The sequence below is a fragment of the Kluyvera ascorbata genome (genome assembly GCF_023195735.1).
Classification (GTDB): Bacteria; Pseudomonadota; Gammaproteobacteria; order Enterobacterales; family Enterobacteriaceae; genus Kluyvera; species Kluyvera ascorbata.
In genome coordinates, this window is sequence record NZ_CP096201.1 from 976,513 (window position 1) to 1,033,617 (window position 57,105).

Here is a 57,105-nt window from a genome sequence, read left to right on the forward strand (position 1 = left end):
ACCGCCACGCAGGCCATCTCACCAATTTTCTCTTCCGGGAAAGGATAAAGTGCGGCACAGGCGATCGTGGTGTTATCACGCTGAATAATCGTGAATTTATCGATCTCCATCTCCAGCTGTTCGCGGGAGCGGCGCACTAGAATACCCTGCTGCTCCAGCGGTGCGATCAGGTCCAGAATGCCGCCAATATCGTTGATGGTTGCCCGGCGAATTTGCTCGGAGCTTTCCATGACAATCTGCGTACCGATACCGTCGCGGGAGAACAGCTCCTGTAACAGCGTACCGTCTTCCTGATAGCTGATAAGGTGGCAGCGACGTACGCCGCTGCGGCAGGCTTTTACCGCGCCGCGCAGGAAACGCGCGGTGCCGGAAAGGTAGTCGCCTTCTTTTTCCAGCTCTTCAATGCGTGCCTGTGCTTCGTTCGGGAACAGTTCGGAGATAATGTCACCCGCTTCGTTAAACACGCCCTGCGAGGAGCAGAAGCCGATCATCTTCTCGGCCTTCAGCTTAATGGCGAGCTGGGTAGCAATCTCTTCCGAAGTCAGGTTAAAGCTCTCACCGGTAACAGAAACGGCGACCGGGCCCATCAGCACGATAGCGCCGCTGTCGAGCTGGCGGTGAATGGCTTCTTCATCAATACGGCGAATACGTCCGCTATGGCAGTAGTCGATACCGTCGTCGACGCCCAGCGGCTGAGCGATAATAAAGTTACCGCTGACCACGTTGATGTGCGCGCCCTGCAGCGGGGTGTTATTCAGGCTCATCGACAGGCGGGCGGTAATATCCAGCTGCAGCAGGCCCGCGGCTTGCTTCACCAGCTCCAGGGTTTTCGTATCCGTCACGCGAATATGTTTGTGGTAGGTTGGCTCATGGTGATGCTCGGCCAGATTCGCGTCGATTTGCGGGCGCGCGCCATAGACCAACACCAGGCGAATGCCTAGACTGTGCAGCAGGCCAATATCGTTGACGATGCTGGAAAAGTTTTCATGCTCAATGGCTTCGCCGCCAAGCATGATGACAAACGTCTTCCCCCGGTGGGCGTTAATATAGGGGACGGTATGGCGAAACCCCTCTACCAGTTCGGTTCTACGTTCCTTCACCACGGCACAACCCTCAATGCATGATTATTCGTAATTAGTGTATTTTTATTCTGTTTTTATCGGAAACGCAAGCCACAATTTGCTTAAACATTGGAAAAACTCCGGCCAAATTTCACTGATTCAACGAATGTTTACCCTTTTATAGATGACAGTTTATGCGGCTTTAGTTACAGTTTCCGGTCAATCGTATTATGCGTATACTCGTCGTCTTTCAAGTAGCAGGTGCGTTGGCTGCGTTTACTCACCCGAATCACTTACTAAAGTAAGCTCATCGGGATTCGCGCACTTGCCGCCTTCCTGCCACTCGAAATCCATAGAGTATAAGTTGGGTTACTTTTTTGCCTGGGATGGAGCATGTCGGGAAGTCAGTCTTTGAGCCGTCGTCGCCTGCTACAAGGTGCCGGCGCCATGTGGTTGTTAAGCGTGAGTCAGGTCGGGTTAGCTGCCGTCAGTCAGGTGGTGGCGGTGCGCATATGGCCTGCGTCCAGCTACACGCGCGTGACGGTGGAGTCCAGCCGTGAGCTCAAGTATCGACAGTTTGCGTTGAGCAATCCTGATCGCCTGGTGGTTGACCTCGAGGGGGTGAACCTGAACTCGGTGCTGAAAGGCATGGGCGCGCAGATCCGCAGCGACGACCCTTTCATTAAATCTGCGCGCGTAGGGCAGTTCGATCCGCAAACGGTGCGTATGGTGTTTGAGCTGAAGCAGGACGTGAAGCCGCAGCTGTTTGCCCTTGCACCGGTGGCAGAGTTTAAAGAACGTCTGGTGATGGATCTCTATCCTGCCAGCAGTAAAGAGCAGCAGGACCCGCTGCTGGCGCTGCTGGAAGACTACAACAAAGGCGACCTGGAAAAGCAGGTACCGCCGTCGCAAAGCGGCCCGCAGCCTGGCAAAGCCGGGCGCGACCGTCCAATTGTTATCATGCTTGACCCCGGCCACGGCGGCGAAGACTCCGGCGCGGTGGGTAAATACAAAACGCGGGAGAAAGACGTGGTACTGCAAATTGCCCGTCGCCTGCGCGCGCTGATTGAAAAAGAAGGCAACATGAAAGCCTACATGACGCGCAACGAAGATATCTTTATTCCGCTGAAGGTGCGCGTGGCGAAAGCCCAGAAGCAGCGCGCCGACCTGTTTGTCTCTATTCATGCGGATGCGTTTACCAGCCGCCAGCCGAGCGGCTCATCGGTGTTTGCCCTGTCGACCAAAGGGGCCACCAGTACCGCGGCAAAATACCTCGCTCAAACCCAGAACGCCTCGGACTTAATCGGTGGTGTGAGCAAGAGCGGCGACCGCTACGTCGACCACACCATGTTCGATATGGTGCAGTCGCTGACCATCGCTGACAGCCTGAAGTTTGGTAAAGCGGTGTTGAAAAAGCTGGGGCAGGTGAACGACCTGCATAAAAACCAGGTGGAGCAGGCCGGATTTGCGGTGCTGAAAGCACCGGATATTCCGTCGATCCTAGTCGAAACGGCGTTTATCAGTAACGTTGAAGAGGAGCGCAAGCTCAAGACTGCGACTTTCCAGCAGGAAGTGGCTGAATCTATTCTCGCCGGGATCAAAGCCTACTTTGCCGACGGCGCGACGCTGGCGCGGCGCGGGTAATCGGCGATGTCACGGCTGAAAAGCGCCCACGGCGGCAACACGCGCGAAGCGGCGGCGCTGATGGGCCTGACCGCCGACCAACTGCTGGACTTCAGTGCGAACATCAATCCGTTGGGCATGCCCGATACCCTGAAGCAGGCTATTGTTGCCCAGCTCTCCTGCGCGGAGCGCTACCCTGACGTTGACTACCAGCAGCTGCATCAGGCGCTGGCGGCGCATCACGGCGTGCCTGCGGCGTGGTGCCTGGCGGGTAACGGTGAAACTGAGTCGATTTTCACTCTCGTCCACGGCCTGAAGCCTAAGCGGGCGATGGTGGTGGCTCCGGGCTTTGCCGAATATCGCCGGGCGCTGGAAACCATCGATTGCGAGATTGCAACCTTTGCACTTCGCGAAGCGGACGGCTGGCAGCTCACCTCCCGCCTGCTTGATGCGCTAACCCCTGAGCTGGACTGCCTGTTTCTCTGCACGCCAAACAACCCGACCGGGCTGCTGCCGGAACGTGCGCTGCTGCTGGCGGTGGCCGAACGCTGCAACACGCTGAATATTCAGCTTATCCTCGACGAAGCCTTCCTCGATTTTATTCCTGGTGAACAGGGGTTTATTCCGCTGCTCGCGCAAAACCCACATATCTGGGTGCTGCGCTCGCTGACCAAGTTTTACGCTATTCCCGGTTTGCGTCTGGGGTATTTGCTCAACGGCGACGCGCAGGCGGTGGCGCGGCTGAGAAGGCATCAGATGCCGTGGTCTATCAACGCTTTTGCAGCGCTGGCCGGGGAAATCGTGCTGAACGACCATGAGTATCAGCAGCGCACATGGCGATGGCTTGATGAGGAAGTGACACGGTTTTATCGCGCGCTGGAGAATATGCCGGGGTTGAAGGTCTATCCGGGCAGGGCTAACTATCTGTTTCTGCGCTGTGAACGCGTGGAGATTGAGTTGCAATATGCGCTGCTGCAACGGCGGATTTTAATCCGCAGCTGTGCCAATTATCCGGGGCTGGACGAGCGCTATTTCCGCGTGGCGATTCGCGGCGCGGCGGAAAATCAGCAGTTGCTGGACGCGCTGCATCAGGTGCTGGGCTGAACCCCGCCGGTCACCGCTTTTAGCAGGTGCTGCTGCGGCCAGCGTTCGGAGAGCCCGCATTGCGCCAGCGACCATTTCACATACTCCACATCATGACGACGCCGGTCGAGCATCAGCCCGACCACGCTGCCGCTGTGCGCGACGTTCAGACCGTATAACCCACAGCTTTCAACCAGCGTCAGCAGCGTGTCAAAGCCCGGCTTTGGCAGCAGCGTCTGGCTGGCGACGGCGCTGAGCGTCGCGGCTTCTCCCAGCAGGCTAGCGCTGTTGCTTTCGCAGGCCGTCTGTAGGTTTTCCCATGCTTGCGCCAGCGTGCTGGCGTGAGTCCTGAGCGCGGCTTCGCGGGGCTGGCGATGGTAGTCGGCGGTTCGCAGAACGCGCGGGCTTTCCAGCACCAGCAGATCAAACTCAGGTGCGGGCGCACAGGCAATCTGCGTGCGGGCATGAAGGTGGTCGAACAGCGTTAGCGAGCGGAACAGGGTGCTGTCCGTTGGCTCAAGGGAGACACAAAGCGCGGCGAGTTCAGATTCACTCAGTGAATGCCCCAAATGCATTGCGGTGGCGAGCGCCGTGGCGGCAAGGTCGGCGGTGCTGCTTGCCATCCCTTTGGCGATCGGCAGCGTCGAGTCCACTTCAATGCGCAGCGTCTTGCTCATCGCGAGGGGATAATCCCAGTGAGCCAGCAGCGTATCCACCATGCGGCGCGTAAGCGGGCGCTCATCAAGGCGCGGCGTTCCCCGACGGACTTCCACCGTGCTGTACCAGTCTATTGGGCAGGAGACCAGCTTTTCACTGCCTAGAATCCAGCCCTGAATCAGCTCTCCGCAGGAGCCTGGACAGCGCGCAACGCTCATGATTTCCCTTGCCTTGTGTTTCAAAATATCACTACCGTAAATAAATATACCGGTATTGTCACAGCGCAACGAAATCATTTTACCGGGGCGCTAGAGTAACCTGCTTTTATTTTATGTGGGCCATCGTGTCGGCATAAATCTGCAATCAACAGGTTTGGCATCGATAATATGCCAGGGAAGGAGGTGTAAATCCTCCGCAGCCCCCGCTGCTGTAATGCTGACGACCCCGTATTGACCACTGATCGACCGATCGGGAAGGCCGGGTGAGGATGACGCTGAGCCAGAAGACCTGCCTGTTGATTTATTTCAACAGCTTCGGTGGGAAGCGGGTTGCTTTGAGTCGCACAGTCTCCGGACTGGGCGTACGCACGGCTATACCCAAGTTCCACCCTGAATAGGGTCAGGGTATGGCAGCCAGACAGCATGCATTCGTTCTCGCCGGCACCGGTAGCGGCTGTGGTAAAACCACGGTAACGCTCGGCCTGCTGACGCTGCTTCAGCAGCGCGGCCTGCGGGTGCAGCCCTATAAAGTGGGGCCGGACTACCTCGATACCGGCTGGCATACCGCGCTGTGCGGCGTTGCCTCCCGCAACCTCGATGCATTCATGCTACCCACCGCCATCCTCAATGCGCTGTTCAGCGAACATATGCAGCAGGCCGATATCGCCGTCATTGAAGGCGTGATGGGCCTCTATGACGGCTACGGCACCGACCCTAACTATTGCAGCAGCGCCGCGATGGCCAAACAGCTAGGCTGCCCGGTGATTTTGCTGGTAGACGGTAAAGCGGTATCCACCTCCATTGCCGCCACGGTAATGGGCTTTCAGCACTTCGACCCGAGCCTCAATATCGCGGGCGTTATCGTTAACCGCGTCAACAGCGAGAGCCATTTCCAGCTACTGAAAAGCGCCATTGAATGCTACTGCGCGCTGCCTGTGCTGGGCTACGTGCCGCGCGCGGAAGGCGTGGCGCTGCCCGAACGCCATCTGGGGCTGGTGACCGCCAGTGAATCCGCGATTGATAAGCAACCGTGGCAGGATTTTGCGGCAACGCTTTCGCGCACGCTGGATATCGGCAGGTTACTGGAACTCACTGAACTTCATGCGCTGCCCGCCGGTCAGTGGCCGCAGGAACCGCTTTGCGGAGACGGGTTGACCCTGGCGCTCGCCGATGATGAAGCCTTCAACTTCTACTACCCGGACAATCTGGCACTGCTGGTGCGCGCTGGCGTGAAGATTGTGCGCTTTAGCCCGCTGCATGACGAGGCGCTCCCCGACTGCCAGATGATCTGGCTCGGCGGCGGTTACCCGGAACTGCACGCCCGTGCTCTCGCAGATAACCAGTCAATGCTGACGCAGCTACGCGCGGCGCACGAACGCGGCGTGGCGATTTACGCCGAATGCGGCGGCCTGATGTACCTTGGCACCACGCTGGAAGATAAGAACGGTGATACCTACGCGATGGCCGATATTCTGCCCGGCCACAGCAAAATGGGCTCCCGACTGACCCGCTTTGGCTACTGCGAAGCGCAGGCGCAGCAGCCAACGTTGCTCGCTTCCCCCGGCGAAGTGCTGCGCGGCCACGAATTCCACTACTCCGATTTTACCGCCCAGCTCCCCGCAGTGATGGCGTGTCGTAAAACCCGCGACGGCGCGGTGCTCCAGCAGTGGACCGGTGGCTGGCAGCGCGGGAATACCTTTGCCAGCTACCTGCACCTCCACTTTGCTCAGAACCCGTCGATGCTGAACCACTGGTTTGCCGCCGCAAGGAGCGCCCAATGACGCTGCTGGCCTGGTGCCTGGCCTGGGTGCTTGATTTCATCATCGGCGACCCGCACAGCTGGCCGCATCCGGTGCGCTGGATAGGCAACCTGATTAACGCCGTGCAGCGCGCGGTGCGCAGAGTGTGCCATTCCGACCTTGCGCTGCGTATTGGCGGCGGGGTGATGTGGCTGGCGGTCGTGGGGCTGACTTACGCCGTTGCCTGGGGCGTGTTGCACCTCGCCGCGAGCGTACACCCGTGGCTAGGTTTTGGCGTTGAAGTGTGGATGATTTTCACGGTGCTGGCCGGGCGCTGCCTGGCGCAGTCGGCGCAGGCGGTCGAACGTCCGCTGCGGGCAGGCGACCTTGCCGAAAGCCGTATCAAGCTATCGTGGATTGTCGGGCGCGATACCTCACAGCTACAGCCGGAACAAATCAACCGCGCGGTGGTAGAGACGGTGGCGGAAAACACCGTCGACGGCATTATCGCGCCGCTCTTCTTCCTGTTGCTCGGCGGTGCGCCGCTGGCGATGGCCTACAAAGCGGTGAACACCCTCGACTCGATGGTGGGCTACAAGCACGAAAAATACCGGGCAATTGGCATGGTCAGCGCACGTCTCGACGACGTGGCGAACTTCATTCCCGCTCGTCTGAGCTGGCTGCTGATTGGCCTTGCCGCCTTTATCTGCCGCGATAACGGCGCGCGCGCGCTGCGTATCGGCTGGCGCGACCGTAAAAACCACAGCAGCCCCAACTGCGCCTGGTCTGAAGCGACCGTCGCCGGCGCGCTGGGCATCCGTCTTGGCGGCCCTAACGACTATTTTGGCGAGCGGGTGAACAAGCCGTGGATTGGCGACGAGCATCGCCCGATTGCCATTGATGATATTTCCCGAACGATTCGACTGATGTGGGTCGCGTCAACGCTGGCCCTGCTGCTGTTTATGGCGGTCAGGTTCTGGCTTATCGGCGCGTCCTGAGGAGCACTGCATGAACTATATCCAGCAACCGCAAGCGATTGAGAGCAAAAGCTTCGAGATTATCAGCGAGATTATCGCGCAAACGCGCCCGGAGTATCGCTTCGCAAGCCCACTGCACGAAGCGATTATCAAACGGGTAATCCATACCACCGCCGACTTCGAGTGGCTGGATATTTTGTGGTTCTCGCCGGATGCATTAACCCGCCTGTGTGAGGCGCTAAGCCGCCCGTGCACGCTCTACACCGACACCACCATGGCGCTTTCCGGCATCAACAAAAACCTGCTGGCCACCTTCGGCGGCGAGTGCCGCTGCTACATCAGCGACCCGCGCGTGGTGCGCGAGGCTAAAGCGCAGGGCATTACCCGCTCGATGGCGGCGGTGGACATTGCCGCCAAAGAAGAGGGCGACAAAGTGTTTGTCTTCGGCAATGCGCCAACCGCGCTGTTCCGCCTGATGGAGCATAAAGCGCTGGAGGTCGGCGGGGTGATTGGCGTGCCGGTCGGGTTCGTGGGCGCGGCAGAATCCAAAGAGGCGCTGAGCAAAAGCAGCCTGCCGGGCATTGCCGCGTTGGGGCGTAAAGGCGGCAGCAACGTCGCGGCGGCGATCGTCAACGCCATTCTCTACCATCTGCAGGGGGCGCGATGAGCGAACCCGCCTTCGACGCTCCGGTGTGGCATAACGGCAAAGCGCTGCGCAAAGGCTACACCACCGGCTCCAGCGCCACGGCGGCGGCGAAAGTCGCCGCGCTGATGGTGATGCGCCAGCACCTGATTCACCAGGTCTCGATTGTCACGCCGTCGGGCGTGACGCTAAACCTGAATGTCGAATCCCCGCACGTCGAAGGCCAGCAGGGTATTGCCGCCATCCGCAAAGACGGCGGCGATGATATCGACGCCACCCACGGGATGCTGATTTTTGCTCGCGTCACCGTCAATGACAGCGGCGAGATTACCCTGCGCGGCGGCGAAGGTGTTGGCACCGTTACCCGCAAAGGCATCGGGCTGCCCATCGGCAGCGCGGCGATTAATCGTACCCCGCGACACACCATTGAAACCGCCGTTCGTGAAGCCATCGGCCCGGCGCGCGGCGCAGAGGTGGAGATTTTTGCCCCAGAGGGCGAAGAGCGAGCGAAGAAAACCTATAACGCGCGGCTGGGCATTCTGGGCGGCATTTCGATTATTGGCACCACCGGCATCGTGACGCCGATGTCGGAAGAGAGCTGGAAACGATCGCTGGCGTTGGAACTGGAGATGAAACGTGCCGCCGGGTTGGAGCGCGTGGTGCTGGTACCGGGCAACCACGGAGAGCGCTTCGTACGCGAGCAGATGGGCATTGACTCGCAGGTGGTGGTCACCATGAGCAACTTCGTCGGCTACATGATTGAAGAGTCGGTGCGCCTTGGCTTTCGCCAGATTGTGCTGATTGGCCACCCCGGCAAGCTAGTCAAAATCGCCGCCGGGATTTTCCACACCCACAGCCATATCGCCGACGGGCGCATGGAGACGCTGGTAGCCCATCTGGCTCTGCTCGGCGCGCCCCTTGAACTGCTCACTCTGGTGAGCGAGTGCGACACCACCGAAGCGGCAATGGAACATATTGACGCTTACGGCTTCCAGAAAATCTACAACCACCTGGCCGAGCGCATCTGCCAGCGCGTGCTGGAGCGGCTGCGCTTCACGCAAAATCCGCCCATCTGCGATGCCATCATGTTCGCCTTTGATAACCAGATCCTCGGCAGCAACCGCCCGGTCAACGAGATCGTCAAGGACATGCAATGTTAACCGTTGTCGGAATGGGCCCGGCGGGCGTACAGCTGATGACGCCGCTGGCCGTGGAGGCAGTGAAACAAGCCGATGCGCTGGTCGGCGGCGTACGCCATCTGGCGCAGTTTCCTGAGTTTGGCGGTGAACGCTGCCCGCTGGGCGCCAATATTCCCCAGGTGCTGGCGTGGATTGAGGCGCGACAGGCACAAAACGTGGTGGTGCTGGCCTCCGGCGACCCGCTGTTCTACGGCATCGGCACGCGGCTTATCGCCCATTTTGGCCGTGAAAACGTGCGGGTGATCCCCGGCGTCAGCGCCGTGCAATACCTGTGCGCGCAGGCGGGCATTGATATGAACGACATGTGGCTGACCAGCAGCCACGGGCGCGAGGTGGATTTCGACATGCTGGCGAGCCACCGCAAGGCGGCGATGGTCACAGACAAACGCTGCGGCCCGAAAGCCATCGCCGCCGAACTGGTGGCGCGCGGTAAGGGACACCGCTGGATGGTGATTGGCGAAAATCTGGCGCAGGACAACGAACGCATCCACTGGCTGCCGGTTAGCGCCGTGGAGAGCGACTATGAGATGAACACGGTGGTGATCCTCGATGAAAGATGAGCTGTTTTTACGCGGCGAAAAAGTGCCGATGACCAAAGAGGCGGTGCGCGCGCTGGCGCTGTCGAAGCTGGAGCTGCATCGGGCCAGCCACCTGATTGATATCGGGGCCGGAACCGGCAGCGTCTCCATTGAGGCGGCGCTGCAAAACCCGACGCTTGCCGTTACCGCCGTTGAGCGCAACCCGGCGGCGCTACGCCTGCTGGCGGAAAACTGCCAGCGCTTTGCCTGCGGCAATATCAACGTGGTCGCAGCCGAAGCGCCTGACGTTAGCGTTGAGCCCGCCGACGCCATCTTTATGGGCGGCAGCGGCGGCCATCTGCGGGCGCTGATTGACTGGTCGTTGCACCATCTTCGCCCCGGCGGACGGCTGGTGATGACCTTTATTTTGCAGGAGAACCTGCATGAGGCGCTGGAGCATCTGCGCCAGACCAACGTCACGACGCTGGACTGCCAGCAATTGAGCGTTTCCGCAATGACCGCGCTCGGCAGCGGCCACTACTTCAAACCGAATAATCCCGTTTTTGTTATCGCCTGCCAGAAGGAAGAACATCATGGCTGAAGCCTTTGACCCCCGCAGCGTCTGGTTTGTGGGCGCCGGTCCCGGCGACCGCGAGCTTATCACCCTGAAAGGCTACCGCCTGCTGCAACAGGCGCAGGTGGTGATTTACGCCGGTTCGCTGATTAACCCCGAACTGCTGAGCTACTGCCCGGCGGAAGCCGAGTGCCACGACAGCGCCGAGCTGCATCTTGAGCAAATCCTCGACCTGATGGAAGCGGGCGTAAAGGCTGGAAAAACGGTGGTGCGCCTGCAAACCGGCGACGTGTCGCTGTACGGCTCGGTGCGCGAGCAGGGCGAAGAACTGACCCGTCGCGGCATTGACTGGCAGGTGGTGCCGGGCGTCAGCGCGTTTCTCGGCGCGGCGGCGGAGCTAGGCGTCGAGTACACGGTACCGGAAGTCTCGCAGAGCCTCATCATCACTCGCCTGGAAGGGCGTACGCCGGTGCCAGAGCGCGAACAGCTGGAATCCTTTGCCCAGCATCGCACCTCAATGGCGATTTACCTCTCCGTACAGCGGATCAACAAAGTCGCCGAGCGGCTGATTGACGGCGGCTACCCGGCGACCACGCCGGTGGCGGTGATTTACAAAGCCACCTGGCCCGAGAGCCAGACCGTACGCGGCACGCTTTTGGATATCGCCGATAAAGTGCGCGACGCCGATATCCGTAAAACGGCGCTGATCCTGGTCGGGGATTTTCTCGGCGAGGAATACCACTACTCGCGCCTTTACGCCGCAGATTTTAGCCATGAATACCGCAAGGCCTGAGCGCATTGCGCTGTTCTGTCTGACCCCCGGCGGCGTGGCGTTGGCAAAACGGCTTAGCGCCGCACTGCCGATGACCTGCTATACCCGCGAAGGGCTGGTGGAGCCGGGATTTCTGCCGTTTGACGGTGGCTTTTCTGCCAGCGTCGGCCAGGCGTTTCACCGCGAGACGGCGCTGATTTTTATCGGTGCAACCGGGATTGCGGTGCGCACGCTCGCACCGCTGCTGGTGGATAAATTCCACGACCCGGCGGTGGTGGTGATAGATGAACGCGGCCAGCACGTGATCAGCCTGCTCTCCGGGCATATCGGCGGGGCGAACAACCTCGCCCGGCATCTGGCGGGCATTCTCGGCGTTGACCCGGTTATCACTACCGCCACAGACGTTAACGACGTGGCGGCGCTCGATACGCTGGCCTGTCAGCTCAACGCGCGGATGCACGACTTCCGCTCGGCGGTGAAAACCGTCAATCAGATGCTGGTCAGCCAGCAGCGGGTGGGGCTGTGGTGGGACGAGTCGCTAACGGATGAAGTCAGCCGCTGTGACCGACGCGGATTTATCACCGTAACCGATCTGAACGCGCTCCCACCACTGGACGCGCTGGTGTGTATCACCCTGCGCGATACGCTGCCGGAGCTGCCATTGCCGCACTGGAAGCTGGTGCCACGGCGCATTGTGGCGGGCATCGGTTGTCGCCGCGGAACGCCCTGCGTGCTGATAAGCGAACTGCTCCATCGTCAGTTTGCCGCGCATCACCTCGACCCGCTGGCGCTGAAAGCCATCGGCAGCATCGTGGTGAAGCAGGATGAACTGGGGCTGATTCAACTCGCCAGCAACCTCGATGTGCCGTTTGAAATTTTTAGCGTGGCCGCCCTGTGCGAACACGAACACCGTTTTCCCTCCTCGCTGTTTGTGAAGCAAACGGTCGGCGTGGGCAGCGTTTCTGGTCCGTCGGCGTGGCGGATGAGCAACGGAAATCTACTAGGCGAGACCCTGCGTGAACAGGGCGTCACCATCACTTTGGGAGTCACTGACAGATGTTAAGCGTAATTGGAATCGGCCCTGGCTCGCAGGCCATGATGACCATGGAAGCCGTTGAGGCGCTGCAGGCGGCGGAAATCGTCGTCGGCTACAAAACCTATACCCACCTGGTGAAGGCCTTTACCGGCGATAAGCAGGTGATCAAAACCGGGATGTGCAAAGAGATTGAACGCTGTCAGGCGGCGATTGAGCTGGCGCAGGCGGGGCACAACGTGGCGCTGATTAGCAGCGGCGATGCGGGCATTTACGGCATGGCGGGGCTGGTGCTGGAGCTGGTTAGCAAACAGAAGCTGGACGTGGAAGTGCGCCTGATCCCGGGCATGACCGCCAGCATTGCTGCGGCCTCGCTGCTGGGCGCGCCGCTGATGCACGACTTCTGCCATATCAGCCTGAGCGACCTGCTCACCCCGTGGCCGGTGATTGAAAAACGTATTGTCGCCGCCGGGGAAGCCGACTTCGTTATCTGCTTCTACAACCCGCGCAGCCGGGGCCGCGAAGGGCATCTGGCGCGCGCCTTTGAACTGCTTTCCGCCGTTAAAAGCGCCGATACGCCGGTGGGCGTAGTGAAATCAGCGGGGCGTAAAAAGCAGGAAAAATGGCTCACTACGCTCGGCGCGATGGACTTTGAACCGGTGGATATGACGAGCCTGGTCATCGTCGGCAACAAAACCACCTATGTGCAGGATGGCCTGATGATCACGCCTAGAGGCTACGTGCTGTGAGTTTCGGTGACGTGCTGGTGGTGGGCGGCACCAGCGATGCGCGTGCGCTTTGCCTACAGCTTGATGCCGCACAGGTGCACTACACCGTATCGGTGGCGACGCCCACCGGCGAAGCGCTAGCGGGCGATATTCAGGGGCAGGTGCGCTGCGGTCGTCTGGAGCGGGAGGAGATGGTCGCCTGGCTTCGTGAACACAACACGCGCTGGGTGATTGATGCGTCGCACCCGTATGCCGAAGCGGTCAGCCGCAACGTGCTGGACGCCTGTTCGCAAGCGGGTGTCCTGCTGAGCCGCTACCAGCGCCCGGACCAACTGGATGAACTGACGCACCCGCTGCTGCACTACGTCACCGGCATTGATGAAGCCTGTGAACGGATCAAACCTTTAGGCCAGCGCGTGCTGCTGACCACCGGCAGCAAAGATCTGGCGCGGTGGCGCGCCGGGCTGCCGGAAAAAACGCTGCTGGCCCGCGTGCTGCCGGTGCCGAACGTGGTGCAGCAGTGCGCCGACCTCGGCTTTGGCGTGGGCGAGATTTTTGCCCTCTGCGCGCCGTTCAGCGCGGAATTTAACGCCGCGTTTTACCGTCACTGCCGCGCCGACGTGGTGGTGACTAAAGCCTCCGGCGCGGAAGGCGGCTATCAGGAGAAGGTTCAGCCCTGCCTGGACGCCGGACTTCCCTGCATCGTGATTACCCGTCCGGCACCGCTGGTGTCCGGCGACGAACTACTGGAAAGTCAGTCCGCCTTTGCCGAGCGCTTAGCGCGCTGGTTGGCCGACGACAAAAGGAATCAAGCATGAAAAAAGCCCTATTGGTGGTGAGCTTCGGTACCAGCTACCACGATACCTGCGAGAAGAATATTGTCGCCTGTGAACGCGAACTGGCAGCTAGCTGCCCCGATCGTGACCTGTTCCGCGCCTTTACCTCGGGCATGATTATCCGCAAGCTGAAAGCCCGCGACGGCATTGAAACCGATACGCCGCTTGAGGCGCTGCAAAAGCTTGCTGACCTCGGCTATGACGATGTGGCGGTTCAGTCGCTGCACATCATCAACGGTGACGAGTACGAGAAAATTGCCCGCGAAGTGCAGAGCCTGCGCCCGCTATTCAAACGCCTGACCCTCGGCACGCCGCTGCTGAGCGGCCACGATGACTACGTGCGTCTGATGGAGGCGCTCACTCAACAAATGCCCGCGCTGAACGCCAACGAAAAGGTAGTGTTTATGGGCCACGGCGCGAGCCACCACGCCTTTGCCGCCTACGCCTGCCTCGACCATATGATGACCGCCCAGCGCTTCCCGGCGCGGGTCGGCGCGGTGGAGAGCTACCCGGAGGTGGAGGTGCTGATTGAGAGCATGAGCAAAGAGGGCGTCAGCGCCGTACACCTGATGCCGTTGATGCTGGTGGCGGGCGACCACGCCATCAACGATATGGCCTCCGACGAAGACGACTCGTGGAAGACGCTGTTTAACGCGGCGGGCATTCCGGCCACGCCGTGGCTGTGCGGGCTGGGCGAAAATCCGGTGGTGCGCGCCATGTTTGTTGCGCATTTACAGCAGTCTCTGGAGGCAGCATGAGCGGCAAACTGTATGCCCTGAGCACCGGGCCGGGCGCGTCTGACCTGATTACCGTTCGTGCGGCGCGCATTCTGGGATCGCTGGATATTCTTTACGCCCCGGCAGGGCGCAAAGGCGGCGACAGCCTGGCGCTCTCTATCGTGCGCGAATACCTCGGCGAACAGACCGAAGTACGCTGCTGCCACTTCCCGATGAGCGCCGACAGCGCCGAAAAAGAGGCCGTCTGGGATGACGTTTCGGCGGCGCTGGTGCGCGAAGTGGAAGCCGGGAAAAACGTCGGCTTTATCACCCTCGGCGATGCGATGCTGTTCAGCACCTGGGTCTTTTTACTCCAGCGCATCGGCAGCCCTGAGTGGCTGGAGATTGTGCCCGGCGTGACCTCGTTCGCCGCCATTGCCGCGCGCAGCAAAACGCCGCTGGCGATGGAGCAGCAGTCGCTGGCGGTGGTCGCCTGCACCGCGCCGGAAGACGAGATTGAACGCGCGCTGGCGCAGCACGACAGCCTGGTGCTGATGAAAGTCTATGGTCGTTTTCCGCGCATCAAAGCGCTGCTGGCAAAGGCAGGACTGCTGGATAACGCGCTGTTGATGGCCGAGGCGACGCTGCCAGGTGAGCAGTGCTGGCGGCATTTAGGCGATGTCGATGATGGCCTGCCATTACCTTATTTTTCGACCATTTTGGTCAATAAACAGTGGGAGCAAGGAAAATGAAACTGGAACAACAGCTGAAGCGGTTATCGCTCAGTGGATTAGCGGCGGCGATACTGCTGCTGGTGGTGCCGCAAGAGGCCTTTGCGATGCATATTATGGAAGGCTTCCTGCCGCCGATGTGGGCGCTGGCCTGGTGGCTGCTGTTTCTGCCGTGCCTGTGGTACGGGCTGGTTCGCCTGCGCCGCATCGTGCAGGAAGACAGTAACCAGAAGGTGCTGCTGGCGCTGTGCGGGGCGTTTATTTTCGTGCTCTCGGCGCTGAAAATCCCGTCCGTCACCGGGAGCTGCTCGCACCCGACCGGCGTGGGGCTGGCGGTTATCCTGTTTGGGCCGGGCGTGGTGGCTATTCTCGGCGCTATCGTGCTGCTGTTCCAGGCGCTGCTGCTGGCTCACGGTGGCCTGACGACGCTTGGCGCTAACGGCATGTCGATGGCGGTAATTGGGCCAATCGTCGGCTATCTGGTGTGGAAGATGGCCTGTAAGGCCGGGTTCCGCCGCGATGTGTCGGTGTTCCTGTGCGCCATGCTGGCGGACCTGGCGACCTACTTTGTCACCTCTCTCCAGTTGGGCGTGGCCTTCCCGGATCCGCAGGCGGGCTTTGTGGGATCGAGCCTGAAATTTATGGGGATCTTCTGCCTGACTCAGGTTCCTATCGCCATTGCCGAAGGCTTGCTGACGGTGATGATCTACGACCAGTTAACCAAGCGACAGCTGATCGCCACTGAGGGGCGCTAAGATGAAAAAGACATTAATCCTGCTGGCGATGGTGATTGCGCTGGTTATCCTGCCGTTCTTTATCAACCACGGTGGTGAATACGGTGGTTCTGACGATCAGGCTGAAGGCGTAATTACCGCCGTTGATCCAGGCTACAAACCGTGGTTCCAGCCGCTCTATGAACCGGCAAGCGGCGAAATTGAAAGTCTGCTGTTTACCCTGCAGGGCTCCCTCGGCGCGGCGGTGATTTTCTATATTCTCGGCTACTACAAGGGCCGCCAGCGCCATGATGACCGGGCTTGATAGGCTGAGTTACCAAAGCCGCTGGTTTCACGTGCAGCCAGAGCGAAAGTTTCTGCTCTGGCTGCTAATGATGGTGCTGGCCTTTAGCCTGCCGCCGCTGGGGCAGGCGCTGTTGATGGCGCTGACGGCGGGTTTTACCTGCTGGCTGCTGCGTATCTCTCTATGGCGCTGGCTTCGCTGGATGGCGCTGCCGCTGGGCTTTCTGCTGGTAGGCGTGGTGACGATTGTTTTTAGCTTCAGCCGCGACCCGCACGCGCTGCTGGTGAGCGTGCCGCTGGGTTCGTTCTCGCTCGGCGTCACCGCCGCCGGGCTTGCGACAGCCAACGCGACCTTCTGGCGCAGCCTGGCCGCATTATCCGCGACCTTTTGGCTGGTGTTGAATCTGCCGTTCCCGCAGCTTATCGTGCTGCTCAAACGCGGACGGGTGCCGCGCCTGCTGATCGAGCAGATCCTGCTGACCTGGCGCTTTATCTTTATCCTGCTGGACGAGGCGATGGCGATCCACCGGGCGCAGACGCTGCGCTTTGGTTATCGCAACGTCCGTCTGGGCTACCGCTCGCTGGCGATGCTGGTCAGCCTATTGTTTACGCGCGTTTTAATCCGCTATCAGCAGATGAGTACCGTACTGGATATCAAACTGTATCAGGGTGATTTTCACCTCTAAGGAACGCCATGCTGGCTACCACTGACCTCTGGTTTCGCTACCAGCAGGAACCGACGCTTAAAGGGCTGACGCTGGACTTCTCGCGCCAGGCCGTCACCGGCCTCGTTGGGGCGAACGGCTGCGGAAAATCGACGCTGTTTATGAACCTCAGCGGGCTGCTGCGCCCTCAGCAGGGCGCGGTGCTGTGGCAGGGCAAACCGCTGGACTACAGTAAGCGCGGGCTGCTGGCGCTGCGCCAGCAGGTGGCGACCGTATTCCAGGACCCGGACCAGCAGATTTTCTACACCGATATTGATAGCGATATCGCCTTTAGTCTGCGTAATCTGGGCGTTCCGGAAGCGGAAATTGCCCGCCGGGTAGACGACGCGCTGACGCTGGTTGATGCCCAGCACTTCCGTCAGCAGCCGATTCAGTGCCTCAGCCACGGGCAGAAAAAGCGGGTGGCGATTGCCGGTGCGCTGGTATTACAGGCGCGTTACCTGCTGCTGGATGAACCGACCGCCGGGCTGGACCCGTCCGGGCGTGCGCAGATGATCGATATCATCAAACGCATCGTGGCGCAGGGAAATCATGTGGTGATTTCCAGCCACGATATTGATTTAATTTATGAAGTTAGCGACGCGGTATACGTGCTGCGCCACGGCGAAGTGCTGGCTGAGGGCGAGCCGGGCGAGGTGTTTGCCCGTACCGAGCTGATTGAACAAGCGGGGCTGAGCCAACCGTGGCTGGTGAAGCTGCATGCGGAGCTGGGGCTACCGCTGTGTAAAACTGAGACGGAGTTTTTCCGTCAGATGCGTGAACGAGGAAATCGATGACCCAGGCCATAATGCTGCAAGGCACCGCCTCTGATGTTGGCAAAAGCATGCTGGTGGCGGGGCTGTGCCGTATTTTCTATCAGGATGGCCTGCGCACCGCGCCGTTTAAATCGCAGAATATGGCGCTCAATTCCGGCATTACGCCGGACGGCAAAGAGATGGGCCGCGCGCAGATTTTTCAGGCAGAAGCGGCGGGCATTGCGCCGGATGTGCGGATGAACCCGATTCTGCTTAAGCCAACCAGCGACCGCAAAGCGCAGATAGTGCTGATGGGTGAGGTGGCAACCAGCATGGATGCCGTCAGCTATCACGACTACAAGCCTCGCCTGCGCGAGCAGATCATGGCGGTCTACCAGAGCCTGGCGAGCGAGTTTGACGTGCTGGTGCTGGAAGGGGCGGGCAGCCCGGCGGAGATTAACCTGCGCGACCGCGATATCGTCAATATGGGCATGGCCGAGATGGCACAGTGTCCGGTGATTCTGGTGGCCGATATCGATCGCGGAGGCGTGTTTGCCGCTATCTACGGCACTCTAGCGCTGCTGCACGAGCATGAGCGGGCGCGGGTGAAAGGGGTGATTATCAATAAGTTTCGCGGCGACGTGGCGTTGCTGCACTCTGGTATTGAACAGATTGAAGCGCTGACTCATGTGCCGGTGCTGGGCGTGATGCCGTGGCTGGAAGTTGACCTGGAAGATGAAGACGGCGTGGCGCTGCAAAAGGGCAAATACCGCCACGCGGGGGCTTACGAGATTGACGTGGCGGTGGTGCAGCTGCCACATATCTCTAACTTTACCGACTTCAACGCGCTGGCGGCGCAGCCGGATGTGCGAGTGCGCTATATCCGTCATGCGGAAGATTTGTCCGGCGCTGACCTGATTATCCTGCCCGGCAGTAAAAATACGCTGGGCGACTTGCTGTGGTTGCAGGATTGCGGGCTGGCGCACGGGATTTTACTGGCGCAGCGTCAGGGCGTGCCGGTGCTGGGTATCTGCGGCGGCTATCAGATGTTGGGTGATACGCTCATCGATGACGTGGAGTCGGGGCTGGGCACGCTGCCCGGTTTAGGGCTGCTGAACGTGGTGACGCGCTTTGCGCCGACGAAAACCACCACGCAGGCCACCGCGACGCTCGGCGATGCGCTACCGGGCTGGTTGGCGCCGGTCTCTGGTCTGCCGCTGCGCGGCTATGAAATTCATATGGGTGAAACCACGCCGTCAGACGACGGTCGTGCGCTGATGCAGCTGTGTAAAAACGGCCAGTACAGCGCGGATGGCGCGGTCAGTGAGGACGGGCTGGTTTTGGGCACCTATCTTCACGGCCTGTTTGATAGCGATGAATTTACCCGTACGCTGGTCAACGGCCTGCGTGAGCGTAAAGGATTGGCGGCGTTGGACGGTGATTTTCACTATGCGCGCTATAAGACGCAGCAGTTTGATATTCTGGCGGCGTCAATGCGCCAGCATATTGATATCGAAAAGATTTATACGATTATGCGCGAGCATCAAGAAGCGTAGTTTGCGGGTATGCGCCATTCGAAAGGGTGGCGTAGATTGGCAGCGAGAGCTGAACGACAGGCAAAAAAAAACACCCACATGGGTGCCATTTTAATTGGTTGCGGGGGCCGGATTTGAACCGACGACCTTCGGGTTATGAGCCCGACGAGCTACCAGGCTGCTCCACCCCGCGTCCGTCTTTACTCTTCATCGAGTAAACTTGCATCAGATTTTAATTGGTTGCGGGGGCCGGATTTGAACCGACGACCTTCGGGTTATGAGCCCGACGAGCTACCAGGCTGCTCCACCCCGCGTCCGTCATTACTCTTCCATCGAGTAACGTTACTGCTTCTGATTTTAATTGGTTGCGGGGGCCAGATTTGAACTGACGACCTTCGGGTTATGAGCCCGACGAGCTACCAGGCTGCTCCACCCCGCGTCCGTGGATGCGCACTATACTCCGCTCAGCATTTGTTGCAACCATTTTTGTGGCAAATCACTCATTTTTTTATAACTTGTACGTATGTGGCGCAATTTGCGTTTTTTTTGTGCGAATTGGTAACTGGGCCTCGCGTTCGCATTTAAATACCCCTGGGGGTTTGTTATCTTCACCGGGCACTTTCGATAATGCGGAATACAAAATACCATGAAAGGACGTTGGGCCAAATATGTGGCAACGGGTGCAATGCTGGCGATGCTGGCTGCCTGTTCGTCAAAACCGACCGATCGCGGTCAACAGTATAAAGACGGGAAACTCACCCAGCCTTTCTCACTCGTGAATCAACCTGATGCCGTCGGCGCGCCAATTAACGCGGGCGACTTTGCGCAGCAGTTAAATGAGATTCGTAACGCCTCTCCGCGCCTCTACGGCAACCAGAGCAACCTTTATAGCGCCGTGCAGCAGTGGCTGCTCGCGGGCGGCGACACCCGCACCATGCGCCAGTACGGCATTGACGCCTGGCAGATGGAAGGGACCGACAACTACGGCAACGTGCAGTTTACCGGCTACTACACGCCGGTTGTCCAGGCTCGTCATACACGTCAGGGCGAATTCCAGTATCCAATCTACCGTATGCCGCCTAAACGCGGCAAGCTGCCGTCCCGCGCGAGCATTTATGCCGGTGGGCTGAGCGATAACTACATACTGGCCTACAGTAATTCGCTGATGGATAACTTCATCATGGACGTGCAGGGCAGCGGCTATATTGATTTCGGCGACGGCTCGCCGCTGAACTTCTTTAGCTACAGCGGCAAAAACGGCTGGCCCTATAAAAGTATCGGCAAGGTGCTGATCGACCGTGGTGAAGTGAAGCGCGAAGATATGTCGATGCAGGCGATCCGTCACTGGGGCGAAACCCACAGCGAAGCGGAAGTCCGCGAGCTGCTGGAGCAGAACCCGTCATTCGTCTTCTTTAAACCGCAGTCGTTTGCTCCGGTGAAAGGCGCCAGCGCCGTGCCGCTGATTGGCCGCGCTTCAGTGGCGTCTGACCGCAGCATTATTCCGCCGGGCACCACGCTGCTGGCTGAAGTGCCGCAGCTCGACAATAACGGTAAGTTTAACGGCCAGTACGAGCTGCGCCTGATGGTGGCGCTGGACGTCGGCGGCGCGATTAAAGGCCAGCACTTTGACATCTACCAGGGCATCGGCCCGGATGCCGGGCACCGTGCGGGCTGGTATAATCACTACGGGCGCGTATGGGTGCTGAAGACAGCGTCCAACGGCGGGAATGTGTTTAGCGGTTAAGTCCGTGATTTCCCCGGCGTCTTGTAGCCCGGCCGAGCAACGCGACGCCGGGAACGCTCGATATCAATGAATTTGAGGTTTTATGTCTGTGGTTATCAGTGACGCCTGGCGCCAGCGTTTTGGCGGCACGGCACGTTTGTACGGTGAAAAGGCGCTACAGGTCTTTGCAGACGCGCATGTGTGCGTGGTCGGTATTGGCGGCGTAGGTAGTTGGGCGGCGGAAGCGCTGGCGCGTACCGGCATCGGTGCGATCACGCTTATCGACATGGATGACGTTTGCGTTACCAACACCAACCGTCAGATCCACGCCCTTGGCGGCAACGTCGGACTGGCGAAAGCGGAAGTGATGGCCGAGCGTATTCGCCTGATAAACCCTGAGTGCCGCGTCACCGTGGTGGACGATTTCGTCACGCCGGATAACGTCGCCGAGTACATGGGCGCGGGCTACAGCTACGTGGTGGACGCTATCGACAGCATTCGCCCGAAAGCCGCGCTGATTGCCTACTGCCGTCGCTATAAAGTCCCATTGATTACTACCGGCGGCGCGGGCGGGCAGATTGACCCAACGCAGATTCAGGTAAGCGATCTGGCGAAAACCATTCAGGATCCGCTGGCGGCGAAGCTGCGTGAGCGGCTGAAAAGCGATTTTGGCGTGGTGAAGAACAGCAAAGGCAAGCTCGGCGTCGACTGCGTGTTCTCAACTGAAGCGCTGGTTTACCCGCAGGCGGATGGTTCGGTCTGTGCAATGAAAAGCACGGCGGAAGGGCCGAAGCGGATGGACTGCGCCGCTGGATTCGGTGCAGCGACGATGGTCACCGCCACTTTTGGCTTCGTGGCGGTTTCCCATGCGCTGAAGAAAATGCTCGCGAAAGCGGAGCGTCAGGCTAGCGTCTGACGCGCGGCTTCCATCATTGCCTCGCTCAGGGCCATCAGGCCCTGAGAGCGAGAGGCGCTCAGTTGACCGCGTAGCCCCAGTTCATCAAACAGGTTGAGCGGATCGTCTGCCAGAATCTCCGCTGGCTGTTTGCCTTCCGCCGCCGTCAGCAGCACCGCCAGCAGCCCACGTACAATCCTTCCTTCGCTATCGCCAAAGAAGTGCAGCGTGCCGTCTGGAGATTGGATATAGCCCAGCCAGACGCGGTTTTCGCAGCCGGGGATCTCGCGCGCCTGCGCTTTAAGCTCGTCCGACAGCGCTGGAAGCTGTTTTCCTAACAGGATCAGCTGGCGGTATTTCTCTTCCCACTGCGAAAGCGCCGCAAACTGTTTTCGTAACGTTTCAGGCGTTACGGTGGTGCCGAACGGGTGCCCGGCGAGTGAAGGCGTCGTCATTAGTCCACCAGAAGTTCGAGCGCACGGTCGACTGCGCTGACCAGCGCCTGTACGTCGTCCTGCGTATTGTAAGGGGCAAACGAGGCGCGCAGCGTACCGCTCACGCCCATTGCCGCCAGCAGCGGTTGAGCGCAGTGCTGACCGGCGCGCAGCGCAATGCCGTATTCCGCCAGCAGCGTCACCATATCGCTGTGGTGAACGCCAGCAAAATCAAAGGCCAGCAGGCTGGAGTCCTGACAGCGGAAAGAGCGGAAGCCCGGGCGTTTTGCCAGTTCTTCCTCCGCAAGCGTCGCCAGACCCCGGCTCCAGGATTCGGCCTGTACCATGTCGATATCGGACAGCCACTCCAGTGCCGCGCTGAGGCCAATCACCCCGGCAACGTTTGGCGTACCGGCCTCCAGACGATAAGGCACCGGCTGAGTGGTGAAACCGTCGAAGGTCACTTCGCTGATCATTTTGCCGCCGCCGAGCCACGGCGTCATGGCGTCGAGCAGCTCGCTTTTGCCGTACAAGGCGCCAATGCCGGTGGGCCCGTAGAGCTTATGGCCGGAAAAGGCGTAGAAGTCGATATCCAGCGCCTGCACATCTGCCGGGAAGTGGACGGCACCTTGCGCCCCGTCGACCATCACGACCATATTCGACTGATGGGCGAGCGCGATAGCGCGGGCCAGGTCCGGGCAACCGCCGGTGACGTTGGACATTTGCCCCAGCGCCAGAATACGGCTGCGTGGGGTGATCAGAGCGGTGAGTCGTTCAATATCGGGCAGGCGGTCTGCGCCCAGCGGCAGCTGGACTATTTTTGCGCCGGTCTGTTCAGCCACCATCAGCCATGGCACCAGGTTGGCATGGTGCTCGGCGACGCTGACGATGATTTCATCGCCCGGCTGCAGGCGAGGGCGTGCATAGCACTGGGCCACCATATTGATGGCTTCGGTGGTACCGCGCGTCCAGACGATATCCTTGCCGCTTGGCGCGTTGAGCCAGCGGGCCACCTGGTCGCGTGCGGCTTCATAGCGTGCCGTCAGGCGCTGCGCTTCGGCAAACTGGCTGCGGTGGACGTTACCCGCGCTCAGCGAGTAGAAATGCGTCGTCGCCTCGATGACCGCCTGCGGTTTTAACGCGGTGGCGGCGCTATCAAGGTACACCCCGGCATCGTGCAGGGCGGGAAACTGGGCGCGAAACTGCGCTGGGGAGAAGGCGTTCATGGAATTCCTCATATCAATAAGGAGATCGTCGCGCAAAATGCGCGTTGATACAAGGCTTGTGCTCATCGTCGGAATTATCCGGAACTGCATACGAAGCCGCGTCAGTGTCTTATGCTGTTTAGTGTTGGGGAAAAATTAATCCCTGTTGTTAATCTAATATTGAATAGCATAAGTCGCTTTAAGGAGAACAAAATGAAAAAGACTGCCGCCGTACTCTCTGCCTGTATGCTGACTTTCGCGCTGAGCGCCTGCGCGGGGCCGAACTACGTGATACACACTAATGATGGCCGAAGCATCGTGTCTGAAGGGAAACCTCAGACGGATAATGATACTGGTTTGATTTCGTATAAAGATGCGAACGGTGTGAAACAGCAGATTAACCACAGCGAAGTGAAAGAGATGGTTGCGCTGGAGAAATAAAAAGGCGATCGTCCAGGCAAAAAAAAGCACCGCAATTAGGCGGTGCTACATTAATCACTATGGACAGACAGGGTAAATGTACAGGAAGTGAAAAAGGGTAGCCTTGCTACCGTGATCTGAATTGCAGACCAATTGCAAACACAACAACACAACATCACAACCGTAAGCCAAAAGCCCTTCAGAACACGCATTCCAAAAAAAGCTTCTCGTTCCGGCTCAGGAAGTGCCGCCATGATAGGTATTTGCTGGTAGAAGCTCAACGGACAAATTATAATGGCTCAGATAAAAAAAACTAATAGGTTAACTGTTGTTTCCTATTTGTTAAAATCAATTAACAATTGAGTTCTGGGACCATGTCAAAGCGTTTGCCACCACTTAATGCATTACGTGTATTTGATGCAGCCGCACGCCATTTAAGCTTCACTCGCGCGGCCGATGAGCTTTTTGTGACGCAGGCCGCAGTAAGCCACCAAATCAAGTCTCTTGAGGATTTTCTGGGGTTGAAGCTGTTTCGGCGGCGCAATCGTTCTCTGCTTTTGACCGAAGAAGGGCAGAGCTATTTTCAGGACATCAAAGAGATCTTTTCGCAATTAACAGAGGCAACGCGTAAACTACAGGCACGAAGCGCGAAAGGGGCGTTAACCGTTAGTTTATTGCCCAGTTTTGCTATTCAGTGGCTGGTGCCGCGTCTCTCAAGCTTTAACTCAGCTTATCCGGGAATTGATGTCAGAATCCAGGCCGTAGACCGTCAGGAAGACAAGCTGGCGGACGATGTCGACGTGGCGATTTTTTATGGCCGCGGCAACTGGCCGGGGCTGCGCGTGGAAAAACTGTACGCCGAGTATCTGCTCCCCGTCTGTTCTCCGCTGCTGCTGACCGGCGAGAAAGCGTTAAAAACGCCCGCTGACCTGGCAAAACACACGCTGCTGCACGATGCTTCCCGCCGCGACTGGCAAACGTATACGCGCCAGCTGGGGCTCACTCATATTAACGTACAACAGGGACCGATCTTCAGCCATAGCGCTATGGTGCTACAGGCTGCCATCCACGGACAGGGGGTTGCGCTCGCGAATAACGTGATGGCGCAGTCGGAGATTGAGGCAGGCCGTCTGGTGTGCCCGTTTAATGATGTTCTGGTCAGTAAGAATGCATTTTATCTGGTTTGTCATGACAGTCAGGCTGAACTGGGTAAAATAGCGGCCTTTCGTCAGTGGATTCTGGCGAAAGCGGCGAATGAACAAGAAACGTTCCGTTTCCGTTACGAACAATAAATGAATTTAGGGTAATACCATGACCAGCCGTTTTATGCTGATTTTTGCCGCAATCAGTGGCTTTATTTTTGTCGCACTGGGCGCGTTTGGCGCGCACGTGCTGAGTAAATCGTTGGGCGTTGTCGAAATGGGTTGGATCCAGACCGGTCTGGAATATCAGGCATTTCACACGTTGGCGATTTTTGGACTGGCGGTCGCGATGCAGCGCCGCATTAGTATCTGGTTCTACTGGAGCAGCGTATTTCTGGCGCTGGGCACCGTGATGTTCAGCGGTAGCCTGTACTGCCTTGCGCTCTCCCATTTACGCCTGTGGGCGTATGTTACCCCGGTGGGCGGCGTCAGCTTCCTTGCCGGTTGGGTTTTGATGTTGATTGGTGCGATTCGACTTAAGCGTAAGGGTGTTGTTCATGAATAAGGTTGTGCTGTATTGCCGCCCTGGGTTTGAGAAAGAGTGTGCTGCGGAAATTACCGATAAAGCCGGTCGCCGCGAAGTGTTTGGCTTTGCGCGCGTTAAAGATAACTCCGGCTATGTGATTTTCGAATGCTATCAGGATGGGGACGCCGACAAGCTGGCGCGTGAGCTGCCGTTTAGCTCGCTGGTGTTTGCCCGCCAGATGATTGTGGTTGGCGAACTGCTGAAAGATTTACCTGCCGAAGACCGCGTAACGCCGGTTGTCGGTATGCTGCAAGGCGTGGTGGAGAAAGGTGGCGATCTGCGCGTTGAAGTGGCAGACACCAATGAAAGCAAAGAGCTGATGAAGTTCTGCCGTAAGTTCACCGTGCCGCTGCGCGCTGCGCTACGTGAAGCTAACGTGCTGGCGCCGTACGAGACCACTAAGCGTCCGGTGGTGCACGTGTTCTTTATTGCGCCGGGCTGCTGTTATACCGGGTACTCCTATAGCAACAACAACTCACCGTTCTACATGGGGATTCCACGCCTGAAGTTCCCGGCCGATGCCCCAAGCCGCTCAACCCTGAAGCTGGAAGAGGCGTTCCACGTCTTTATTCCGGCCGACGAGTGGGACGAGCGTCTGGCAAACGGCATGTACGCGGTCGATCTGGGCGCGTGCCCTGGCGGCTGGACCTATCAGCTGGTGAAACGCAACATGTGGGTTTCTTCAGTGGATAACGGCCCAATGGCGCAGAGCCTGATGGACACCGGCCAGGTGACCTGGCTGCGTGAAGATGGTTTCCGCTACCGCCCAACCCGCAGCAACATCTCGTGGATGGTGTGCGATATGGTTGAGAAGCCGGCGAAAGTGGCGGCGCTGATGGCCGATTGGCTGGTGAACGGCTGGTGCCGTGAGACCATCTTCAACCTCAAGCTGCCGATGAAAAAGCGCTATGAAGAGCTGTCGCAGAACCTGGCGCACATCCAGGCAAGGCTTGATGAAAACGGGATTAACGCCCAGATTCAGGCGCGCCAGCTGTACCATGACCGCGAAGAAGTGACCGTTCACGTACGCCGTCTGTGGGCCGCCGTCGGCGGTCGTCGCGACGAGCGTTAATGATTGTAGCCCGGCCGAGCGCAGCGACGCCGGGGTTAGCTCCGAGCCTGCATCGGGGGCGGCGTTATCGGTTAAGCCTTAACTGCTGCAAATTGCCATCGATATGCAAATCTGTCTCCAGCCGCGCGATATCGCGGCATAAAAACGCCATCTCCTGGTGCTCAATCAGTTTCTTGCGCCACTTCTCCGGGACATCATCCAGATGCGCATACAGCGCCTCCAACGTCGGGAACTGCGTTAACAACTGGGTAGCGCTCTTTGGGCCAATCCCCGCCACTCCCGGCACCTTCGAGCTGCTGATCCCAGCAAGCCCCCAGTAGTCCGGCAGTTGATGCGGCTGGACGCCGAACTCTTTTTCGATAAACGGCACGTCGAGCCAGCGCTTCTGGAAATAGTCGCGAATGCGCAGGTTGGGCGAGAGCAGCTGGCAGTAGCCTTTATCGGTGGAGACGATGGTGGCCTGATGGCCTGCTCCAGCGACTTTCACCGCTAGCGTCGCCGCTAAATCGTCGGCTTCGTTTCCGCTGGAAACCCAGCAGCGCACGCCACGTAGCTCGAAGGCAGCGCGCAGCGCGGGCATTTCAGCATACAGGTCGTCTGGCATGGGCGGACGGCCCGCTTTGTAGTCAGGAAGGCGCTGGTGACGCCAGCCGCTATTGCGCGCCTCGTCGTCAAACACCGCCACCGCGTGAGTCGGCTGGCTGTGGGCAATCAGCAGATCCAGCGCGTGCTGGCAGGTTTCCACACAAGGGGAACCCTGAACGGCATGGATACGGCGTATCAGGTTGAGTGCATCAACAATCAGCAAATGGACGGCCACAGGTGTTCTCCCTAACGATTCGAGCGACAAGGGTAACATTCACGGCACAGTGAGGCTATTGGCGAGGGATAAAACAGGAAGAGGCCTCGCAAAACTGCACGAGGCCTCTGGGGGATGACGTTAGTCGCAGGCGACCACTTTCATCGCCAGGCCGCCGCGAGAGGTTTCGCGATACTTGGCATTCATGTCTTTGCCTGTTTCGTACATAGTCTCGATAACTTTATCGAGGCATACGCGCGGCTCGCTGGTACGGCGAAGCGCCATACGTGCGGCGTTCACCGCTTTGACTGAAGCAATGGCGTTACGCTCGATGCACGGTACCTGTACCTGGCCGGCAACCGGGTCGCAGGTCAGGCCGAGGTTATGTTCCATACCGATTTCTGCGGCGATGCATACCTGCGCAGGGCTTGCGCCTAGCAGTTCAGCCAGACCCGCAGCGGCCATGGAGCAGGCTACGCCGACCTCACCCTGACAGCCCACTTCGGCACCGGAGATAGAAGCGTTCATCTTGTACAGTGAGCCAATCGCGCTCGCGACCAGCATGTAGCGCGCCAGCGAGTTAGCGTTCACTTCACGGATAAACTTGTCGTAGTACGCCAGCACCGCAGGAACAATCCCACAGGCGCCGTTGGTTGGTGCCGTTACCACGCGGCCACCGGCGGCGTTCTCTTCGTTAACGGCCAGCGCGAACATGTTGATCCAGTCGACAACTGCCATTGGGTCGCTGCTGATTTTATCCTGGCTTACCAGCATACGACGCAGCGCGGCGGCGCGGCGCGGAACGCGCAGTTTACCCGGCAGGACACCTTCAGTGGTGGTGCCGTGTTCGATACCACCCTTCATCACTGCCCAGACGTCAGCGAAGTGCTTTTCCAGCTCTTCTTTGCTGTGCAGCGCCAGTTCGTTTTGCATCATCAGGCCGGAGAGCGACAGTCCGGTTTCGTTGCAGTGACGCTGCAAATCGGTGGCGTTTTTGTACGGGTAAGGTACGGCAACTGGCGCTTCAGTCGTCTGACCGAAGTGCTCTTCATCGACGATAAAGCCACCGCCGATGGAATAATAGGTTTTGCTGTAAACGGCGTTGTCGCCCGCCAATGCGGTAATGCGCATGCCGTTTTCATGCAGGGAGAGGTTGTCGGCATGGAAGTTCATGCACTGGTCAACCGGGAACTCCACTTCGTGCTGACCGTTGGCCAGCATCAGGCGACCGTGGGTGTTCACGTCCTGGATAAACGACGGGATAGCGTCGATATCAACCGTATCAGGCAGATTTCCTGCCAGACCCATAATGATGGCGATATCGGTATGGTGACCTTTACCGGTCAGAGAGAGTGAGCCGTAAACATCGACGACTACGCGAGTAATATCATTGAGGATCCCACGCGCAATCAAGTCGTCCGTGAACTGTTTGCCTGCTTTCATTGGCCCCACGGTGTGTGAGCTGGAAGGACCAATGCCGATTTTGAAAATATCGAATACGCTAATCATGAGGCGTCCCTATGGTATTGAAGTGCGCCGCCCCGAGGGACGGCGCAGGGTGATTAACTAAACAGAGAGTAGGAGATGGCGGAGATAGCGATGAGACCCATCAGGACAACGAAGACGTTGCTGATGTGACCGCTGTACTTACGCATTGCCGGTACTTTCTGAATGGCATACATCGGCATCAGGAACAGAATCATTGCGATGATTGGGCCGCCCAGGGTTTCAATCATCCCCAGGATGCTTGGGTTCAAGGTTGCCACGATCCAGGTGGTAATCAGCATGAACAGCGCAGTGATTTTGTTCAGTTTGTTGATTTCGATGGTTTTGCCTTTGCTACGCAGAGACTTGATAACCATACCGTTAAAGCCTTCGCGTGCGCCCAGGTAGTGGCCCAGGAAGGATTTGGTGATAGCGATAATCGCGATAATCGGTGCCATCCAGGCAATGACCGGCGCGTTGAAGTGGTTCGCCAGGTAAGACAGGATGGAGATGTTCTGCTCTTTTGCCGCCGCCAGGTCCGCTGGGGACAGGCTCAGTACGCAGCTGAAGACGAAGAACATAACGGTCAGCACCATCATCACGTGAGCACGAGCCAGAATAGAGGAGCATTTTTTCTCTGCGCCCTGGCCGTATTCTTCACGCTTCGCGACCGCGAAGGAGGAGATGATTGGTGAGTGGTTGAAGGAGAACACCATAACCGGGATTGCCAGCCACAGGGTCATCCACAGGCCGTTGCCGGTAGAGGCTGCGCTGCTGAAGGACAGCGTTTCCAGCGCCGCACCGCTCCACTGTGGGATCAGATACAGAGCCAGCACCATCAGGGCCGCAACAAACGGGAACACCAGGATGCTCATCGCTTTAACAATCATCTGCTCACCGAAGCGAACGATGGTCATCATACCGACGATCAGAATCAGCGACAGCAGCGCGCGCGGTGGCGGCGTGATGTGCAGCTGGTGAGCCAGGAAGCTCTCAACGGTGTTGGTGATTGCTACGCTGTAAACCAGCAGGATTGGGTAGATAGCGAAGAAGTAGAGCAGGGTAATCAGTTTACCTGCGCCGATACCAAAGTGCTCTTCAACCACTTCAGTGATGTCTTCGCCCGGGTTTTTACCGGACAGCACGAAGCGGGTCAGGCCGCGGTGTGCGAAGAAAGTCATTGGGAACGCAAGGATAGCCATGATGATAAGCGGGATCATGCCGCCAACGCCGGCGTTAATTGGCAGGAACAGTACGCCCGCGCCAATTGCGGTACCGTAAAGACCCAGCATCCACATTGTATCTGTTTTGCGCCATCCGCTAGCAGATTCTGCTGTGACGATAGTGCTGGTTTGAGTGTTTTCCATCTGTATCTCCTGGAGGAAGGAAAATGCTAATTTTTTAGTCAAATAAAATAAAAAGAACGTTAAAACCAATATTAAATTTTATAAGCACCGGCTTTTTTGTGATTTTTACCCGATGCCGTTTTAGACGAGCGCAAATGTACATTTAACTGGTAAATGTATCAGTGATCATGATCGCAAATGTAATAATCCACTTTCAGTGTGGGTTATTGCAGGTATTTTTCCTGTAATTGCAACATATGCAGAAATTAATGGTCGCGAAGGCTACCATTCGCAGTATGTGTGGTAAATGGTGGAGGGGGTAAATACGATGTTTTTGCTGATAAAAATGGTGAAAATGGCGTTTTTTAGCGCTTAAACATAACTATGACTAATAATATGTGGTCGGATAACATACGCAAACGATTGGCTGTGAATGAATAGGCGGGGTTAAGCGGGTTATTTTGGGGAGAATTCCGGCGGAAAAGACCGCCGGAAGGGGAGTGAATTACGCTGAGGTCAGACTCAGGCGCAGATTTCGTAGCAGGGAATGTAGGCCGAGCCGGGCAGTTTCATACGATGCTGGGCGACGAAGCCCTGCAGCAGTTCATCCATACGGCGCATCATCTCTTTATCACCGTGGATCTTATACGGCCCAAACTCTTCGATAGCGCGAATGCCCACTTCCTTCACGTTACCCGCCACGATGCCGGAGAAGGCGCGTCGCAGGTCGGCGGCCAGTACTTCAACCGGCTGATCCGGATAGAGCTTCAGGCTAGCCATGTTTTCGTGTGACGGCTCGAACGGCATTTGCAGGTCTGGCGCAATGCGAATCGACCAGTTAAAGCTGTAGGCATCACCGGTATCGCGACGGTTCTCTTTCACCAGCGGCATCGCTTTCTTCATCTGCCGCGCCACTTCGACTTCATCATCAATGATGATTTTGTAATGGCGGCGCGCGCCTTCGCCGAGCGTATGCACGACAAAATCGTCCAGCACGCGGAAGTAGTCGGCGCTCTCTTTCGGGCCGGTGAGGATAAGCGGCAGCACCTGGTCTTTGTTCGCTGGGTTCATCAGAATGCCCAGCAGATACAGCAGCTCTTCCGCCGTACCGACGCCGCCAGGGAAGATGATTATCCCGTGGGCAATACGGACAAAGGCTTCCAGACGTTTTTCGATATCCGGCATGATGATCAGTTCGTTCACCAGCGGGTTAGGTGGCTCAGCGGCAATAATGGACGGCTCGGTCATGCCGATAAAGCGGCCTTCTTTATAGCGCTGCTGCGCGTGACCCACTGCGGCACCTTTCATCGGCGCTTCCATTGCACCCGGACCACAGCCGGTACAGATGTTTAGCTCGCGCAGGCCAAGCTGATTACCGACGCGGCGAGCGTACAGGTATTCGTTTTCATTAATGGAGTGACCGCCCCAGCACACTACCATGCTCGGCGCTTCGCCAACGTGCAACGCGCGGGCGTTACGCAGAATCGAAAACACCAGGTTAGTAATGTGGGTTGAGCTTTCCAGATCGAGGTTCGGGAAGCGGACGGTGTTATGAATTTGCCCATAGACGAAAAGGATGTCGCGTAGCACGGCAAACAGGTTGGCCTGCAGCGAGCGAATAATTCGCCCATCAACGAAGGCGTCTTCCGGCGGATTGATAAGCTCAAGCTTCACACCGCGCTCGCGGCGCAGCACGTTAATGTCGAAGCTTTCAAAACGGGACAGCAGCTCTTTGCTGTTATCGGTCAGGCTACCTGAGTTCAGTACGGCCAAAGAACAGTTACGGAACAATTGATACAGGTCGCTGCTGGCCGTGCGTTTAAGCATGTCAACTTCCAGCTGCGACAACATATCCATTGAGCCAAGCGGGCTAATATGTGTAATCAAGTGAACTCCTTACGGGACGAAAATCGTCTTCCTTGCTGATTACAATAGCCTCGCTGGCCTGTTTTCTACAACCTCAGCGCGGAACAAAGCGCGCAAAATTGAGAATTTGTTAAGCTTACTGGCGCACCAGTCGGCCAATGGCTGGAACAAATTCACCGTTTGAGCGCCACGGATTAATATCCAGACCGCCGCGGCGCGTATAGCGTGCGTAAACGCTCAGGCTCTCCGGCGCGCAGAAACGCAGGATGTCATTGAAGATACGTTCGACGCACTGCTCGTGGAATTCGTTGTGATGGCGGAACGACACCAGGTAGCGCAGCAGCTTCTCGCGGTCGATTTGCGGACCACGGTATTGAATCTGCACTGAGCCCCAGTCCGGCTGATGGGTGATAAGGCAGTTTGATTTCAGCAGATGGCTGACCAGCGTCTCTTGCACCACCTTCTCACCGGCCGCGCCGTCGAGATAATCGGCGTTAAATTCGTAGCTCTCAATCTCGATATCCTGATTATCAATGCAGCTACCGTGGAAGTGGGCAATAGGCTGACCTTCCAGCTCGTCAATGCGATACAGCGCAACGGTCACCTGGCCTTCAGCGCAGGCGCACAGGTCGCGTTCCAGCGTCTGCTGCACCGCTTCCCAGCTATCAAAACGCGTCTGGTTGAAGCTGTTGAGGTACAGCTTGAAGCTTTTGGACTCCACCAGATTGACCGTCGCGTGGCTTAGCTCGACGTGGCCAACGGCCACCTGCGGCAGCCCTTTGGCATTCAGCCAGGAGAGTTCATACAGCGTCCAGATATCCGCGCCATGAAACGGCAAGGTATCGGCGTGCAGCCCGAGCGGGTCGCGGTTTAAGCTGCGCGGTACGCCCTGAAGCAGCGAGGCATCGTAGGTATCGCGATAATCTGTGGTTTTACCCAGGGTCAGGCCAGACAACGCCTGATGGTTCTCATAAGAAGACATGTTTCACCGTTACAAAGCAGGTACACTATTGTTTCTAGTGTATCCTGGCTAACCTGAAGAGAGAAATTCGTGGATCAGCAGACCGCAGAAGCATTACACGCTTTTACCCAACGCTATTGCGATGCCTGGCAGCGTGAGCACAACAGCCTGCCGCGCAGCGAGGAACTTTACGGCATTCCGTCCCCGTGCCAGGTCTCGACGACCGATGATGAGGTGCTCTGGCAGCCGCAGCCGTTCGACGGCGAGCAAAATGTAAATGGCGTTGAACGCGCAATGGACATTGTGGTACAACAACCCATTCACACCTATTATACCACCCAGTATGCGGGTGATATGCGCGCAATGTTTATGGGAGAAACCCTGATGTTGCTGCAGGCGTGGAGCCCTGACGACTTTCGTCGCGTGCAGGAAAACCTGATTGGTCACCTGGTCACGCAAAAACGACTTAAACTTTCACCGACGCTGTTTATCGCGACGCTCGACAGCGAGCTAGACGTGATTTCCGTCTGTAATGTGACCGGTGAAGTCATCAAAGAGACGCTCGGCACCCGTAATCGCCTGCCTTTAGCGTCGTCCCTTGCGAGTTTCCTGACTCAACTTGAGCCTATCCTGTAAGACAGTTTGCCCATCACTTTGTGAGAGATCTCTTACACGCCTTGTGAGAGATCGCCAGAAGATAAGTAAGACACTCATCCTACTCATTTAGTAATTTCCTTTTATATCAATATAGTATGCAAATATTAAGCATGTGATTGCTCAGGTAAGTCTTAAGGAGTTGTCTCACAAGCACTTGTAAGACGGGGCGGAATAGCGGATTCTATCTACGTCGACAGGGAGTCGCACAATGAAGTGAACATTAGGATGATGGCACTTCATAGGACACACCGGGAAGGTGATTCAAGGAAAGGCTTCAGGATGAAGCAAAAGGACAACGCAGGAACGCGTTAAAGGACACCTCCAGGACGGAGAATGAGAGCCAGACAGGATATCTGGTGGATCAGGAAGATCAGGACACACTCAAGGATTGGGTGAAATCACATCGGGGTGGTGTGATGCAGGAAGCAACCGTTTATGGATGAACATGGTCAGGAGACCACAGGAAAAGTTGTCACGGACGAGCAGGGAGCACCAAAAGTAGCTGGATTGCTGCGAAACGAACCGGGAGCACTGTTTTTACAGTGCTCCCTTTTTTTGTTTCCCGCCAACTAGTGATATCCTGCGCCCGATTTTGTTTCCTCTGAGGTTTCCATGACACGCCACGACAGCTTACGCGATCAACTACTGCTTATTGAAACCCTGATGCGCCAGCATCAACACTGGCAAGAGACCGCACCGCATGAGAGCGCATTCGCCAGCGATCAGCCATTCTGCATGGATACGCTGGAGCCGTTAGAGTGGCTGCAATGGGTGCTGATTCCGCGCATGCACCAATTGCTCGATAGTGAAATGCCGCTGCCAACCGGTTTTGCTATCGCCCCATACTATGAAATGGCGCTGGATGCTGCACACCCGCTGCGCGCGATCATTCTGCCGCCGCTGGAACAGCTGGATGCCTTCTTCGTGAGCGATACGCACTGATGCTGGAAATTATTTACCAGGATGAGTGGCTGGTGGCGGTGAACAAACCGTCCGGCTGGCTGGTACATCGTAGCTGGCTCGACCGCGATGAAAAAGTCGTGGTGATGCAAACGGTGCGCGACCAGATTGGCCAGCACGTTTTCACCGCCCATCGCCTTGACCGCCCAACCTCTGGCGTCCTTTTAATGGGGCTTTCCAGCGAAGCGGGCCGCCTGCTATCCCAGCAGTTTGAACAGCACCAGATGCAGAAGCGCTACCATGCTATCGTGCGCGGTTGGCTGATGGACGAGGCCATTCTCGACTATCCGTTGGTGGAAGAACTCGACAAAATTGCCGATAAGTTTGCCCGCGAGAATAAAGACCCGCAGCCGGCGGTGACCCATTATCGTGGGCTGGCGACGGTGGAAATGCCGGTGCCTACAGGCCGTTATCCTACCACCCGCTATGGGCTGGTCGAGCTGGAGCCGAAAACCGGCCGTAAGCATCAGTTACGCCGCCATCTGGCGCATCTTCGTCACCCGATTATTGGCGACAGCAAGCACGGCGACCTGCGCCAGAATCGCAGCGGTGCCGAGCATTTTGGCTGTCACCGTTTAATGCTTCATGCCAGCCAACTCTCATTAACGCACCCGTTTACCGGTGAGCCGCTGACCATTCGCGCCGGGCTAGATGACGTCTGGATGCAGGCTTTATCACATTTCGGCTGGCGTGGGCTTCTCCCTGAGAATGAAAGGGTTGAGTTTGTGAGCGACTGCGGTCAGGATGAAGCTATCCAGAAGTAAACAGGGAGTTAAATCATGGCTGAAGTAGGGATTTTTGTCGGCACCATGTACGGCAATTCGCTGTTGGTGGCGGAAGAAGCAGAAACCATTCTGAGCGGTCTTGGTCACAAAGCGACGGTATTTGAAGACCCGATGGTCTCTGATTGGGAAAGCTACACCGGGAAGTACGTGCTGGTGGTGACTTCCACAACCGGACAAGGCGATTTACCTGACAGCATCGTACCGCTGTTTAACGATCTGCAGGATATGTATCAGCCGCATCTGCGCTATGGCATTATCGCGCTGGGTGATAGCACCTATGCCAATTTCTGCGGTGGCGGTAAGCGGTTTGATGCGCTTTTACAGGAACAGGGCGCACAGCGCATTGGCGAAATGCTGATGATTGATGCGTCTGAAGACCCGGAGCCGGAGAGCGTTTCCAATCTGTGGGTTGAGCAGTGGGCAACGCTGCTGAAATAACCAAATCACAGGGCTGCCCTCTCCCTACGCAGAGGGCCTCCTTGTTCGTGCTGCCAGCCAATCCTTTGTAAACCAACGACAAAAGAGATCATAACGGCTCTTCTCCTGCCCCACATCTGGCGTTTGCCCTAAAACCCTATTTTTATAGCGGCTTTGCCTGGCGTTTTCACAACGTCAAGAGAAGCGTTTCACGCTCCTGCCTTTCCCCTCGAATGAGAGGGCTGCGTTTTTCATTTTCGTGAGCGACTGCCCAGGTTATTGGGCTTATGCTGAAAATTTATCATTAAGTGAACGAAAATGCTGTGCGTTTGAACAGTGAGACGACGCAGTCCTCTTTTTATACTTTCTCCTGCCAGTTACTAAAAAGCAGTAGTGCAACGACATACTGCATAAAACACAAATACGTCATTCTGATTACCCTACAGGTTGTGCTGTTCAGAATGAATGTAGCGAAAAGCTATAATTCAGGAGTACAACAATGAGTTCATTGAGTCAGACCGCGAGCGCCGTTGAAAAACGGACGAATGCTCGCTATTGGATTGTGGTGATGCTGTTTATCGTCACCTCGTTCAACTACGGTGACCGTGCGACGCTTTCCATCGCCGGCTCAGAGATGGCCAAAGATATTGGCCTTGACCCTGTCGGTATGGGTTATGTTTTTTCAGCATTTTCATGGGCCTATGTTATTGGCCAAATTCCAGGCGGTTGGTTGCTTGATCGCTTCGGCTCTAAACGCGTCTATTTCTGGTCTATCTTTATCTGGTCGGTTTTCACCCTGTTACAGGGATTTGTCGACATCTTTAGCGGTTTTGGCATCATTATCGCGCTCTTTACCTTGCGTTTTCTCGTCGGGCTTGCTGAATCGCCATCCTTCCCGGGCAACAGCCGTATTGTCGCGGCCTGGTTCCCGGCTCAGGAGAGGGGAACGGCGGTTGCTATTTTTAACTCCGCGCAGTACTTCGCGACCGTGATCTTCGCCCCGATCATGGGCTGGTTAACCCATGAGGTGGGTTGGTCACACGTCTTCTTCTTTATGGGCGGTCTGGGGATCGTTATCAGCTTTGTCTGGATGAAAGTGATTCACGAGCCAAATCAGCACCCAGGCGTGAACAAAAAAGAGCTGGAGTACATTGCTGAGGGCGGCGCGCTGATTAACATGGATCAGAAAGGCCCTAAGACGAAGGTTCCTTTCAGCGAAAAATGGGGGCAGATTAAACAGTTAATTGGCTCCCGCATGATGATTGGCATTTACATCGGTCAGTACTGTATCAACGCCTTAACCTACTTCTTTATCACCTGGTTCCCGGTTTATCTGGTGCAGGCTCGCGGCATGTCGATTCTCAAAGCCGGTTTCGTTGCCTCAGTTCCGGCGGTATGCGGTTTTGCGGGCGGCGTATTGGGCGGGATTATCTCTGACTGGCTGATGCGTCGCACCGGCTCGCTCAACGTGGCGCGTAAAACGCCTATCGTGCTGGGAATGCTGTTATCGATGGTGATGGTGTTCTGTAACTACGTCAACGCTGAGTGGATGATTATCGGCTTTATGGCTTTAGCCTTCTTCGGAAAAGGTATCGGTGCGCTGGGTTGGGCGGTGATGGCCGATACGGCACCGAAAGAGATCAGCGGTCTGTCCGGTGGCCTGTTCAACATGTTCGGCAATATTTCCGGCATCGTAACGCCAATCGCGATTGGCTACATCGTTGGGACCACCGGCTCCTTCAACGGTGCGCTGATTTATGTGGGGATTCATGCGCTCGTGGCGATTCTGAGTTATCTGGTGCTGGTGGGCGATATCAAACGTGTGGAACTTAAACCAATAACGGGACGTGCATGATGAATACACAATCAAGCCCCATCATTACGGACATGAAAGTCATTCCGGTCGCCGGACATGACAGCATGCTGCTGAACATTGGCGGCGCGCACAATGCCTGGTTCACGCGAAATATTGTGGTGTTAACTGATAACGCCGGGAATACCGGCGTAGGCGAAGCGCCGGGCGGTGAGGTGATTTATCAGACGCTGCTCGATGCCATCCCGATGGTATTGGGGCAGGAAGTTGCGCGGCTGAACAAAGTGGTGCAGCGGGTGCATAAAGGCAACCAGTCTGCTGATTTTGATACTTTTGGTAAAGGCGCGTGGACGTTTGAACTGCGGGTGAACGCAGTGGCCGCGCTAGAGGCGGCGCTGCTTGATCTATTGGGCAAAGCGCTGAACGTCCCGGTGTGTGAACTGTTGGGGCCGGGTAAACAACGTGATGCGGTCACGGTGCTGGGCTACCTGTTCTATATAGGGAATCGTACGAAGACCGATTTGCCCTATCTGGAGAGTACACCGGGCAACCACGAATGGTACCACCTGCGTCATCAGGAAGCGCTGAACAGCGACGCGGTGCTGCGTCTTGCGCAGGCCTCTCAGGATCGTTACGGTTTTAAAGATTTCAAGCTAAAGGGCGGTGTATTGCCGGGTGAGCAGGAGATTGAATCGGTACGGGAGTTGAAAAAGCAGTTCCCGGACGCGCGTATTACGGTTGATCCTAACGGCGCCTGGCTGCTAGATGAAGCTATTTCGCTGTGCAAAGGGTTGAACGATGTGCTGACCTATGCAGAAGACCCCTGTGGCGCAGAACAAGGATTCTCCGGTCGTGAAGTGATGGCGGAGTTTCGCCGCGCAACCGGCCTGCCGGTGGCGACTAATATGATTGCCACCAACTGGCGAGAAATGGGGCACGCGGTGATGCTAAATTCAGTCGACATTCCCCTTGCCGACCCGCACTTCTGGACGCTCTCCGGGGCGGTTCGCGTCGCCCAACTTTGCGACGATTGGGGGCTTACCTGGGGCTGCCACTCTAACAACCATTTTGATATTTCCCTGGCGATGTTTACCCATGTCGGTGCCGCTGCGCCGGGTAACCCAACCGCCATTGATACCCACTGGATTTGGCAAGAAGGTGATGCCCGCCTGACCAAAAATCCACTCCAGATTAAGGACGGTAAGATTGCCGTACCTGATGCGCCTGGGCTTGGCGTAGAGCTGGACTGGGAGCAGATTCATCGGGCGCATGAAGCCTACAAAAAACTGCCAGGGGGCGCACGTAACGACGCTGGCCCGATGCAGTATCTGATTCCCGGCTGGACCTTTGACCGTAAACGCCCTGTTTTCGGCCGCAATTAATTTAAGAAAGGATTGAACAATGACGATGCAAACTTCAACGCCAGTAGTCACTTCGATGCAGGTTATTCCGGTTGCTGGTCACGACAGCATGCTGATGAATCTGAGCGGAGCGCATGCGCCGTTCTTTACCCGCAATATTGTGATTATCAAGGATAACGCAGGGCACACGGGGGTTGGGGAGATCCCCGGCGGTGAGAAAATTCGCCTGACCCTCGAAGACGCCATTCCGCTGGTGGTGGGGAAAACCCTCGGCGAGTACAAAAACGTACTGAATACCGTGCGCAGCACCTTTGCCGACCGCGATGCGACCGGTCGCGGCCTGCAAACCTTTGACCTACGTACCACGATTCATGTGGTGACGGGAATTGAAGCGGCGATGCTCGATCTTCTGGGTCAGCATCTGGGCGTTAACGTAGCGTCCCTGCTGGGCGACGGTCAACAGCGTAGCGAAGTAGAGATGCTGGGCTACCTGTTCTTCGTCGGTAACCGTAAAGCCACGCCGCTGCCGTATCAGAGTCAGCCGGACGAGAAATGCGACTGGTATCGACTGCGCCATGACGAAGCCATGACCCCGGATGCAGTAGTGCGCCTCGCAGAAGCGGCGTATGAAAAGTACGGCTTCAACGACTTTAAGCTGAAAGGCGGCGTGCTGGCAGGTGAAGAAGAAGCTGAGTCTATCGTGGCGCTGGCAAAACGTTTCCCGCAGGCGCGCGTGACGCTGGATCCAAACGGCGCATGGTCGTTGAATGAAGCGATCCAGATCGGTAAATACCTGAAAGGATCGCTGGCCTACGCTGAAGATCCGTGCGGCGCTGAGCAGGGCTTCTCCGGTCGTGAAGTGATGGCGGAATTCCGCCGTGCTACGGGGCTGCCAACCGCCACCAATATGATTGCCACCGACTGGCGTCAGATGGGCCATACGCTGTCTCTGCAATCGGTGGATATTCCGCTGGCGGACCCGCACTTCTGGACCATGCAGGGCTCGGTACGCGTGGCACAGATGTGCCATGAGTTTGGCCTGACCTGGGGCTCGCATTCTAACAACCACTTCGATATTTCGCTGGCGATGTTCACCCACGTGGCTGCCGCCGCACCAGGGAAAATCACCGCGATTGACACCCACTGGATTTGGCAGGAAGGTAATCAGCGCCTGACCAAAGAACCGTTTGAAATCAAAGGCGGTATGGTGCAGGTACCGAACAAACCGGGTCTGGGCGTTGAGTTGGATATGGACCAAGTGATGAAGGCCAATGCGCTGTACAAAAAGCACGGACTCGGCGCACGCGATGACGCGATGGGAATGCAGTATCTGATCCCGAACTGGACATTTGATAACAAACGTCCTTGCATGGTGCGCTAAGCTTACTGCCGACTCCATTGGAGTCGGCAGTGTTCTGTATACTCTGGTGTGCAGAGCACTGCCGCAAATTCGCATAAGGACAGCCCATGAAGATTGTGATTGCCCCTGACTCATACAAGGAAAGCCTGAGCGCGCTGGATGTTGCCTGTGCGATAGAGGACGGTTTTCGCGAGATTTTCCCCGATGCGCAGTACGTCAAACTGCCGGTTGCCGACGGTGGCGAAGGTACCGTAGAAGCGATGGTGGCGGCAACGCAGGGGCGAGTTGTCGACGTAGAGGTCACTGGGCCTTTGGGCTCTCCCGTGCGGGGTTTCTACGGTATTTCCGGCGATAACCGATGCGCGTTTATTGAAATGGCGGCGGCAAGCGGTCTGGAGAGCGTACCTGTGGCTCAGCGTAACCCGCTGAAAACCACCTCCTGGGGAACCGGAGAGCTTATTCGTCACGCGTTGGAATGCGGCGTTAGCCGTATCATCATTGGTCTTGGCGGTAGCGCGACCAACGACGGTGGTGCCGGAATGGTGCAGGCGCTGGGTGCCCGACTGCTGACCGCGAGCGGCCAGCCTATTGCACCGGGCGGTGCCGGGCTGGAGACGCTGGCAACCATTGATATCAGCGGATTGGATAGCAGACTGTCGCGCTGTCAGATTGATGTCGCCTGTGATGTCACCAACCCATTGACCGGTGAAGAGGGTGCCTCAGCGGTGTTTGGCCCGCAAAAGGGGGCGACGCCGGAGATGGTCGCGTTCCTGGATCGCGCCCTGGCGCACTATGCGGGGTGTATTCAACGAGATTTAGGCCGCGACGTGCTGACGCTTGAGGGCGGCGGCAAGGCGGGGGGGATGGGGGCGGCGTTGCATGCATTCTGCGGCGCAGCGCTGCGTCCGGGGATTGAGATTGTGACCGATGCGCTGCACCTTGACGCGCTGGTGGCGGATGCCAGTCTGGTGATTACCGGCGAAGGGCGCATGGATAGCCAGACGATTCATGGCAAAGTGCCGGTAGGCGTGGCGAAGGTGGCGAAGCGCTACCGTATTCCGGTGATTGGGATTGCCGGAAGCCTGACGCCGGACGTCGGTGTGGTGCACCAGCACGGTATTGACGCGGTGTTCAGCGTGATGTATCGCATTTGCACCCTGGAAGAAGCTCTGTCGGAAGCGGGTGAGAACGTGAGAATGGCGGCGCGGAATATTGCCGCCGCCATTAAATTAGGGCAAGAACTGTAGGCCGGATAAGGCATTTATGCCGCCATCCGGCAATGTGCGCGAATGCCTGATGGCGCTTTGCTTATCAGGCCTACATGGTTACATCTGATTGGTAGCCCGGCCAAGCGAGGCGCCGCCGGGAATGGCTCTTACCCCAACATTTTCCGGGTTTCGCGGGTCACATTGTCCATCTCATCCAGCAGTTCCAGCAGCTCCGGCTCCAGCTCTTCAGGCGGCGTGCCGCCGCGCAGCTGGCTTTCAATCAGATGACAGAGATGCTTGAGACGCGGAACGCCGCTATAGCCGCAGCTACCGTGCAGTTTATGGATCGCATCGACCAGATTCTCTGGCTCCTCGCCGACCAGTTGCTCTTCCACTTTATTGCGCACCTCTGGCAGGAAGGCGACCAGCATCTGTAGCATTTCCCGCGCCAGGTCAGGTTTATAGGCCGCCTGACGTAGCGCCAGTTGCCAATCTAACGTGGCATTCAAATCGACCGGTGGCTCAACCGGTTCGGCGTTCACCGGGCGAGGCACCACGTTGACGCCTGGCTTGTAGCGCAGCAGTAAATCATGCAACCGGTTCTCTTCAATTGGCTTCGCCAGATAGTCGTTCATACCCGCGGTCATCAGCTTCTCACGCTGCCCGGCAAGGGCGTGGGCGGTGACGGCAATCACCGGCGTTTGCTGCTGATGCGGCAACTGGCGAATCAGCTCACAGGCGCGAATGCCATCGATATCCGGCATCTGGATATCCATCAGAATCAGGTCGAACTTCATCTGTTTGGCGCACTCAACGGCCTGGTGGCCGCTTTCGCACAGCTCAACGTGTTGCACCTGATCGTCAAGCAGCGCGCCGATCAGCTTCAGGTTTGCCGGGTTATCGTCCACCGCCATGACCGTCATCGGCAGGCGATGTTCGGTATGCGGGACGGCAATCTGAGAAGAGGTGCTGAGGCTAAACTCCAGCAGCACCGGCATCAGTCGAGTAATGGTCAGCGGCTTCAACAGGCAGGCTGATGCGCCGTCTTTCTTCAGCGCTTCCGCGTCTACCTGCGCGTGGCACGGTAGCGCCAGCACCAGGTGATCGGTCATGTCCAGCGCCATGCTTAGCTTTTCGCGGTGAATGCTCAGATCGCGAACGGAAACCGGTACGGCAACCAGCAAAATATCGTAGAATTCTGCGGGCAACGCGGCGATGCTGACGGCGTAGACCACCTCCAGCGGCGTAGAGGCGAGCATATCCAGCGTGGCCTGCGCCGCAGAGGCGTTGGCCTCCACGTAGGCAATGCGCTTGCCCTTCAGACTGCTGGTGTCCGGGCCATCGGTAATCACATTCGGGTTCAGATCGAGGTTGATGTTAAACCAGAAAGTGGACCCCCGATTTGGCTGGCTGTGGAAGGAAATGTCTCCGCCCATCTCGCGCACCAGTTTTTGCGTGATAACCAGCCCCAGACCTGTCCCCCCGTGTCGACGGGAGATACTGGCATCCGCCTGACGGAAGGCCTGGAACAGACGAGACTGATCGCGCTCCGGAATACCAATTCCGGTATCGCGGATCTGCACTTCAATTTGCACCTTGTTATTGCTGACCGCGCGCTGCTCGACCAGCACGTCAATGTTACCGTTTTCGGTGAACTTGATGGCGTTACCCACCAGGTTGGTGATCACCTGCTGCAGACGTAGCGGGTCGCCGATAACGTTATCCGGCACGTCGTTTTTAATATTAAGCGTCAGCTCCAGCCCTTTATCGTGGGCCGAATGTGCCAGCAGGGTGACCACTTCATCCAGCGAATTACGCAGCGGGAAAGGAATGCTTTCCAGCAGGAGTTTACCGGCTTCCAGCTTCGAGAAGTCGAGCACGTCATTGATGATGGCCAGCAGGTTATTGGCCGAACGTTCAATGGTATTGAGGTGGTCGCGCTGGGTGGGGTTGAGTTCGGTTTTGAGCGTCAGACGAGTAAAGCCAATCACCCCGTTAAGCGGCGTACGCAGCTCGTGCGACATGTTGGCGAGGAACTCAGACTTGATGCGCGCGGCTTCCTGCGCGCGCTTTTTCGCCAGATCCAGTTCAACGTTCTGGATCTCCATCTGCTCAAGCGTTTCGCGTAAATCCGACGTAGCCTGGTCGACGTTGTGCTGCATCTCCTCGTGATAGGCGGCGAGCGACATCGCCATCGAGTTGATGCCGTTTTTCAGCATATCCAGCTCACCGAGCATAAAGCCTTCAACGCGGCTATCGAGCTGCCCTCGTCGGATGCGGTCAACCGTATTCACCATGTTGCGAATCGGCCCCGTGACGTCCTGCATCAGCCGCCAGCCGAAAATGAGCGCAATGCCGATACAGAACAGCATCATCACGCTGGAGATGAAAATCTCTTTGTACTGCTGGAGCCGAACGGATTTGAGATCCAGTTCCAGCGCCACGTAGCCCAGCATGTTAATGGGCGTCTTGGCATCCGACTGCGGCGATTCATCCGGCGAATAATGCTCGGAGATAATCGGCGTGCGCAAAATCATAATATCGCCGTGCCGGGTTACGCTTAGCCTTCGGGGAAACGCGGTGCCGCGCGGGAGCTGTAGCTCGCTTGGGTCCAACTGATAGTTGGAGGTGACGAACAGCTTATTGTGTTCATCATAAACGGAAATGGCGCGCACAATATCGGAATGGCGGCGGTGCAGCACGCTAATTAATTGACCGATGGATTCGCGATTTTGCAAATTCATACCATATTCACTGGAGACGGCGAGCGGTTCAATAATGCTGGCACCGGCGTCTTCCAGCTGACGCTGCAGGTCATGATAGCGGTGTACGACGAAGAAAATACTGAGCAGTAAACCGATGAGTACGGTTGGTGCCAGGATCAAAATCATCATTCTTGCACGCAGGCTGTAGTTGGTCATGGAGGTCCGTTGTGGGAGAATCAGAGCAATATTTTTGATTGAGAAAAATCTCTACGATGGCGCAATTCTACTCTGCAAAACGGCGCGTGACGACGCGCCAGATCATAACCGTGACAGTCAGCAGTCTTGATCCCTTTGGGCAAGGTGTCGCGCGCCACAACGGTAAAGCATTATTTATCAATGGGTTATTGCCAGATGAAAGCGCGAAAGTGACCCTGACGGAAGATAAAAAACAGTATGCGCGCGGGCAGGTAAAACGCCGTCTGACCACCAGTGCCGAGCGCGAAACGCCGCGTTGCCCGCATTTTGGCGTCTGCGGCGGCTGCCAGCAACAGCATGCGTCCGTTGCACTACAACAGCGCAGCAAACGTGAGGCGCTTCATCGGTTAATGAAGCACGATGTGGACGAGGTTATCTCGGGGGAAGCCTGGGGATACCGCCGTCGGGCGCGGCTGAGCGTGAATTATCAGCCCAAAACCCAAAAATTACAGATGGGTTTTCGCAAAGCGAATTCGAACGATATTGTCGAAGTGGTGCAATGCCCCGTTTTGGTGCCCAATCTTGAGGCGTTGCTGCCTGCCGTGCGGGAATGTCTGGAGAGCCTGAAGGGGAAACGCCAGCTCGGGCACGTTGAACTTGTTAGTGCCGACAACGGTCCACTGATGGTGCTGCGTCACACGGCGGCGCTCTCGGATGACGACAAAGAAAAACTGGAACGCTTTTCGCATTCTTCCGGCGTAGCGCTTTATCTGGCACCAGAAAGCGAGATACTTGAACGCGTTACCGGTGAGGAGCCCTGGTATTCGTCAGACGGGCTACGCTTAACCTTCAGCCCGCGCGATTTTATTCAGGTGAACGACGGCGTGAATCAGCAGATGGTTGCAACGGCGTTGTCATGGCTTGATGTACAGTCAACCGACCGGGTGCTGGATCTGTTTTGCGGAATGGGGAACTTCACCCTGCCGCTGGCTGTACGTGCGCAAAGCGTTGTTGGCGTTGAAGGCGTCCCGGCGCTGGTGGCGAAAGGGCGGGAAAACGCCGCGCTAAACCAGCTGGAGAATGTCACCTTCTTCCACGAGAATCTGGAAGATGATGTAACACTTCAGGCATGGGCGAAACACGGTTTTGACAAAGTTTTACTCGATCCTGCCCGTGCTGGCGCACCGGGCGTGATGCAGCATGTTATAAAATTAGCGCCGACGCGGGTGGTGTATGTGTCCTGTAATCCGGCGACGCTGGCGCGCGATAGCGAGGCGTTGCTGAACGCGGGGTACCAAATTCAGCGTATGGCAATGCTTGATATGTTCCCGCACACTGGGCACCAGGAATCTATGGTGCTGTTTGAGCGTAGGTAATAACGGTGGCTTGTCGACTTCGACAGGCCGGTCCCTGAAAGGAGAGGACAATGGTTGCGGTAAGAAGTGCACATCTCAATAAAGCTGGTGAATTTGACCCACAGAAATGGATCGCAAGTCTGGGAATTTCCAGCCAGCAGTCGTGTGAACGCTTAGCCGAGACCTGGGATTATTGTCGCCGCCAAACCGTGGGACATGATGACGCCGAGCTGATGCTATGGCGTGGCGTGGAGATGGTTGAAATCCTCTCCACGCTGAGCATGGATAACGACACGCTGAGAGCCGCGCTGCTGTTCCCGTTAGTAGACGCTAACGTTGTCAGCGAAGAAGTGCTGAGCGAAAGCGCCGGTCAATCGGTCGTGACCCTGATTCACGGCGTGCGCGATATGGCGGCTATTCGCCAACTGAAAGCCACCCATACCGACGCGGTCTCATCCGAGCAGGTCGATAACGTCCGCCGCATGCTGCTGGCGATGGTGGATGACTTCCGCTGCGTGGTCATCAAGCTTGCCGAACGTATTGCTCACCTGCGCGAAGTGAAGGACGCGCCGGAAGACGAACGCGTGCTGGCAGCCAAAGAATGTACCAACATCTACGCACCGCTCGCCAACCGCTTAGGTATCGGTCAGCTCAAATGGGAGCTGGAAGATTACTGCTTCCGCTATCTGCACCCGGCTGAATACAAGCGCATCGCAAAGCTGCTGCACGAGCGTCGTATTGACCGCGAACACTATATCTCTGATTTTGTTGGCCATCTGCGCAGCGAAATGAAGACCGAAGGCGTGAAGGCCGAAGTGTATGGTCGACCGAAACACATCTACAGCATCTGGCGCAAAATGCAGAAAAAACACCTCGCCTTTGACGAGTTGTTTGACGTGCGCGCCGTACGTATCGTCGCGGAGCGTTTGCAGGACTGCTACGCCGCGCTGGGGATAGTGCACACTCACTATCGTCACCTGCCAGATGAGTTCGACGACTACGTCGCAAACCCGAAACCAAACGGCTACCAGTCCATCCATACAGTGGTATTAGGGCCGGGCGGCAAAACGGTTGAAATCCAGATTCGTACCAAGCAAATGCACGAAGACGCCGAGCTGGGCGTTGCCGCACACTGGAAATACAAAGAAGGTGCTGGCGCGGCGAGCGGCCCACGTTCCGGCCACGAAGACCGTATCGCCTGGCTGCGTAAGCTGATTGCGTGGCAGGAAGAGATGGCCGACTCTGGCGAGATGCTCGACGAAGTGCGCAGCCAGGTCTTCGATGACCGCGTCTACGTGTTTACGCCAAAAGGCGACGTGGTGGACCTCCCGGCGGGCTCAACGCCGCTGGACTTCGCCTACCACATTCACAGCGACGTCGGTCACCGCTGCATCGGCGCGAAGATTGGTGGGCGCATTGTGCCGTTCACCTATCAGCTGCAGATGGGCGACCAGATTGAAATTATCACCCAGAAGCAGCCGAACCCGAGCCGCGACTGGCTGAACCCGAACCTTGGTTACGTGACGACCAGCCGTGGACGTTCGAAAATCCACGCCTGGTTCCGTAAGCAGGACAAAGACAAAAACGTGCTGGCTGGCCGTCAGATCCTCGATGACGAGCTGGAACATCTGGGCATCAGCCTCAAGGAAGCCGAGAAGCACCTGCTGCCGCGCTATAACTTTAACGACGTGGAAGAGCTGCTGGCGGCCATTGGCGGCGGCGATATTCGCCTCAACCAGATGGTGAACTTCCTGCAGGCGCAGTTCAATAAGCCAAGCGCCGCCGAACAGGATGCTGCCGCGCTGAAACAGCTTCAGCAGAAGACGTATACGCCGCAGAACCGCAGCAAAGACAACGGCCGCGTGGTGGTAGAAGGCGTCGGTAATCTGATGCATCACATTGCGCGCTGCTGCCAGCCTATTCCTGGTGATGAGATTGTCGGCTTTATCACCCAAGGGCGCGGGATTTCCGTGCACCGGGCGGACTGTGAACAGCTGGCGGAGCTGCAGTCGCATGCGCCAGAGCGCATCGTTGACGCCGTCTGGGGCGAAAGCTACTCGGCGGGTTACTCGCTGGTGGTGCGCGTTCAGGCCAACGATCGTAGCGGCCTGCTGCGCGATATCACCACCATCCTCGCCAACGAGAAGGTGAACGTGCTGGGCGTGGCCAGCCGTAGCGACACCAAGCAGCAGATGGCAACTATCGACATGACCATCGAAATCTACAACCTGCAGGTGCTGGGCCGCGTGCTTGGCAAGCTGAACCAGGTGCCGGATGTGATTGACGCTCGTCGACTGCACGGCGGGTAATGTTCTTTTGTTACCCTCTCCCGATGGGGGAGGGTAACACTCTCTTTTGCAAGGAATCACCATGACTCAAATCGACCGACTGCTCGGCATCATGCAGCGCCTGCGCGACCCTGAAAATGGCTGTCCGTGGGATAAAGAGCAGACGTTTAGCACTATTGCGCCCTACACGCTGGAAGAGACGTACGAAGTGCTCGACGCGATTGCGCGCGAAGACTTTGACGACCTGCGCGGCGAGCTGGGTGACCTGCTGTTCCAGGTGGTGTTTTACGCCCAGATGGCCCAGGAAGAGGGACGCTTTGATTTTAACGATATTTGCGCCGCTATCAGCGACAAGCTGGAGCGTCGTCACCCACACATCTTCGGTGATGCCAGCGCGGAAAACAGCCAGGAAGTGCTGACCCGCTGGGAGAAAATCAAAACCGCTGAACGGGCAGAGAAAGCGCAGCACTCGGCGTTAGACGATATCCCGCGCGCTTTTCCTGCGTTGATGCGGGCGCATAAAATTCAGAAACGTTGCTCGGCGGTTGGCTTTGACTGGACCACGCTTGGCCCGGTGCTGGACAAAGTCTATGAAGAGATCGACGAAGTCATGGACGAAGCCAGGCAGGCGGTGGTCGACGAAGCTAAACTGGAAGAAGAGGTGGGCGACCTGCTGTTTGCCACCGTTAACCTGTCTCGCCATTTAGGGGTAAAAGCAGAGACTGCATTGCAGAAGGCGAACGAAAAATTTGAGCGCCGTTTCCGCGAAGTTGAGCGGATTGTCGCCGCACGTGGCCTGGAAATGACCGGTGTGGATCTGGATGTGATGGAAGAAGTTTGGCAGCAGGTAAAACGGCAGGAATCTGATCTCTAAAGAAATTTTGTGGGAAAGGGCGAAAAGTGCGAAATCTTAAATGACAAGCGCTTGATTTGCGTCAAAAACTTTTACTCCAAAGGGGCTATTTTCTCACTCCCCATGTTTGTTTCTGCGGCGATTGAGGAGCGAGAATGAAAGTTTGTGGCGCTCGCCATGTTCGGGTATACTACTTTCCCGTCTTGGTTATTCCATCGTTTCACCCTAACTTCTCAGGTCCAGCATGACAACGAACTATATTTTTGTGACCGGCGGGGTCGTATCCTCTCTGGGTAAAGGCATTGCCGCAGCATCCCTGGCAGCCATTCTTGAAGCCCGTGGCCTCAACGTGACCATGATGAAACTGGATCCGTATATTAACGTCGATCCTGGCACCATGAGCCCGATCCAACACGGGGAAGTGTTCGTTACCGAAGACGGCGCTGAAACCGACCTGGACCTGGGTCACTATGAGCGCTTCATTCGTACCAAAATGACTCGCCGCAACAACTTCACTACCGGCCGTATCTACTCAGATGTCCTGCGCAAAGAGCGTCGCGGTGACTATCTGGGCGCAACCGTGCAGGTTATCCCACACATCACTAACGCTATCAAAGAGCGCGTCCTCGCCGGTGGCGAAGGTCACGATGTGGTGCTGGTTGAAATCGGCGGTACCGTCGGTGATATCGAATCTCTGCCATTCCTGGAAGCGATTCGCCAGCTGGCCGTGGATATCGGTCGTGAAAACGCGCTGTTCATGCACTTGACCCTGGTGCCATATATGGCAGCGGCGGGCGAAGTCAAAACCAAACCGACTCAGCACTCCGTGAAAGAGCTGCTGTCCATCGGTATTCAGCCAGATATCCTGATCTGTCGCTCCGATCGCGCGGTTCCGGCCAACGAACGTGCAAAAATTGCATTGTTCTGTAACGTGCCAGAAAAAGCCGTTATTTCAATGAAAGATGTCGATTCCATTTATAAAATTCCAGGCCTGTTGAAATCTCAGGGGCTGGACGATTATATTTGTAAACGATTCAGCTTGAACTGCCCGGAAGCAAACCTGGCCGAATGGGAACAGGTTATCTTCGAAGAAGCGAACCCGGCAGGCGAAGTCACGATTGGTATGGTCGGCAAGTACATTGAACTGCCAGATGCCTATAAATCTGTGATTGAAGCGCTGAAACACGGTGGCCTGAAAAATCGCGTAACCGTCAACATCAAGCTGATTGATTCGCAGGATGTGGAAACGCGCGGCGTCGAAATTCTGAAAGATTTGGATGCTATCCTGATCCCTGGCGGCTTCGGCTACCGTGGTGTTGAAGGGAAGATCGCTACCGCACGCTATGCGCGTGAAAACAAAATTCCTTATCTGGGCATCTGCCTGGGTATGCAGGTTGCGCTGATCGAATTCGCGCGTAACGTTGCAGGCATGGAAAACGCCAACTCTACGGAATTTGTGCCAGACTGTAAGTACCCGGTTGTGGCGCTCATTACCGAATGGCGTGATGAAGATGGCAATGTCGAAGTTCGTACTGAAAAGAGCGATCTCGGCGGCACAATGCGCCTTGGCGCACAGCAGTGCCAGCTTAGCGATGACAGCCTGGTCCGCCAGATGTACGGCGAGCCAACTATCGTTGAGCGTCACCGTCACCGCTATGAAGTCAACAACATGTTGTTGAAACCGATTGAAGCTGCAGGTCTGCGCGTTGCGGGCCGTTCCGGGGATGATCAGTTGGTCGAGATCATCGAAGTACCGAACCACCCGTGGTTTGTTGCTTGTCAGTTCCATCCGGAGTTTACTTCCACGCCGCGTGATGGGCACCCGCTGTTTGCTGGCTTCGTGAAAGCCGCGAGCGAGTACCAGAAGCGTCAGAAGTAAGAAAAGTTAGAACGGCAACGCCCCACGAGGGGCGTTGTTTGTCTGGAGTTTTAGTTTAACTTGTACTGAGGAAAACCTAATGTCCAAAATCGTTAAAATCATCGGTCGTGAAATCATCGACTCCCGTGGTAACCCGACTGTTGAAGCAGAAGTACACCTGGAAGGTGGTTTCGTCGGTATGGCAGCAGCTCCATCAGGTGCTTCTACTGGTTCCCGCGAAGCACTGGAACTGCGTGATGGCGACAAATCTCGCTTCATGGGTAAAGGCGTACTGAAAGCTGTTGGTGCGGTAAACGGCCCAATCGCTCAGGCTCTGCTGGGTAAAGATGCTAAAGATCAGGCTGGCATCGACAAGATCATGATCGATCTGGACGGTACTGAGAACAAATCCAACTTCGGCGCGAACGCAATCCTGGCCGTATCTCTGGCAAACGCCAAAGCAGCAGCTGCTGCTAAAGGTCTGCCACTGTACGCTCACATCGCTGAACTGAACGGCACCCCAGGCAAATACTCCATGCCAGTTCCGATGATGAACATCATCAACGGCGGCGAGCACGCTGACAACAACGTCGACATTCAGGAATTCATGATTCAGCCAGTTGGCGCGAAATCCCTGAAAGAAGCCGTACGTATGGGTTCCGAAGTGTTCCACAACCTGGCTAAAGTTCTGAAAGCTAAAGGTATGAACACTGCTGTTGGTGACGAAGGCGGCTACGCTCCTAACCTGGGTTCCAACGCTGAAGCTCTGGCTGTTATCGCTGAAGCGGTTAAAGCAGCTGGCTACGAGCTGGGCAAAGACATCACTCTGGCGATGGACTGTGCAGCTTCTGAATTCTACAAAGACGGTAAATACGTTCTGGCTGGCGAAGGCAACAAAGCATTCACCTCCGAAGAATTCACTCACTTCCTGGAAGAACTGACCAAACAGTACCCAATCGTCTCCATCGAAGATGGCCTGGACGAATCTGACTGGGCTGGTTTCGCATACCAGACCAAAGTACTGGGCGACAAAATCCAGCTGGTTGGTGACGATCTGTTCGTAACCAACACCAAGATCCTGAAAGAAGGCATCGAAAAAGGCATCGTTAACTCCATCCTGATCAAATTCAACCAGATCGGTTCCCTGACCGAAACTCTGGCTGCGATCAAAATGGCGAAAGACGCTGGCTACACCGCTGTCATCTCTCACCGTTCTGGCGAAACTGAAGACGCTACCATCGCTGACCTGGCTGTTGGTACCGCTGCTGGCCAGATCAAAACTGGTTCTATGAGCCGTTCTGACCGCGTTGCTAAGTACAACCAGCTGATTCGTATCGAAGAAGCTCTGGGTGAACAAGCACCGTACAACGGTCGTAAAGAGATCAAAGGTCAGGCATAAGCCCGACTTTCTCTGATATAAAAATGCCAGCCCTCGGGCTGGCATTTTTTTTACTTAAAATCGACCGCCATTTGCTGTGGGATGGTCAGGCCGCGAGTGGTCTGCACGCAGCGATCAATGTAGTCAGTGAAGCGGGGCGGTTTTGGCATCCCCATACTCAGCAGCTTGTCGTTACTAAAACGTACGTTCAGCGTGGCGAAGGCACCGTACAGGCGCATGGCCTTCAGCATCAGGCGTTCGTTGCACGGGCCAAAAATGGTTTTCAGCTCGCGACGCATTTTAACCAGCGTTTCATAGCTGACCTGAGCGTACTTATCGCCCACCGGCGCTTGCTCAAGCGCGGAAGCCATCGCCTTGTCGATATCGGCAAAGCGAACGCTGTTCTCTTCGCCCGCTGAAATATGCACAACTTCCCCCTGAGCGACCGGCGCCGTCAGCAGCATAAGCAGGGCGCTGGCACAGTAGTCCACCGGAATCACATCAATACGGTCTTCCATAGAACACATGAATTTTTGCAGCATTAGCCCCATGCTGAAGACCCAGAAAATACTGCTGGAAGGCTGGCAGCCGTGATGGGTATGGCCCACGACGATCGAAGGGCGGGCAATCACCAGCGGCAACGTCGGGCACTGTTTCTGCATCAGCTGTTCGATGGTGGATTTGGAGTGCGTGTACTCCACCAGATGCTCTGCACGCTCGCGGAACTCAGCGCTTTCAGCAACCAGAGAATCCGGCTCTGGCGAGCATGACATCGCCGTACCGACGTGCAGGAAGCGCTGTAACCCTTCTACCCGTGCCATACGCTGCGCAAATTGCAGTGTGCCTTCGACGTTCACTTTCCAGATAAGCGGGTTACTGCCAAAAGAGGCCACGGCGGCGCAGTTCAGCACGTGGGTCACGCTATCCAGACGCCCATCAGAGAGGAAACCCTCCGGTGAAGCGAGATCGCCAAGCAGGATATTCTGTGACGTAATCTGCGCCAGCTTCTTCTCATCAATATTGAATTTACGTAAATTTTCCTTAACCCTGGCGACAGCGGCTTCGGCGTTATTCGCGCGAACTAAAAGCAGTAAATTAACGCCGCTATGGCTATTGAGGATTGCTTCCAGTGCCGCCCCGCCCAGAAAACCGGTAACGCCCGTGATTAATAATGTATTCATGAATACTGTCTCGTCATGGTTGGTTTGCGGATTTTAGGATCGGAAAAGTAAACGGCGATTAAATAAAGATTGGGGAAATAAAGGGTGGTCTTAAGCTTATTTTAAGCTTATATGTCAGCACGAATTAGATTGGACATTTTGATATTTAAAAAGATTCAATAAATTTAATATTTAAATATATCTATTTGTTTTTAATGGTTTTTGTAAAAAAATAACTTATTTCATAAGTGTAAAATAAAACATTTTTTGTTACATCATAAATGGCTTCCTGAAAGCAGTATAAAATAATCCGTAGTCGGTTTGGCTACGGATTATTTATTAAGTGAGATCTTAAAGACTTTTAGATAATCAAATCGAGTAATAATACAATTAACAAACCGACAACGGAGTTAGTTAATTCTAAAAGACCCCAGGTTTTAAAGGTGTCTTTAATCGATAGCCCAAAATACTCTTTGAATAACCAGAAGGCGGCATCGTTGACGTGGGTCAGCGTGTTGCTCCCCGAGGCGGTCGCCAGCACCATCAGCGCCGGATCAACATTAAAAGTGGTAATCATTGGCCCTACAATGCCCGCAGCGGTAATGGCCGAGACGGTGCCCGCGCCGGTTGCCAGACGCAGCAGCACGGTGATAAACCACGCCATAATCAACGGCGAGACCGAAGAGGTACGCATCATATCAGCGATGTAATCACCCACGCCGGTGTCCATGATGATTTGCTTGAACGCACCGCCTGCACCGATGATAAAGACAACCAGCGCCACTTTTTCGATAGCCGTGGAGTAGGAGCTCATCACTTCGGTCATCGATTTACCGCGCGCGGTGCCAAAAGCGTAGAGCGCGACCAGCACGGCTATCAGCATGCTGACCTGCGCGCTGCCGATAAAGTTCAGGAAAGAGGTGATGCTGGCGGAGGCCGGAATAAACAGTTTAATGACGGTAACGCCGGTGATGATAATCGCCGGGATCAGCGGAACCAGCAGGCTAGTGGCGAACGACGGCATTTCGTCATCGCGGAATACTTTTTGCGATTCCAGCAGCTGTGGAATCGGGCGTTCAAGGTTGCCCAGCAGCTTTGGCAGCAGAATACCGGAGCAAATCACCGTTGGGATGGCGACGATAATCCCATAGATATAAACCATCCCCATATCGGCGTGGAACGCGGCGACTAGCGCCGTTGGGCCCGGCTGCGGCGGAAACAGGCTGTGTGCGGTGGTTGCTGCGGCTACCATGGTGATGCCGAGCTTCAGGAACGGGATTTTTGCCTCACGCGCAATACTGATAACCAGCGGTGCCAGGATCAGGAAGGCGACTTCATAGAACATGGCCAGGCCGAAGATAAGCCCGATAACCATAATGGCCCACTGCACTTTCTTCGGCCCAAAGCTATTGAGCAGCGTCGAAGAGACGCGCTGGGCGGCACCGGAGTCCACCATCAGCTTGCCGAGGATTGCCCCGAACAGAATGATCAGCGCCAGATGCCCCAGGGTACTCCCCACACCGGCCTCGATCGACTTGCCGATCGCTTCCAGCGGCAGCCCCTCGCAGATCCCGACAAAAACAGCCGCCAGCAGCAGCGCCAGCATACCATTGATCTTAAATTTCATATTGAGAATAAGCAGTAGTACAACGCCCAGGGCGACCCAGATCACCGGCAAGGCTTCAGCAAACGCGTTCATCCATTTTCCTTGTCAAAATTTATAATTGGTATGATATGTAGCCAGCTCGGGATATTACCCATACGAATGTGTCATACCAATTTGATTGACGTAGCAACATGCTAAACGGTGAAGCGAGACAAAATATTGATGTAATAGAATTGTTAATTTCATAAATTTACGCTGACTCATCACAGAAAACAGCGCTGAGGTTCCCCAGCCAGTTGCTCTGAGACGGTTGCGCAAGAAGTGCGAGGGATAGTTGGCGCGAAGTATGCAATAATAACGGTTTACCACTACTGAAGAGTTGATGATGCAGTACCCGATTAATGAGATGTTCCAGACCCTGCAGGGTGAAGGTTATTTTACCGGCGTCCCCGCCATTTTTATTCGTTTACAGGGATGCCCGGTAGGCTGCGCCTGGTGTGATACCAAACATACCTGGGAAAAGCTTAGCGATCGGGAAGTTTCTCTGTTCAGTATTCTGGCGAAAACCAAAGAGAGCGATAAATGGGGTGCGGCGAGCAGCGAAGACCTGCTGGCGATTATTGGCCGCCAGGGTTGGACCGCGCGTCATGTGGTGATCACCGGCGGTGAGCCCTGCATCCATGATTTAACGCCTCTTACCGCGTTGCTAGAGCAAAACGGCTACAGCTGCCAGATTGAAACCAGCGGTACGCATGAAGTGCGCTGCACGCCGGGTACTTGGGTGACGGTGTCGCCGAAAGTGAATATGCGCGGAGGCTATGACGTTCTGTCGCAGGCGCTGGAACGTGCTGATGAAATCAAGCATCCGGTGGGACGCGTACGTGATATCGAAGCCCTGGACGAATTGCTGGAAACGCTGAGCGATGACAAACCTCGCATCATTGCGCTGCAGCCTATCAGCCAGAAAGATGACGCCACACGCCTGTGTATTGAAACCTGCATTGCGCGCAACTGGCGTCTGTCGATGCAGACGCACAAGTATCTGAATATTGCCTGATTCAATTCGTGGCCCGGACGAGGCGCATTGCGCCGACTCCGGGGAATTCCCGGCGTCGCTTCGCTCGGCCGGGCTACGGTAGTGCGTTATGTTTATTTCGCCGCGTCGTTCATCACCTTCGAGAAGGTATCCATCGGGCAGAAGCCGTTAGCATCAACCGGGCAGCCTTTCAGCGACAGCGTGACGCGCTGCGGAGGTGTTTTCAGCGTTAGCGTATCGGCGTTACGCAGCTGATCGGCGCTCTGATAGACATACTCAATCTTCATCAACTCCCGATTTGCTTTCGTATCATGCCAGCGCTGGAACACAATTTTCCCGCCAATCGGCGTACGTTCGTACTGTCCCGGTAGGGTGTAGGCGTTAAAATCGAGCGCCGTCAGCAGCGAAGCAATATTTGAGTCATGGCCGACCAACACCGTGATTTTTGGCGTTTTCGCCGCTTCGGTGACCAGCGCATTATCGATATATTTCACCAGCGGTTTCGCGACGTTGCGCGCCACTTCCGGGGAAGTGAACAGACTGTCCTGATAGCCGTTTTTCAGCTGTGAAAGTACACGCCACTGCTGGTCGGTTTTGATTTCACCCCAGGCTACCTGGTCTAGCGGGAACCCTTCGTAATATTGCAGCGTGAATGCATCGACCAGCGAGTTACCTATCGCCAGCGGCCCTTTCACGCTTGGCTCTTTTTGGTAGTTGGCGCTAAAGCTGTCTTTTGCTTCGGTTAGCGAACACTGCTGTTTCTCTTTGCAGGACGGAGAGTCCTGATAGCGGGCAATCTGCGACAGTAGCTTATAGCTCTCGTCGAGCTGTTCGGACTGCCGCGCTTTCTCCATCGCCTGTACCGCTTTTTCGCGGAATGCTTCAGAGTCGTCGGTGATCACCGGGTTGAATGTTGGGTCCATGGTGCCCATTTTTTCCTGGTGATGGACGACAACGTCACAGCCGGGGAAGGCGCCGTTAATAAAGAACTGGGCGGTAGCGACGGTACGCTGCAGGCTGTTGGCATAGGCGTATACCGTGTCTGGCGCCGGGCATTC

Annotated in this window: 52 protein-coding genes, 3 tRNA genes and 1 riboswitch (2 of these 56 cut by a window edge); of the genes, 39 read left to right on the plus strand and 16 right to left on the minus strand. The window is 56.6% G+C overall.

All coding sequences use genetic code 11. From position 1 onward, the window contains the following. Positions 1 to 1,103 carry the 5' portion of an amino-acid N-acetyltransferase gene (argA, locus tag MY052_RS04680; protein ID WP_035895350.1) on the minus strand. 229 nt of this gene lie to the left of the window's left edge, so the window shows 1,103 of its 1,332 coding nt (coding positions 1–1,103); the start codon lies at positions 1,101 to 1,103; its stop codon lies off the left edge, out of view. A gap of 351 nt (positions 1,104 to 1,454) precedes the next feature. On the opposite strand from argA, the gene amiC reads away from it, so the two are divergent. Beyond that, positions 1,455 to 2,705, plus strand: coding sequence for an N-acetylmuramoyl-L-alanine amidase AmiC (amiC, locus tag MY052_RS04685; protein ID WP_035895349.1), 1,251 nt, complete (start codon positions 1,455 to 1,457; stop codon positions 2,703 to 2,705). A 6-nt stretch (positions 2,706 to 2,711) separates the two neighbouring features. Beyond that, a complete protein-coding gene (gene cobD, locus MY052_RS04690; protein WP_248538289.1) occupies positions 2,712 to 3,788 on the plus strand; it encodes a threonine-phosphate decarboxylase CobD in 1,077 nt (358 codons plus the stop codon). Here cobD and MY052_RS04695 read toward each other — a convergent pair. Beyond that, positions 3,773 to 4,642, minus strand: coding sequence for a GHMP family kinase ATP-binding protein (locus tag MY052_RS04695; protein ID WP_248538290.1), 870 nt, complete (start codon positions 4,640 to 4,642; stop codon positions 3,773 to 3,775). The two genes, cobD and MY052_RS04695, sit on opposite strands and share 16 nt — an antisense overlap. Before the next feature lie 133 nt (positions 4,643 to 4,775). Beyond that, positions 4,776 to 4,953: riboswitch (cobalamin riboswitch) on the plus strand. Between the two features lie 96 nt (positions 4,954 to 5,049). On the opposite strand from MY052_RS04695, the gene MY052_RS04700 reads away from it, so the two are divergent. Genes MY052_RS04700 through MY052_RS04780 form a run of 17 tightly spaced genes read left to right on the plus strand, consistent with a single transcriptional unit; the run spans position 5,050 to position 19,139 of the window. Further along, positions 5,050 to 6,423 carry a cobyrinic acid a,c-diamide synthase CobB gene (locus MY052_RS04700; RefSeq protein WP_248538291.1) on the plus strand — a complete coding sequence of 458 codons (1,374 nt, stop codon included), beginning with the start codon at positions 5,050 to 5,052 and terminating at the stop codon, positions 6,421 to 6,423. Next, positions 6,420 to 7,379, plus strand: coding sequence for an adenosylcobinamide-phosphate synthase CbiB (gene cbiB, locus MY052_RS04705; protein WP_248538292.1), 960 nt, complete (start codon positions 6,420 to 6,422; stop codon positions 7,377 to 7,379). The genes MY052_RS04700 and cbiB overlap by 4 nt, the downstream gene beginning before the upstream one ends. Before the next feature lie 10 nt (positions 7,380 to 7,389). After that, positions 7,390 to 8,025: a cobalt-precorrin-8 methylmutase gene (locus MY052_RS04710; protein ID WP_123650632.1), complete on the plus strand. Its 636-nt coding sequence runs from the start codon at positions 7,390 to 7,392 to the stop codon at positions 8,023 to 8,025. Then, a complete protein-coding gene (gene cbiD / locus MY052_RS04715; protein WP_248538293.1) occupies positions 8,022 to 9,161 on the plus strand; it encodes a cobalt-precorrin-5B (C(1))-methyltransferase CbiD in 1,140 nt (379 codons plus the stop codon). The genes MY052_RS04710 and cbiD overlap by 4 nt, the downstream gene beginning before the upstream one ends. Then, positions 9,155 to 9,760, plus strand: coding sequence for a cobalt-precorrin-7 (C(5))-methyltransferase (locus MY052_RS04720; protein ID WP_248538294.1), 606 nt, complete (start codon positions 9,155 to 9,157; stop codon positions 9,758 to 9,760). The genes cbiD and MY052_RS04720 overlap by 7 nt, the downstream gene beginning before the upstream one ends. Next, the gene (locus MY052_RS04725) at positions 9,750 to 10,319 is read left to right on the plus strand and encodes a decarboxylating cobalt-precorrin-6B (C(15))-methyltransferase (RefSeq protein WP_202217256.1); all 570 of its coding nucleotides are present in this window, start codon (positions 9,750 to 9,752) and stop codon (positions 10,317 to 10,319) included. The genes MY052_RS04720 and MY052_RS04725 overlap by 11 nt, the downstream gene beginning before the upstream one ends. Further along, complete coding sequence (locus tag MY052_RS04730) at positions 10,312 to 11,085, plus strand: cobalt-precorrin-4 methyltransferase (protein ID WP_035895333.1); 774 nt, start codon at positions 10,312 to 10,314, stop codon at positions 11,083 to 11,085. The genes MY052_RS04725 and MY052_RS04730 overlap by 8 nt, the downstream gene beginning before the upstream one ends. Beyond that, a complete protein-coding gene (gene cbiG, locus MY052_RS04735) occupies positions 11,066 to 12,127 on the plus strand; it encodes a cobalt-precorrin 5A hydrolase (protein ID WP_248538295.1) in 1,062 nt (353 codons plus the stop codon). The genes MY052_RS04730 and cbiG overlap by 20 nt, the downstream gene beginning before the upstream one ends. Then, entirely contained in the window at positions 12,121 to 12,846 is a 726-nt protein-coding gene (locus MY052_RS04740) for a precorrin-3B C(17)-methyltransferase (protein ID WP_123650626.1), read from the plus strand. The genes cbiG and MY052_RS04740 overlap by 7 nt, the downstream gene beginning before the upstream one ends. After that, complete coding sequence (locus tag MY052_RS04745) at positions 12,843 to 13,643, plus strand: cobalt-precorrin-6A reductase (RefSeq protein ID WP_248538296.1); 801 nt, start codon at positions 12,843 to 12,845, stop codon at positions 13,641 to 13,643. Before MY052_RS04740 ends, MY052_RS04745 begins: the two co-directional genes overlap by 4 nt. Then, positions 13,640 to 14,419, plus strand: a complete 780-nt coding sequence (gene cbiK, locus MY052_RS04750) for a sirohydrochlorin cobaltochelatase (RefSeq protein ID WP_248538297.1) — start codon at positions 13,640 to 13,642, stop codon at positions 14,417 to 14,419. Before MY052_RS04745 ends, cbiK begins: the two co-directional genes overlap by 4 nt. Beyond that, positions 14,416 to 15,129: a cobalt-factor II C(20)-methyltransferase gene (locus MY052_RS04755; protein WP_202217261.1), complete on the plus strand. Its 714-nt coding sequence runs from the start codon at positions 14,416 to 14,418 to the stop codon at positions 15,127 to 15,129. The genes cbiK and MY052_RS04755 overlap by 4 nt, the downstream gene beginning before the upstream one ends. Continuing rightward, a complete protein-coding gene (cbiM, locus tag MY052_RS04760) occupies positions 15,126 to 15,863 on the plus strand; it encodes a cobalt ECF transporter S component CbiM (RefSeq protein ID WP_035895321.1) in 738 nt (245 codons plus the stop codon). The genes MY052_RS04755 and cbiM overlap by 4 nt, the downstream gene beginning before the upstream one ends. Before the next feature lies 1 nt (position 15,864). Further along, on the plus strand, positions 15,865 to 16,146 hold the full coding sequence (locus tag MY052_RS04765; protein ID WP_035895318.1) for an energy-coupling factor ABC transporter substrate-binding protein: 282 nt from the start codon (positions 15,865 to 15,867) through the stop codon (positions 16,144 to 16,146). Further along, positions 16,133 to 16,810 carry an energy-coupling factor ABC transporter transmembrane protein gene (locus MY052_RS04770; RefSeq protein WP_248538898.1) on the plus strand — a complete coding sequence of 226 codons (678 nt, stop codon included), beginning with the start codon at positions 16,133 to 16,135 and terminating at the stop codon, positions 16,808 to 16,810. The genes MY052_RS04765 and MY052_RS04770 overlap by 14 nt, the downstream gene beginning before the upstream one ends. Positions 16,811 to 16,818: 8 nt before the next feature. Then, on the plus strand, positions 16,819 to 17,625 hold the full coding sequence (locus MY052_RS04775; protein ID WP_248538298.1) for an energy-coupling factor ABC transporter ATP-binding protein: 807 nt from the start codon (positions 16,819 to 16,821) through the stop codon (positions 17,623 to 17,625). Further along, positions 17,622 to 19,139 carry a cobyric acid synthase gene (locus MY052_RS04780; RefSeq protein WP_248538299.1) on the plus strand — a complete coding sequence of 506 codons (1,518 nt, stop codon included), beginning with the start codon at positions 17,622 to 17,624 and terminating at the stop codon, positions 19,137 to 19,139. Before MY052_RS04775 ends, MY052_RS04780 begins: the two co-directional genes overlap by 4 nt. Before the next feature lie 95 nt (positions 19,140 to 19,234). Here the strand turns inward: MY052_RS04780 and MY052_RS04785 are convergent. The 3 genes from MY052_RS04785 to MY052_RS04795 form a co-directional block, all read right to left on the minus strand. Further along, a tRNA-Met gene (locus MY052_RS04785) sits at positions 19,235 to 19,311 on the minus strand. 44 nt (positions 19,312 to 19,355) lie between these two features. Further along, positions 19,356 to 19,432: transfer RNA gene (locus tag MY052_RS04790), tRNA-Met, on the minus strand. A 48-nt stretch (positions 19,433 to 19,480) separates the two neighbouring features. Next, a tRNA-Met gene (locus MY052_RS04795) sits at positions 19,481 to 19,557 on the minus strand. A 207-nt stretch (positions 19,558 to 19,764) separates the two neighbouring features. Between MY052_RS04795 and mltA the strand changes: the two genes are divergently transcribed. Next, complete coding sequence (gene mltA, locus MY052_RS04800; RefSeq protein ID WP_035892818.1) at positions 19,765 to 20,862, plus strand: murein transglycosylase A; 1,098 nt, start codon at positions 19,765 to 19,767, stop codon at positions 20,860 to 20,862. A gap of 82 nt (positions 20,863 to 20,944) precedes the next feature. Then, positions 20,945 to 21,757 carry a tRNA cyclic N6-threonylcarbamoyladenosine(37) synthase TcdA gene (gene tcdA, locus MY052_RS04805; protein ID WP_035892819.1) on the plus strand — a complete coding sequence of 271 codons (813 nt, stop codon included), beginning with the start codon at positions 20,945 to 20,947 and terminating at the stop codon, positions 21,755 to 21,757. Here tcdA and csdE read toward each other — a convergent pair. Continuing rightward, positions 21,742 to 22,191, minus strand: a complete 450-nt coding sequence (gene csdE / locus MY052_RS04810; RefSeq protein WP_248538300.1) for a cysteine desulfurase sulfur acceptor subunit CsdE — start codon at positions 22,189 to 22,191, stop codon at positions 21,742 to 21,744. The two genes, tcdA and csdE, sit on opposite strands and share 16 nt — an antisense overlap. Beyond that, entirely contained in the window at positions 22,191 to 23,396 is a 1,206-nt protein-coding gene (gene csdA, locus MY052_RS04815; protein WP_202217267.1) for a cysteine desulfurase CsdA, read from the minus strand. The genes csdE and csdA overlap by 1 nt, the downstream gene beginning before the upstream one ends. Before the next feature lie 192 nt (positions 23,397 to 23,588). Between csdA and MY052_RS04820 the strand changes: the two genes are divergently transcribed. The 4 genes from MY052_RS04820 to rlmM all read left to right on the plus strand — a co-directional run bounded on the left by MY052_RS04820 (position 23,589) and on the right by rlmM (position 26,595). Further along, positions 23,589 to 23,816 (plus strand): YgdI/YgdR family lipoprotein, encoded by a 228-nt coding sequence (locus tag MY052_RS04820; RefSeq protein WP_035892822.1) that lies wholly within the window; start codon positions 23,589 to 23,591, stop codon positions 23,814 to 23,816. Between the two features lie 353 nt (positions 23,817 to 24,169). Beyond that, the gene (gcvA, locus tag MY052_RS04825; RefSeq protein WP_035892823.1) at positions 24,170 to 25,087 is read left to right on the plus strand and encodes a glycine cleavage system transcriptional regulator GcvA; all 918 of its coding nucleotides are present in this window, start codon (positions 24,170 to 24,172) and stop codon (positions 25,085 to 25,087) included. A 19-nt stretch (positions 25,088 to 25,106) separates the two neighbouring features. Then, positions 25,107 to 25,502, plus strand: a complete 396-nt coding sequence (locus MY052_RS04830; RefSeq protein ID WP_123650616.1) for a DUF423 domain-containing protein — start codon at positions 25,107 to 25,109, stop codon at positions 25,500 to 25,502. After that, entirely contained in the window at positions 25,495 to 26,595 is a 1,101-nt protein-coding gene (gene rlmM, locus MY052_RS04835; protein WP_202217268.1) for a 23S rRNA (cytidine(2498)-2'-O)-methyltransferase RlmM, read from the plus strand. Before MY052_RS04830 ends, rlmM begins: the two co-directional genes overlap by 8 nt. Positions 26,596 to 26,659: 64 nt before the next feature. Here rlmM and xni read toward each other — a convergent pair whose 3' ends face one another. The 5 genes from xni to queF form a co-directional block, all read right to left on the minus strand. Then, positions 26,660 to 27,415, minus strand: coding sequence for a flap endonuclease Xni (gene xni / locus MY052_RS04840; RefSeq protein ID WP_248538301.1), 756 nt, complete (start codon positions 27,413 to 27,415; stop codon positions 26,660 to 26,662). Positions 27,416 to 27,535: 120 nt separating this feature from the next. Next, on the minus strand, positions 27,536 to 28,903 hold the full coding sequence (locus MY052_RS04845) for an L-serine ammonia-lyase (protein WP_248538302.1): 1,368 nt from the start codon (positions 28,901 to 28,903) through the stop codon (positions 27,536 to 27,538). A 53-nt stretch (positions 28,904 to 28,956) separates the two neighbouring features. After that, complete coding sequence (locus tag MY052_RS04850) at positions 28,957 to 30,246, minus strand: HAAAP family serine/threonine permease (protein WP_035892829.1); 1,290 nt, start codon at positions 30,244 to 30,246, stop codon at positions 28,957 to 28,959. Between the two features lie 501 nt (positions 30,247 to 30,747). Further along, on the minus strand, positions 30,748 to 32,112 hold the full coding sequence (gene ppnN, locus MY052_RS04855) for a nucleotide 5'-monophosphate nucleosidase PpnN (protein WP_035892831.1): 1,365 nt from the start codon (positions 32,110 to 32,112) through the stop codon (positions 30,748 to 30,750). Positions 32,113 to 32,227: 115 nt separating this feature from the next. Continuing rightward, positions 32,228 to 33,073, minus strand: coding sequence for an NADPH-dependent 7-cyano-7-deazaguanine reductase QueF (gene queF / locus MY052_RS04860; RefSeq protein WP_248538303.1), 846 nt, complete (start codon positions 33,071 to 33,073; stop codon positions 32,228 to 32,230). 69 nt (positions 33,074 to 33,142) lie between these two features. Here queF and syd point away from each other — a divergent pair, with 69 nt between their 5' ends. The 8 genes from syd to MY052_RS04900 all read left to right on the plus strand — a co-directional run bounded on the left by syd (position 33,143) and on the right by MY052_RS04900 (position 41,652). Further along, positions 33,143 to 33,688: a SecY-interacting protein gene (gene syd, locus MY052_RS04865; protein WP_202217270.1), complete on the plus strand. Its 546-nt coding sequence runs from the start codon at positions 33,143 to 33,145 to the stop codon at positions 33,686 to 33,688. Between the two features lie 633 nt (positions 33,689 to 34,321). Beyond that, complete coding sequence (locus MY052_RS04870) at positions 34,322 to 34,651, plus strand: YqcC family protein (protein WP_035892835.1); 330 nt, start codon at positions 34,322 to 34,324, stop codon at positions 34,649 to 34,651. Next, on the plus strand, positions 34,651 to 35,433 hold the full coding sequence (gene truC, locus MY052_RS04875; RefSeq protein ID WP_035892837.1) for a tRNA pseudouridine(65) synthase TruC: 783 nt from the start codon (positions 34,651 to 34,653) through the stop codon (positions 35,431 to 35,433). Before MY052_RS04870 ends, truC begins: the two co-directional genes overlap by 1 nt. A gap of 15 nt (positions 35,434 to 35,448) precedes the next feature. After that, entirely contained in the window at positions 35,449 to 35,892 is a 444-nt protein-coding gene (locus tag MY052_RS04880; protein WP_248538304.1) for a flavodoxin, read from the plus strand. 478 nt (positions 35,893 to 36,370) lie between these two features. Further along, the gene (gene gudP / locus MY052_RS04885) at positions 36,371 to 37,726 is read left to right on the plus strand and encodes a galactarate/glucarate/glycerate transporter GudP (protein WP_123650601.1); all 1,356 of its coding nucleotides are present in this window, start codon (positions 36,371 to 36,373) and stop codon (positions 37,724 to 37,726) included. Next, positions 37,726 to 39,066: a glucarate dehydratase family protein gene (locus MY052_RS04890; protein WP_248538899.1), complete on the plus strand. Its 1,341-nt coding sequence runs from the start codon at positions 37,726 to 37,728 to the stop codon at positions 39,064 to 39,066. The genes gudP and MY052_RS04890 overlap by 1 nt, the downstream gene beginning before the upstream one ends. A gap of 19 nt (positions 39,067 to 39,085) precedes the next feature. Further along, positions 39,086 to 40,426, plus strand: coding sequence for a glucarate dehydratase (gene gudD, locus MY052_RS04895; RefSeq protein ID WP_202217272.1), 1,341 nt, complete (start codon positions 39,086 to 39,088; stop codon positions 40,424 to 40,426). An 86-nt stretch (positions 40,427 to 40,512) separates the two neighbouring features. Next, on the plus strand, positions 40,513 to 41,652 hold the full coding sequence (locus MY052_RS04900) for a glycerate kinase (protein WP_248538305.1): 1,140 nt from the start codon (positions 40,513 to 40,515) through the stop codon (positions 41,650 to 41,652). A 128-nt stretch (positions 41,653 to 41,780) separates the two neighbouring features. Here the strand turns inward: MY052_RS04900 and barA are convergent, their stop codons facing one another. After that, positions 41,781 to 44,534: a two-component sensor histidine kinase BarA gene (gene barA / locus MY052_RS04905; RefSeq protein ID WP_248538306.1), complete on the minus strand. Its 2,754-nt coding sequence runs from the start codon at positions 44,532 to 44,534 to the stop codon at positions 41,781 to 41,783. Positions 44,535 to 44,590: 56 nt separating this feature from the next. On the opposite strand from barA, the gene rlmD reads away from it, so the two are divergent. The 5 genes from rlmD to eno all read left to right on the plus strand — a co-directional run bounded on the left by rlmD (position 44,591) and on the right by eno (position 52,266). Next, a complete protein-coding gene (gene rlmD, locus MY052_RS04910; protein ID WP_248538307.1) occupies positions 44,591 to 45,889 on the plus strand; it encodes a 23S rRNA (uracil(1939)-C(5))-methyltransferase RlmD in 1,299 nt (432 codons plus the stop codon). Positions 45,890 to 45,939: 50 nt separating this feature from the next. After that, entirely contained in the window at positions 45,940 to 48,177 is a 2,238-nt protein-coding gene (gene relA, locus MY052_RS04915) for a GTP diphosphokinase (protein WP_035892849.1), read from the plus strand. 61 nt (positions 48,178 to 48,238) lie between these two features. After that, the gene (mazG, locus tag MY052_RS04920; RefSeq protein ID WP_035892850.1) at positions 48,239 to 49,030 is read left to right on the plus strand and encodes a nucleoside triphosphate pyrophosphohydrolase; all 792 of its coding nucleotides are present in this window, start codon (positions 48,239 to 48,241) and stop codon (positions 49,028 to 49,030) included. 223 nt (positions 49,031 to 49,253) lie between these two features. Continuing rightward, a complete protein-coding gene (gene pyrG, locus MY052_RS04925) occupies positions 49,254 to 50,888 on the plus strand; it encodes a glutamine hydrolyzing CTP synthase (RefSeq protein ID WP_035892851.1) in 1,635 nt (544 codons plus the stop codon). 79 nt (positions 50,889 to 50,967) lie between these two features. Next, positions 50,968 to 52,266 (plus strand): phosphopyruvate hydratase, encoded by a 1,299-nt coding sequence (gene eno, locus MY052_RS04930; RefSeq protein WP_035892853.1) that lies wholly within the window; start codon positions 50,968 to 50,970, stop codon positions 52,264 to 52,266. 50 nt (positions 52,267 to 52,316) lie between these two features. Here the strand turns inward: eno and MY052_RS04935 are convergent, their stop codons facing one another. Both MY052_RS04935 and MY052_RS04940 read right to left on the minus strand, forming a co-directional pair. Further along, on the minus strand, positions 52,317 to 53,426 hold the full coding sequence (locus MY052_RS04935; protein WP_202217276.1) for an SDR family oxidoreductase: 1,110 nt from the start codon (positions 53,424 to 53,426) through the stop codon (positions 52,317 to 52,319). Positions 53,427 to 53,766: 340 nt separating this feature from the next. Next, the gene (locus MY052_RS04940; RefSeq protein ID WP_123650595.1) at positions 53,767 to 55,104 is read right to left on the minus strand and encodes a gluconate:H+ symporter; all 1,338 of its coding nucleotides are present in this window, start codon (positions 55,102 to 55,104) and stop codon (positions 53,767 to 53,769) included. 292 nt (positions 55,105 to 55,396) lie between these two features. On the opposite strand from MY052_RS04940, the gene queE reads away from it, so the two are divergent. Further along, positions 55,397 to 56,068 carry a 7-carboxy-7-deazaguanine synthase QueE gene (gene queE, locus MY052_RS04945; protein WP_035892896.1) on the plus strand — a complete coding sequence of 224 codons (672 nt, stop codon included), beginning with the start codon at positions 55,397 to 55,399 and terminating at the stop codon, positions 56,066 to 56,068. 92 nt (positions 56,069 to 56,160) lie between these two features. On the opposite strand, the gene agp is transcribed toward queE, so the two are convergent. Beyond that, positions 56,161 to 57,105, minus strand: the 3' portion of a protein-coding gene (gene agp, locus MY052_RS04950; RefSeq protein WP_123650594.1) for a bifunctional glucose-1-phosphatase/inositol phosphatase. The gene runs 297 nt beyond the window's last position; the window shows 945 of its 1,242 coding nt (coding positions 298–1,242); its start codon lies off the right edge, out of view; the stop codon is at positions 56,161 to 56,163.

Bases quoted from the DNA above. Each gene is read 5' to 3' on its own strand.
- MY052_RS04890 (WP_248538899.1), top strand. From the start codon at position 37,726: ATGAATACACAATCAAGCCCCATCATTACGGACATGAAAGTCATTCCG.
- relA (WP_035892849.1), top strand. From the start codon at position 45,940: ATGGTTGCGGTAAGAAGTGCACATCTCAATAAAGCTGGTGAATTTGAC.
- MY052_RS04820 (WP_035892822.1), top strand. From the start codon at position 23,589: ATGAAAAAGACTGCCGCCGTACTCTCTGCCTGTATGCTGACTTTCGCG.
- mazG (WP_035892850.1), top strand. From the start codon at position 48,239: ATGACTCAAATCGACCGACTGCTCGGCATCATGCAGCGCCTGCGCGAC.
- MY052_RS04870 (WP_035892835.1), top strand. From the start codon at position 34,322: ATGACACGCCACGACAGCTTACGCGATCAACTACTGCTTATTGAAACC.
- MY052_RS04740 (WP_123650626.1), top strand. From the start codon at position 12,121: ATGTTAAGCGTAATTGGAATCGGCCCTGGCTCGCAGGCCATGATGACC.
- MY052_RS04770 (WP_248538898.1), top strand. From the start codon at position 16,133: ATGACCGGGCTTGATAGGCTGAGTTACCAAAGCCGCTGGTTTCACGTG.
- MY052_RS04695 (WP_248538290.1), bottom strand. From the start codon at position 4,642: ATGAGCGTTGCGCGCTGTCCAGGCTCCTGCGGAGAGCTGATTCAGGGC.
- MY052_RS04780 (WP_248538299.1), top strand. From the start codon at position 17,622: ATGACCCAGGCCATAATGCTGCAAGGCACCGCCTCTGATGTTGGCAAA.
- cbiB (WP_248538292.1), top strand. From the start codon at position 6,420: ATGACGCTGCTGGCCTGGTGCCTGGCCTGGGTGCTTGATTTCATCATC.
- rlmD (WP_248538307.1), top strand. From the start codon at position 44,591: ATGGCGCAATTCTACTCTGCAAAACGGCGCGTGACGACGCGCCAGATC.
- MY052_RS04850 (WP_035892829.1), bottom strand. From the start codon at position 30,246: ATGGAAAACACTCAAACCAGCACTATCGTCACAGCAGAATCTGCTAGC.
- barA (WP_248538306.1), bottom strand. From the start codon at position 44,534: ATGACCAACTACAGCCTGCGTGCAAGAATGATGATTTTGATCCTGGCA.
- MY052_RS04700 (WP_248538291.1), top strand. From the start codon at position 5,050: ATGGCAGCCAGACAGCATGCATTCGTTCTCGCCGGCACCGGTAGCGGC.
- MY052_RS04720 (WP_248538294.1), top strand. From the start codon at position 9,155: ATGTTAACCGTTGTCGGAATGGGCCCGGCGGGCGTACAGCTGATGACG.
- MY052_RS04765 (WP_035895318.1), top strand. From the start codon at position 15,865: ATGAAAAAGACATTAATCCTGCTGGCGATGGTGATTGCGCTGGTTATC.
- gcvA (WP_035892823.1), top strand. From the start codon at position 24,170: ATGTCAAAGCGTTTGCCACCACTTAATGCATTACGTGTATTTGATGCA.
- MY052_RS04900 (WP_248538305.1), top strand. From the start codon at position 40,513: ATGAAGATTGTGATTGCCCCTGACTCATACAAGGAAAGCCTGAGCGCG.
- MY052_RS04940 (WP_123650595.1), bottom strand. From the start codon at position 55,104: ATGAACGCGTTTGCTGAAGCCTTGCCGGTGATCTGGGTCGCCCTGGGC.
- MY052_RS04730 (WP_035895333.1), top strand. From the start codon at position 10,312: ATGGCTGAAGCCTTTGACCCCCGCAGCGTCTGGTTTGTGGGCGCCGGT.
- cobD (WP_248538289.1), top strand. From the start codon at position 2,712: ATGTCACGGCTGAAAAGCGCCCACGGCGGCAACACGCGCGAAGCGGCG.
- queE (WP_035892896.1), top strand. From the start codon at position 55,397: ATGCAGTACCCGATTAATGAGATGTTCCAGACCCTGCAGGGTGAAGGT.
- mltA (WP_035892818.1), top strand. From the start codon at position 19,765: ATGAAAGGACGTTGGGCCAAATATGTGGCAACGGGTGCAATGCTGGCG.
- amiC (WP_035895349.1), top strand. From the start codon at position 1,455: ATGTCGGGAAGTCAGTCTTTGAGCCGTCGTCGCCTGCTACAAGGTGCC.
- MY052_RS04830 (WP_123650616.1), top strand. From the start codon at position 25,107: ATGACCAGCCGTTTTATGCTGATTTTTGCCGCAATCAGTGGCTTTATT.
- MY052_RS04710 (WP_123650632.1), top strand. From the start codon at position 7,390: ATGAACTATATCCAGCAACCGCAAGCGATTGAGAGCAAAAGCTTCGAG.
- eno (WP_035892853.1), top strand. From the start codon at position 50,968: ATGTCCAAAATCGTTAAAATCATCGGTCGTGAAATCATCGACTCCCGT.
- truC (WP_035892837.1), top strand. From the start codon at position 34,651: ATGCTGGAAATTATTTACCAGGATGAGTGGCTGGTGGCGGTGAACAAA.
- MY052_RS04880 (WP_248538304.1), top strand. From the start codon at position 35,449: ATGGCTGAAGTAGGGATTTTTGTCGGCACCATGTACGGCAATTCGCTG.
- gudD (WP_202217272.1), top strand. From the start codon at position 39,086: ATGACGATGCAAACTTCAACGCCAGTAGTCACTTCGATGCAGGTTATT.
- cbiD (WP_248538293.1), top strand. From the start codon at position 8,022: ATGAGCGAACCCGCCTTCGACGCTCCGGTGTGGCATAACGGCAAAGCG.
- MY052_RS04845 (WP_248538302.1), bottom strand. From the start codon at position 28,903: ATGATTAGCGTATTCGATATTTTCAAAATCGGCATTGGTCCTTCCAGC.
- MY052_RS04755 (WP_202217261.1), top strand. From the start codon at position 14,416: ATGAGCGGCAAACTGTATGCCCTGAGCACCGGGCCGGGCGCGTCTGAC.
- MY052_RS04935 (WP_202217276.1), bottom strand. From the start codon at position 53,426: ATGAATACATTATTAATCACGGGCGTTACCGGTTTTCTGGGCGGGGCG.
- pyrG (WP_035892851.1), top strand. From the start codon at position 49,254: ATGACAACGAACTATATTTTTGTGACCGGCGGGGTCGTATCCTCTCTG.
- csdE (WP_248538300.1), bottom strand. From the start codon at position 22,191: ATGACGACGCCTTCACTCGCCGGGCACCCGTTCGGCACCACCGTAACG.
- cbiG (WP_248538295.1), top strand. From the start codon at position 11,066: ATGAATACCGCAAGGCCTGAGCGCATTGCGCTGTTCTGTCTGACCCCC.
- tcdA (WP_035892819.1), top strand. From the start codon at position 20,945: ATGTCTGTGGTTATCAGTGACGCCTGGCGCCAGCGTTTTGGCGGCACG.
- csdA (WP_202217267.1), bottom strand. From the start codon at position 23,396: ATGAACGCCTTCTCCCCAGCGCAGTTTCGCGCCCAGTTTCCCGCCCTG.
- gudP (WP_123650601.1), top strand. From the start codon at position 36,371: ATGAGTTCATTGAGTCAGACCGCGAGCGCCGTTGAAAAACGGACGAAT.
- MY052_RS04725 (WP_202217256.1), top strand. From the start codon at position 9,750: ATGAAAGATGAGCTGTTTTTACGCGGCGAAAAAGTGCCGATGACCAAA.
- rlmM (WP_202217268.1), top strand. From the start codon at position 25,495: ATGAATAAGGTTGTGCTGTATTGCCGCCCTGGGTTTGAGAAAGAGTGT.
- cbiK (WP_248538297.1), top strand. From the start codon at position 13,640: ATGAAAAAAGCCCTATTGGTGGTGAGCTTCGGTACCAGCTACCACGAT.
- MY052_RS04775 (WP_248538298.1), top strand. From the start codon at position 16,819: ATGCTGGCTACCACTGACCTCTGGTTTCGCTACCAGCAGGAACCGACG.
- cbiM (WP_035895321.1), top strand. From the start codon at position 15,126: ATGAAACTGGAACAACAGCTGAAGCGGTTATCGCTCAGTGGATTAGCG.
- queF (WP_248538303.1), bottom strand. From the start codon at position 33,073: ATGTCTTCTTATGAGAACCATCAGGCGTTGTCTGGCCTGACCCTGGGT.